A 57,671-nucleotide genomic window follows, 5' to 3' on the forward strand; every position below is an offset into this window, starting at 1 on the left:
CCACCCTTATTGCCGATTTTGATCGACCTCTCAACTGCGTACTGACATACACATCTCCTTGGTAACGGGCGAGCATCCCGTCAGCGTCTACTCCTGCCCTGCAGTTTCAAGCTGCCCTCACAAGTCCATTCGGTAAAAACTCTTACTACTGCCTTTCCACCATCGGCAGCTCTCTGGAAATAAATATCTTTACTTACTCCTCTTGCTCATCGGTTTATTGCTTTAATTGGTTACAGTATATGCTGACATTTTCCATTTGTCAACTGATTTTTTTATTTATTTTTGCAAAATTTCGCAATTGTCTCAATTACTTTTTTCATCTGGAATGGCTTCGACAGATGTGCATTCATTCCTGCTTCCATACATCTTCTGGCATCCTCTTCAAATGCATTCGCCGTCATTGCAATGATCGGAATATCTTTTGCATCCTGCCGGTTCATTGCACGGATCCTTTTCGTTGCGGTGATTCCATCCATGTTTGGCATCATAATATCCATCAGGATCGCATCAAAAGTTCCTGGTTCACTTCTGGCAAATGCACCGACCGCCTGCTGTCCATCCTTCACCAGAGTAATGTGGGCGCCTTCATCCTTCAGCAATACCTCTGCAATCTCCGCATTCAGCTCATTGTCTTCTGCAAGCAGAAGATTGAGTCCAGAGATACTCGGAGTCTCCTCTGCAGGAAGGCTCTCCACCTTTTTCTTTTCCTGTGTCACCTCAAAAGGAAGCGTGATGATAAATGTACTACCCTTTCCCTCTATACTGCTCACTTCGATTGTACCATTCATTTTGTGGACAAGTGTATTGACAATTGCCATTCCAAGTCCGGTTCCATTATAAACACTTCTTGCGTCCGTATGCTCCTGTGCAAACGGTTCAAAGATATGCTTCAGGAATTCCTGGCTCATCCCTCTTCCCGTATCTGAAATGATCCATCGATAGGTGACAATTCCATCCTTCAATCCTAAATTTTCCAGACGGATCTTTACTTTTCCACCGATCTGATTATATTTCACACAGTTCCCATATACATTCAGGAAAAGCTGACGGACATGTAACGCACTCGCATACACATACGGGAACTCTACCTTATCCGATGTTCTGTCATACTCTATGTTAACACCTGCTTCTGCTGCACGTTGCTCCATGATCGTCAGAATATCCTGCGATAACTCATTTAAATTTACCACATCATGTGCCAGAACCATCTCTCCACTTTCCAGTTTGCTCATCTGCAACACATCATTGATCAGTGCCAGAAGATGATTGGCTGCTATCAGCATTTTCTCCCGGTTTTTATCTACCTGTTCTCTGTCCTCCGGATGCTTCGCGTCAATCTTAAGTAAGCCGACAATTCCATTTAACGGTGTCCTTATATCATGGCTCATCCGTGAAAGGAATCCTGTCTTCGCTGTGTTTGCCGCCTTCGCTTCCTCTGCCGACTTCTTGATTTCTTCTGCGTAACGCGCCTCTTTATAACTCCGCATTCCACGCTGCCAGTACAATATCGCGATCAGGACCGCAAGGAGTGCACCCAACAGCCTGTTCAGCCAAATCTGTGATTTGGAATACCATCCTTCTTTCGGGCAGATTTCAAAATACCAGGTATCATTCGGAACCTCACATGCGACTTCCAGAGCATTATCCAGCACCGGTTTCTCGCATTGCGCAATCGTGAGCTTTTTACCTGTGACAGGATTCTTTTTCCATACCTGATAATAATAAGATGCTTCCTCCAGCTCGACCTCGTCTATAAATTTCTCCCAGTCAATAACCAGAATCGTAAATCCCCAGAATTCTTCCTGCCCGTTTTCTCCTTTCACATAGACCGGATCGAATAATAATGCGCCCTCTCCACCCTGCACCAGCTGAAACGGACCTGCGATCGTATATTCTCCACTGTCTTTTGCGATCGTCGCACTTGTCTTCCGATCCGGATCAGTAAACATGTCCAGTCCCATTGCTTCTTCGTTCCCGCTCAGCGGATACACAGACGATACAGTACCGCCTTTTGCCAGTTCGATCACATCGATCACATCATCATCGGCCATCATAAACCCGGAAAGCTCCGTAAAATTTTCATCGGATATCGTACTTCCAGACTCAATGATCTGTTTCAGCAGATCGGATTTTGACAGATATTTATTAATCTGCGCCTCTATTCTCCGGACAGTAGCCTCCGCTGTATAAGTTGCTTTTAGTTTTTCTTCATTTATACGGTTCATTGTCTGCAAATGCACCGCACAGTTTATCCCGATAAAAATAACAATAAATACCAGTATTGTCTTGTTCCGGATTCTCCCAGTATATTTTTTCTTATCCATAGCTGTATTTTCTCTTAGTTGTCCTCCAGTGCAAACTCTGCAAATTTCTCCATCTCTTTTGTCTTGAACTTATTTTTATGATAGAAAATCTGACGATACATCGTAATTTCTATATCTTTCACATCCAAAAGTGTGAGTTTCTTTTTCTCAATATCATCTTCTACTGCAAAACGTGGCAGGAATGAAACGCCTCCCCCACGCATCAGCATTTTTTTGATAAATGCAGTATCACTGATCTCCAGCATCGGAGAAAGCTCTTTTCTTCTTAACGCCAGCTGACCATCAAGTGCCTGCCTGTAATTGGCATTGCGCTCTGTAAGATAAAAAGACTCTTTCAGCAGATCATCAAGCAATAAATTTCTTTCTTTTGCCAGCCGGTGACTGACTGATGTCACAAACATAACTGGTTCTGCCTTCTCCATCACCTTAATCCAGTTGCTGTCCCATCTTGGTGTATCCAGAATATAGATCATATCCAGTTCATTATGTTCCATCATCTGGATCAGCTTTTCCGGAGAATCTACCGTGATCCGGATAGAAACCCTGGGATACTGTTCCCTGAATTTCCTTATGATCTTTGGAAATTTCACCGTACACAGAGACTCGATCGTCCCAATGTGAAGTGGGTTTTTCAATTCATCCGTATCATTCATGGATGCTTTCGCCTGATGAACATCATAAAGGATCCGGTTGGCATGCTCCAGAAATTCTTCCCCCTGCGGGGTAAGCACCACTTTCTTTCCTGTCCTGTCGAACAGCCTTTTCCCAAGTTCATTTTCCAGCTGTCGGATCTGAACCGTCACTGCCGACTGCGAATACCCCAGCATCTCTGCCGTTCTGGAAAAGCTCTGCATCTGCGCGATCTGTATAAAAGTCTGTAATTGACGTAATTCCATCTTCTGACTCCATTATGAAAAATTTTCAACGTCTTCATAAAATCTATGAATTTGTTTCACTCATAAGTTGATGGTACAATATAACTAATAAGACGTCAATCCTTTTTACTTACGTAAAACAATTATTTTACAGGAGGTTTACTATGTCCTTTATCAGTGTTTTTGATGTCATGGGACCGAATATGATCGGACCATCAAGCTCCCATACTGCGGGAGCTGCCAGAATCGCTCTGCTTGCAAGAAAGCTTCTCACCGGTTCTCTTAAAAAAGTAGAATTTACCCTTTATGGATCTTTTGCCAAAACCTATCACGGTCATGGTACGGACCGTGCTCTTCTCGGCGGTATTATGGGATTTGCCACCGATGACGTGCGCATCCGCGATTCCTTCCAGATCGCGACAGACAACGGAATCGAATATTCTTTCATTCCGAACAACGTAGAAACCGACGTACACCCGAATACCGTCGATATCCTGATGGTAAATGAAGAAGGGCTGGAGATGACGATCCGCGGAGAATCTCTCGGTGGCGGAAAAGCCCGCCTGTGCCGGATCAATGGTGTGGAGGTCGATTTTACCGGAGAATACAGCTCGATCGTCGTCGTTCAGAAAGATGCACCGGGCGTTGTTGCTTACATTACCAAATGCCTCAGCGAACTTGGAATCAATATCGCATTCATGCGTCTGTTCCGCGAATCCAAAGGAAATACCGCTTATACCATCGTAGAATCCGATGATCTGGTACCGGAAGATATCGCAGATACAATCAGAAGAAACAAAAATGTATACAACGTTATGGTTGTTCAGATGTAATTGGAAGGAGAATACAGATTATGGATTTTAGAAATGCAAAAGAATTATTAAAAGTCTGTCAGGAACAAGGCCTTTCAATTTCTGCTGTGATGCTTCAGAGAGAGCTCACAGAGGGAGAACAGGATCCGGAAGAGACAGACCGCAAAATGGATCGTGTTCTTGAGATCATGAAATCAGCCGCTTCTACTCCGATCCATACCCCGGTCAAATCCATGGGTGGACTGATCGGTGGCGAAGCAAAAAAAATCTCAGATCACAAAGATACCGGAAAAGGTCTTTGCGGAGATCTTCTGGAAAGAGCTGTCATTTACGCGATGGCAACTCTGGAAACCAATGCTTCCATGGGTGTGATCGTAGCTTCCCCGACTGCCGGATCTGCCGGTATCGTTCCGGGACTTCTGCTTGCCCTCCAGGAAACCTATGATCTTTCCGATGAACAGATCAAGCAGGGACTTTATAATGCCAGCGCGATCGGTTATCTTGCTATGCGCAATGCAACTGTCGCCGGAGCAGTCGGCGGATGTCAGGCAGAAGTCGGAATCGCATCTGCAATGGCGGCATCTGCAACCGTTGAACTGATGGGCGGATCCCCGGAACAATCCCTTGCCGCAGCATCCACTGTTCTTATGAATATGCTCGGTCTGGTCTGCGATCCGGTCGGCGGGCTGGTCGAATATCCTTGCCAGAACCGTAATGCTGCCGGTGTGGCAAATGCAACGATCGCTGCAGAGATCGCCCTTTCCGGAGTACGCCAGCTGATTCCATTCGATGAAATGCTGGAAGCGGTGTACACTGTAGGAAAGCGTCTTCCGGCAGAGCTTCGGGAGACAGCTCTCGGCGGATGCGCAACGACACCGTCTGCATGCGCAGCCTGCCATATGTGTGATTAAGCTGTGTAATGTTTTGCAAATATAGACCAGCACACACTGCTTACAATTTTACGATATAAAAAGCTTCTTTTTCAGAAACGGCCCTCCTGTTTTTCTGAAAAGAAGCTTTTTTGTTTACTTATTTTGATTTCCTCACTTACTCATGTTTTTGAGGATTGCGAGAGTGCAAAGCACGTAGCAATCTGGTATCAAAGGTGTCAAAATACCTTTTGACACCAACATCATGACATCTCATAATAATGCGCATAAATTCCACCCTGCTCAAGCAATTCATCATGATTTCCCCGTTCAGCGATTCCATTATTTGCAACCACAAGAATCTCATCCGCATTGCGGATCGTAGAAAGCCGGTGTGCGATCGTGATCGTGGTCCGGTTCTTCGCAAGCTCTTCCAGGCTCTGCTGGATCCAGCGCTCACTCTCATTGTCAAGCGCACTGGTCGCCTCGTCCAAAATCAATATCGGCGGATTCTTAAGAAATACTCTTGCAATCGAAATCCTCTGCTTCTGTCCACCCGACAGACGGGTTCCTCGTTCTCCTACAAAGCTGTCATATCCATCCGGCAGGGACATGATAAATTCATGGATATTTGCCTTCTTCGCCGCATCGATAATTTCTTCCATCGATGCCCCCGGTTTTCCATAAGCAATATTTTCCCTGATCGATCCACAGAACAGATAGACATCCTGCTGTACCAGTCCGATCTGACTTCTCAGACTTTCCAGTGTCAGCTTTCTTACATCCTGCCCATCGATCGTGATCACACCTCCGGTCACATCATAAAATCTTGGAAGCAGGGAACAGATCGTCGTCTTTCCACTTCCCGACGGTCCCACAAGGGCAATGGATCTTCCAGCCGGGATCTTAAAAGATACCCGATCCAGTACCGGCGTATCATCATCACTGTAATGGAAAGAAACATTTTTATATTCCACTTCACCCTTTACATTTTCAAGTGGCTCCGCATCCGGTGCATTTACAATCTCCGGCTCCGTCTCCACAACATCCAGAAAGCGCCGGAAACCGGAAAGACCTTTCTGCATCATCTCGGTAAGCTCCACAAGAATCTGGATCGGACTGATAAAAATTCCGATGTAAAGCGCATACATGGCAAGATCGGCAGCTTCCATTTTCCCATGTGCGATCAGCCATCCACCGAACACTAATGTGATCAGATACATCATTCCCTGGAAGAAAAGATTGCCACTCATAAAGCTTCCCATACAATGATAGTTTGCATCCTTGGATACCAGAAATCCTTCATTGCTTTTCTTGAATTTCTCCCGTTCAATCTTTTCATTTGCAAACGACTGCACCACACGGATTCCCGCAAGTGTATCCTGCAGACTGGAATTGACATCCCCGATCTTTCTCCGGTTGTCCATAAAAGTCTCCTGCATCTGACGGTTCTGCTTATAAGAAAAGATCAGCATAAATACAACCATCACAAGCAGCGGAATCGCCAGTCTCCAGTTAATAAGAAACAAAAATGTAAACGAACCAACGATTTTAATTACGGATATAAATAAATTCTCCGGTCCATGGTGCGCAAACTCGGAAATATCAAACAGATCCGACACCAGCTTGCTCATCATCTGTCCGGAATTATTCTGGTCATAATAAGAAAAAGAAAGTCTCTCATAATGATCAAATAACTTCTGGCGCATATCCCGTTCCATATGTGCCCCCATCATATGACCCTGATAACTGACATAATATTTACAAAATGTCTGTATGATATACATCACAAGCAAAGCCAGTCCTATCGGCAGAAGTGCTCCAAGGATCTGTGATGGATCCTCTGTAAATAAAGTCTTTGTCAGTGTTCTTAAAATCTGTGGAAATGCAAGATCCACCAGACTGATGATCGCCGCACAGATCAGATCCAGAAAGAATACTGTCCTGTACGGCGCATAATATTTTACAAATTTTTTCAGTGTATGCATCACTTTCTTTTGTGCAATGTCCGGATTCCCCGTTTTATCACACTTTACCTCCTTATCCCCAAAATCTTATATTGTTATTATATCGGGAATCTTTCGTTATTTCCACCTTATTCTCAAATTACTTTTGGAATTTCCCTTCTTTATCCATTTTCCCGTTTTCACGGAATTCTTCATAAATCTGCCGGTAATCTTTTTCAAAAATACTGTTCTTCCGGTAAATGAACATGATATCATGCCTGAGTTTAAAATCATTTAACCGAATCACCTGCAGCTCTTCTTTTCCTTTTATGGTCGCCTGATAGAAAAAAGTTACCCCAAGTCCTGCCTGGAGCATTTTCTGGATTACTCCGATGTTTCCGATCTCTGTCAGGTTGGCAAAGTCAGATACCTGAAGTCCTCTCCTTTTCAGCTCATTTTCCAGAATTTCTCTGGTTCCCGAGCCTGGTTCCCGCAGAATGATCCGTTCCGTAAATAAATCTTTTATCGATGCTCCCCTGAATCTTTCCGCAATTTTTTTATTTCCTGCTGCCACATATTCTTCCTGACTATAAAGAAGATACTCATATTCATCTTTTGGAAATTCTCCCTCGATGATTGCAAAATCCAGTTCCCCTGCATCAAGTTTCATAAGCAGCTCCTTTGTATTTGCCACCTCCACCCGGATATGACTCTCCGGATGATTTAGGATAAACCGTTCTAAATCCTCCGTTATCATAAATTCTGCCACGGAAAGTGTTGCACCAAAAGCATAATTCTGCACGTCTCCTGCCGCATGTCTCATTTTTTCCTGCATGTGAAATTCGTCATGCTTCATCGTAAGTGCTGACCTTTTTAAGATCTCGCCTGCTCTTGTAAGCTCCATTCTTTTCCCATTATGTGCAAAAAGCTCCACTCCGTAGGTCTGCTCCAGAAAATGAATATGCTGGGAAACTGCCGGTTGCGTCAGATTCAGCTCTTTCGCCGCTTTGGTGTAATTCATATACTTGCATACCGTTAAAAATGTATCCATGCGAAAATCCTGCATTCGTTTCTCTCCTCACTGAAATAAATTTTTCTTAACTTCTTTCCATCTATCATAATATATTTTTATTGTTTTATAAATATATATAATTTAATTTTATTGTATTTTTGTGTTATGATAGGCACTGTTATATGAGAGTAACTTATTTATTTCACTTGAAAGGGGTATTTCTATGAATTTTATAACAAAATGTTGGAAAGGCATCTTACTTTGTCTGGTCATCGCCGTTCCATGCTGGTTCCTCGGACAGACATTTCCAATCATCGGCGGACCGGTATTCGGTATCCTTGCCGGAATGATCATTACTTTATTATTAAAAGACAAATCCATGTTTCAGGACGGTATTACTTTTGTGTCAAAGAAGGTTCTTCAGTACGCTGTAATCCTTCTCGGTTTCGGACTGAATCTCTCCGTGATTCTGGAAACCGGAAAACAGTCACTGCCAATTATCGTAACGACGATTTCAACGTCCCTGATCATTGCATATCTGTTACATAAAGTTATGCATGTACCGGGAAATATTTCCACACTGGTCGGTGTCGGATCTTCCATCTGTGGAGGCTCTGCAATTGCCGCAACAGCACCGGTCATTGATGCGGATGATGAAGAAGTTGCACAGGCAATCTCTGTTATCTTCTTTTTCAACATGCTCGCCGCACTGTTCTTCCCTTCACTTGGTGCACTGCTTGGATTTTCAACCAAAAGCGGGGAAGCCTTCGGTATCTTTGCCGGAACTGCGATCAACGATACCTCTTCCGTAACTGCAGCGGCTTCCACCTGGGATTCGCTCTACGCCCTCGGTTCTGCCACACTGGATAAAGCAGTTACGGTCAAACTTACCCGAACGCTCGCGATCATCCCGATCACACTGGTTCTCGCATTTATCCGGACACGCAGCTCCAAAGCCGAAGGAAAGAAAGTGGAATTTAAAAAGATTTTCCCGATGTTCATCCTCTACTTTGTTCTCGCTTCCGTGATCACAACGATCGCAACTTCAGCCGGCGTATCCGCAGATGTATTTACTCCGCTGAAGACACTCAGCAAGTTCTTCATCGTCCTCGCCATGAGTGCAGTCGGTCTGAATACGAATATCATCAAGCTGATCAAAACCGGCGGCAAACCACTCGCTCTTGGTTTCTGCTGTTGGATCGGTATCACGATCGCCAGTCTTTCCATGCAGCATGTGCTTGGAATCTGGTAAATGAAAATCTTTCTCATACTTCAAAAGCCTTGCATAAAGCAGGGCTTTTTCTATAATACAGCTTGCCGATGCCAGCAAGCTGTTTCTCTTATTATCCTTATATCTTATACAATTACTTCCAAAATCCTTTTCCCTTGATACTCCAAGTTCTGGATTCCGCGCTTCTTATTTTTATTAAAAATTGAAACTTAACAAATATCCCCTGTCCTGTTTATAGTATTCCAGATATTCAAACAGCTGCTCTCTCTACTTCTATATTTTTTCTGCCGACTGCATTACTTGCACATTAGAATGTCCATAAAAGGGAATGTCCATGCCATAACACTAAACATTCCCTTTCTCATGGTTGATTTTTCATTATCTGTAATTCTCCGATTCCCACATTCGAAAACTCTCTCAGATTTTATTTTTCGATTCACCACTACTACACAGCTTTTCTGATGGATATTTCTCCCTTTTTCCACATCTCAAAATACAGATCAAATCCTAACTTCATTATACTATCCAGACTTTCTCAAATTTCCATTTATATAGATGGCAAAAAGGGCAGCATACAGGATTTTGCTCCTGTATGCTGCCCTCATCATATGGTGTATTTGAAAGTTTTTAACGTGTTGTCATTATCCTTCGATACTGATATATTTCTTCTCTTCTACTGCTGGTTTTACTTCTTTCTTCGGGACAAAGAGTTTCAGGATACCATGCTTAAACTCAGCCTTGATATCTTCTTCCGTGATATCTTCACCTACATAATAACTTCTCTGGCAGGCTCCTGCGTAACGTTCACGACGGATGTACTTACCAGTTTCTTTCTCCTGCTCATCCTGATCCAGTCCTTTGGCAGCGCTGACTGTCAGATATCCGTCATTCAGTTCTGCTGTAACTTCATCTTTCTTGAATCCCGGAAGATCGATCTCCAGTTCATAACCATCTTTTTTCTCTTTGATATCTGTCTTCATCAGATTGCCTGCATGATGTCCATACAGTTTTCTCTGGATCTTACGATCTGCTTTATCATCATAAAATGGAAAATCAAAGAAATCATCAAATAAGTTATCATTAAAAATACTAGGCATTAACATAAGTCGTTCCTCCTTATAAATCTATCTGAATTTAGCTAACTTTCTTTTTAAGCGGCTGCCTCATCTGGCAGCCTTGTAACCGGACGCTTACAATCCGCATTCTGATTATCCCTCAATGGAAATGTATTTCTTCTGTTCTACAGCAGGTTTTGCTGCTTCTTTCGGTACGAACAGTTTCAATGTACCGTCTTCAAATTTGGCTTTGATGTCTTCCTGTTTGACACCGTCGCCTACATAAAAGCTTCTGCTGCAGGATCCACTGTAACGTTCACGGCGGATGTACTTGCCATCTTCAGCTTTTTCATCTTTCTTCGTGTTCGTCTCAGCACTGACTGTCAGATAACCATCTTTCAGTTCTGCTTTTACATCTTCTTTTTTAACTCCAGGCATGTTCATCGTTACTTCATAGCCTTTATCGGTATCTTTTACATCCGTTGTCATAAGTCCGGATTCACTGTAATCATATCCTCCAAATGGTTCTCCAAAGAAATCATCCAATAAGTTCTCTCCAAAAATACTAGGCATTAACATAAGTCATATCTCCTTTCAAAAGACATTTATTAATTTATTTAGCACATTCGGATTTACTCTGAAGTGTTGTTGTCATCTGAAACGCCAGTCGGTGAATCTTTATCATCTCTTTTTGTTCCCCTTCCTTTGTTCTAGTTGTAATATAACACTTGTTATTAGCACTGTCAAGAGGTGAGTGCTAATTTTTTGAGATTTTTTTTGCAAACCTTGATTTTACGAGGTTTGCAACACTTTTTCTTCCTTATAATCATCACTTTTTCTTGGTTTGACACCATTTTGACACCAATTTTTTATTTTTGGTGTCAGCTAATTGCTACGCTTTCCAGCCTTGTGATTTCACTCTCAATTCTGGACATCTCACTTACATGGTTATATACGTCCATTGTTACATCTATGTGGGCGTGTCCCATAATATATTGAAGAACTTTTACGTCTATTCTCTTTTCTGCCATTCTGGTACAAGCCGTATGTCGCATAATGTGAGCAGATACCTTTGGTAACACCCATGATTGATTACTCATAGAAGCACCACCTTGTATGACAATAGATTTTTAAAATTTAATCGTTGTCTTTTTTGTAATCGTATAAATATATTCCTCTGGTGTAGGTATTCTGTTTCCAAAGTATTGTTTAAAACGGTTTTTGTTCTTCAATGTCCGAACTATTTATAATATTGTCGATAGTCGCTTGTATTTCTGCCTTAAACTCCGATGTGGACATTCCTTTTGTTTTTGCACCGGCTTTTAAGATTGCTTGTATGTCTTTTCTATTTATTCCAATCATAAAGAATCCTTTCGATTTTACAAATGTCGCAGATTCACACGATATTCTCTTAAAGATGCTTCATCGGCATTGGAAATCTGATATTCCAAATGCTTAATCAATTTCTTCTTGTCGGCTGGCAGATTACCACGAACCTGTATTAAATTAGACGCACCATCAGTCACAATTCTTGTGTTTATTGTAAGATTTTCAACAAGTGTCTTTAATTCAATAAGTTTTTCTATTTCACTTTCTTCTTTCCAGTTTCCCTTTTGAATTTCTTGATACAATTCAGATGTCTTATAAATCGTCAACATAGAAGATTCAATGATTTTAAGATTTAACTGATTGAAAAGCATGCTTCGTATGGTGGACGCCATATTGTTCCTGTGTAATGCATAATAATTTCCTCCTAGTTTTTAACCAACAATACCTCTGATTTCATCTAAGGTCTCAATGTTGTTTTCTTCCATATATTTACTTAATTCTGATATGATTTCTGGCATAACAAAAGGATTGTTAAAATTTGCTGTTCCTATTGCGATACCAGTAGCTCCAGCCATGATAAATTCCAAAACATCATTTATTGTAGCAATTCCACCCATACCGATTACTGGAATCTTAACTGCATGACAGACTTGATAAACCATTCTTAGTGCAATCGGTTTTATTGCCGAACCGGATAAACCACCTGTTTTATTTGCAACACAGAATTTCCTTTTCTGTACATCTATTCTCATACCTGTAATTGTGTTGATTAGAGAAATAGAATCTGCTCCACCTGCTTCAACCGCTTTTGCTATTTCTGTTATATCAGTTACATTAGGTGTTAATTTCATGGAGATAGGCTTTTGGGTTATCTTTTTTATTTCACTGGTAATGTATTCCACCATCTTTGGCTCTTGCCCAAATGCAATGCCACCATGTTCAACATTCGGGCATGAAATATTGATTTCTAGCATATCGACAACAGTTTCAGATAGTCTTTCTACAACTTGTAAGTAATCAGACACTGAATTGCCACACACATTAACAATTATTTTAGTATCAAATTTTTGAAGAAAGGGAATATCACGCTCTATAAATACGTCAATTCCAGGATTTTGTAATCCAACAGCATTTATCATTCCACTGCTTGTTTCCATGATTCTGGGGGCTGGATTTCCTTCCCATAGAGTTAATGAAACGCCTTTAGTAACTACTGCACCTAGTTGGTTCAAATCTACAAATTCACTATATTCTTGTCCAGAGCCAAATGTTCCAGACGCAGGCATTATCGGATTTTTAAATGTAATTCCTGCAATATTGATTGATGTGTTAATTGTTGTCACCGCCTTTCTTATTTCAAATTATAGCAAGTATGTAAAACTTGAAAAGTACTGTCTTTTTTGTTTATAGTGCTGAAAATAATACTAAGTATAAAAAACAATAGTACATTGCAATAATGAATCTAAAAAGATATAATACCATTAAAGGAGGGATTTTATGAGTAATATGAAATCGCCACTTCCTCAATGTGCGTCCATGGTTCGTATCCAAAATATTTTAAGTGGAAAGTGGAAAATAACTATTTTGTGGTATATTTCAGAATATGAAATTCAAAGATTCGGGGAACTACGCCGAAGATTAGGCGATATTACACAGTCTACTCTGACGAAACAGCTTAGAGAATTGGAGCAAGATGGGTTTATCTCACGATATGTATATCAAGAAGTCCCCCCGAAAGTAGAATATTCTTTAACTGATTTAGGGAAAAGTTTTGTACCGATTCTTCAAGATATGAAAAAATGGAGTGATATACATTTAATGTGATATTTAGGCTTGCTATGCGTAGTTTCTACGACAGCAAGCCTTTTGTCTTATTTAATAATCTTCCAGTTATCGTCCTTATGTAACACAAGTTCATACTGTGAGATTTGTGTCATTTTCGACTTGTTATCCAGATACTTCACAGACATACTGACCTTAAGATTATCGCCATCTTTGGTAAAAACAGGATTTACCAGTTCTGAAAATACATAGTCGCCGGATACAGGAGCAATCACACCGTCTTTGACATAATAGGCAAGTTCTTTTTCCGTAGCTGTCGGATAGAGCTTAAAGAATGTTTCCAAGAAAGCGGTAGCGTCCTTGACAGTATCGGAGCTGACACTGACATTTCTGCAATAAATCCTCTATACCGCCACAATAGGGAATCAACTCTTTATATGCCTGCTGAACTTCTGGCTGTAAATCCATGTAATCAAAGTACAGCTTATTTAATCGTCTGACACTGGTTGTTTTTACAATATCGCCAGCAAAAGGGAGCTTCATATCAATGATTTGATAATCGCCACTGTCAGCTTCCACACCGAACAGGTCACGGAACAGCTCATAAGCAATGGGTAAATCAAACCAGCGAGAGGTTTTATCCTCTGCTGATTTTGTCGTTTCAATCAATACGCTACATTCTCCCATCATAATTCAGTCCTTTCTTCTAATTTTGAGCATGAAAAAAGCAGTCGATCATAAATGAAAGACTGCTTTAAATCATATTCTTTATTACTTTGTATGGAGATTTAACTGATTGTCTATGTCCCGTCCGGCATACATTACTCTAAGTATTGTTACAACTTTTTTATCGTTGTCTGGAATATAAAGTACCACATAATTATCTACTGGCAATACACGAAGCCCACGGCTTTTCCACGGTTCTTTTTCATATTTTCGATAACGCTCTGACATCGTATCCAAACTTAATATCTGTTCTTCTAGACGGTCAAGCTGTCCGATTGCATTTTCCGGCGATTGTAATTCAAAAGCAATATATTCAAAAATCCCTCTCAAATCACTGTCAGCCTGTTCGGATACTTCTACTTCATATATCATAAGCCATAATCCTTGCGAATGTCAGCAAAGGCTTTCTTCGCATTTTTTGTCCGTCCAGCCTGCATATCCGCATATCCTTTCTCCAATTCTTCATTGAACTCTGCTTCTGATAATGTGCTGATATCAACAGGTCTGGCAGATGGTATTTTTACTTCAAACGGAAGTCCTCTCTGTAAGATAATCTGTTTATAAAACATATTGATAGCACTGGAAGCAGGGATACCAAGTGTAGACAGGATACTTTCTGCTTTTTCTTTGACATCTGGTTCAATCCTTGCATATAAATTTGCTGATTTTGTAGCCATATAAAACATCTCCTTTCGTGAGTAGTGTTTCCATCTATCTTTATTATATGCAAATGTCCGCACAATAGCAATACCATTTTTATGCTCCAATAATCTTATTGAATAACTGTAACAATACGTCTTTTACGCCGGATGCATTGAATACAAGACCAACGGCTACCTTTCTTAACTCCAGTCACATTTGTTTTCCTGACAGCATTGGAAAAGAGCCCTAGCCTTTGCAGGAAGATTGTCTGCATTGTAGTATCCGTCATAATAATTCCATCAAATGAGTGAAAGTCTCTGCTCTTTGGCAAAGTATTCGATAACACGGCTATATTTTTTCTGAAGCCGTTGCTATTTGTAGAGAATCACTCTTGTCTCGTATGGCTGCAAAATTCCTTCTACATGGTTTTTGTAGTTTGTGATCAGCTCTTCGCCTTTGTTTTCTTCGAACAGTTCGCATGGGACTTCCTTATTTGTAAAGTTGCATGCCACCACCAGTTTTTCGTTTCCAAGCGTTCTCTCATATGCATAGATATCATCATTATCTTTCCAGCAGTCCGTGGAATACTCCTTCCACGATCACTTCATACTGGTGACGCAGCCGGATCAGTTTCTGATAGTAGTAGAATACACTATCCTTGTCTTCCAGTGCTGCTTTTGCATTAATCTGTGTATAATTTTTGTTTACACTGATCCAGGGGGTTCCCATAGTAAATCCTGCATTTGCGCTGTCATCCCACTGCATTGGTGTTCTGGCATTGTCACGGCTGATCATCTTCAGGCAGTTCAACATTTCTTCTTCTGTCATCAGCCCGCTTTCTGTATACTCTTTGTATGCATTGATCGATTCGATGTCTCTGTAATCACTGATCGATTTGAAATATGCATTTGTCATACCTATTTCTTCTCCCTGATAAATATATGGGGATCCTTTTAACATATGCAGACAAGTTGCAATCATCTTTGCAGATATATCCCAGTACTTTTATATCAAGAGTTCTCCAAAGGAGAACTTTCCTACAAAGTGAAAAAAGCCGTCCATTTCTGAACGACTGGGAATAGAAAAGGAACGCCAAAAGTGTACGTTCCGTAGTCTATAAAGTATTTAATTTTTCTCTCTGGTGTGCTATCTGACGCCAATTTTGACCCCAAATTTCTGAAAAATGACGATTTTTGATGAACAGCTACAAATTTTCAAAATCCGTGAATTCCTTGTAAACAGGGCGTTACGGAACTATATGAAACTAGACAAAACCAACGTCACAATAACAAGAGGTGAGTGCTAATTTTTTTGTGAAGAATTTGTGAACGCTACGAGCCATGCAAAATGGTAAAAATAAACGCCCTGCAAGTTTATGATCAGTTTTCAGTGCTTTTTTCATATTACTTTATTGAATATCCCTCATTCTGCCTATATAAGTAAAACTTAGCGAAACTTAAATTAAATCTCTTTCAGACAATTCAATTTGGATATTCACCAACTGTGGATTATTTCTCAGTGCACCAGTTTCCAACTTACCGCCTGCTGCCTTGCATCCACAAATCTCTTATAAATACCTTCCTGTTTCATTAATTGCTCATGTGTTCCCTGCTGTGCAATTCTTCCTTTTTCAACAACCACTATCTGGTCTGCATGTCTGACTGTTTTTAATCTGTGGGCAATCATAATAATCGTTTTTTCCTTTGTAAGTGCATCTACTGCATCCATCAGTTCCTTTTCATTCTCCGGATCAACATTTGCCGTTGCTTCATCCAATATGACGATTGGCGCATCCTTCATAATCGCTCTGGCTATCGAAATACGCTGCTTCTCACCACCGGAAAGTGTGGCTCCTCCTTCTCCGATCACTGTGTCATATCCATTTGGAAGTTTGCTGATGAAATCATGACAACATGCTTTCTTCGCCGCTTCCACCACTTCCTCATGACTTGCATCCTGGCGTCCGAATTTAATATTATTCTCAATGGTGTCTGCAAACAAATACACAGACTGAAATACAAATGAAAAATTACGCATCAGACTGTTCATACTATAGTCTTTTACATTCACGCCTCCAAGTGTCACTTCCCCTGAATCCACATCCCAGAATCTGGCGATCAGATTGCAAAGTGTTGATTTTCCTCCACCAGATGGTCCAACGATTGCTGTCGTCGTTTTCTGCGGAATAGAGAGCGATATATCATCAATGATCTTCCGTTTGTCATAAGAAAACGAAACATTAGAAAGTCTGATATCGTAATTTTCCGGCTGTATTTCTTTACCGTCGATATCCATGGTATCCAGCTCCAATATTGCATTTGCTTTATCTACACATACGCTTACCACATGTAAAAGAGATGAATAATTTCCTGCACATTCCAGACTGGCATAAAGCATAAATGCTGAAATTGTCATACCGATCGCATAGACCGCACTCATAGTTCCATTAATATAAAAATATGCACTGCAAGCCACGATCACAGCACCTGTAATTTTGGTTATCACACTTTGCAGAAAATGATAGGGCACAAACAGCATTTCCATCTTTGTATTGATCTTTTCACATGCTTCATTTGCATCATTTAATCTTTTCGCCTGTTTCCCAAGCAAGTTATATGATTTAACTTCTGATATTCCCTGCAGATACTCCATGATCTGGTTTACAAGCTCCGTATCGCATACCACTTTTTGCTCTGAATCTTTTTTACCCGCATTCTGCATCACAGAATTGACCCCAAAGAAAATAAGTACTCCTGCTGCAGCTATCAGTCCGATTCTCCAGTCAAAAATAAACAGCATAAGAATGATCATTGATGTTTCCAGAATTCCCTGCATTGTCAGCATAACCACTCTCGCAGCCACATCGCCAAGTATTTCCATTGTATTGGTTGTAATGGAAGAAATTTCCCCGATACTATTGGAATTGAAATACCCCATCGGCAGATATCGCAGATGTTCTGCAATCTTGATTCTCATAAAAGCACTTGCATTATATCCTCCCTCTGTCTGAAGCACTGTAGAGTATCTCTTGCAGATTACGTCGACTACAATTGCAAGAACCATAATCGCAACGGAGCCTCCAATATATTTTCCTGTCGGTTTCCCACTCAGCAGACCAATCAGTATGTACATAATAGCCGGAATCTTCATTGCTGAGGCAAGAGCCTCTATGAGTCCGATCACTATCGACAGTTTAAATTTATTGCCATTTTCCCTGCCTGAAAAACGAAAGAATTTTGCCAGAATCCCAAACATATCATTCTCCCTCCTTCACCGTATCTTTTACAGAAATATGGGCATTCCACATTTCCTTATAAAGCGGGCATGACACCAGAAGTTCCTCATGTGTGCCATGTGCTGTTACATTTCCATCATTTACAACAAAGATCTGGTCACTGTCCTTAACAGTAGAAAGTCTGTGTGCTATTACGATCAGGGTCTTCCCTGCTACCAGTTTTGCGATAGAATTCTGCAGAATTGCCTCATTTTCCGGATCTGTGTAGGCAGTTGCCTCATCAAGGATCACGATCGGAGCATCCTTTAACATTGCTCTTGCAATGGAGATACGCTGCCTCTCGCCACCTGACAGATGTCCTCCTGCACCTCCTACAACCGTATCAAATCCATTCTCCAACTGCATGATAAATTCATAGCATCCACTTTTCTTTGTCACCTCGATGATCTGTTCATCTGTAGCATCCGGATTTCCCTGTCTGATATTTTCACGGACTGTTTCATTAAACAGATAATTGTCCTGTGCAACATATGCAATTTTCCGATTAAAATCTGCAAATGCCAGTTCTTTGACATCAACTCCACCGATTTTGATGCTTCCGGAATCCACATCCCACAGGGACGCAATCAGCTTTGCGATGGTCGACTTGCCGCTTCCGGAAGGTCCTACGATTGCATTTACCGTTCCTGCTTTCAGCTCCATAGTTACTCCGTGCAGGATTTCTTTGTCGTGATAACCAAATCTGACATCTTCAAGAGTAACGGAGTTATCTTTTGGAACACTTTTACTTTTCTCTGGACGTTCAAGCTCCGGCTGTTCCAGAATTCCTGTCACTTCACCAACAATCACTCCGATCTTGCCAAGATCATCTGTATAGGAACCCACTGTGATCAACGGTCCAACGATTCCAAGTGATAAAATAATGCAGATGACAAAATCTGAAATCGCAAGTGTTCCATTGGCTACATAATGTGCCCCAAACGGCAATACCGTAAGAAGCGTATAAGGTGTGACCACCATCATCAGTCCATGAAAGATCGAGCACCGTTTCATCCAGGAAATAAAGGAATCTGCATAAGCCATAGCCGCCTTTGTAAATTTTGCATAAGAACTTTCTGTCTTTCCAAATGCCTTGATCACTTCGATTCCGTCAATATATTCCACTGCCGCATCATTCAGATCTTTTGTTGTCTGAACCGTTCTCTCGAAGCTTGGTTTATAATCCAGCATCATTCCAAAATAAGAGAATAGTCCAACAATAACCGGCACCAATGACCAGAGTGCCAGTCTCCAGTCTGTCAGAAAGAAATAGATTAAAATCACAACCGGTGCCAGCAGATTGGACGTGAATTCCGGGACAATATGCGCCAGTGTCGTCTCGATACTGTCGATTCTTTCCACCATGATATTTTTAAATGTACCGGAGGGTGTATCCTTTACATAACCCAGCGGCACCCGCGCCAGCTTGTCACAGCAGGTTTCTCTTATATTTGCGAGTACCGCAAACGTTGCTTTATGTGACAATGCTGTCGAGAGCGAATGAAACAGTTCTGCAATGATAAACGACAGTGCAATGAAAACTGCTTTTGCAAGATATGGTTCAAACTCCTTTTCACCACTTAAAAACAGCTTAACTACATCTGCAATGATAAAATACGGAAAAATCTTAAAAATCACATTTCCTATTGCAAGTAACACACTCCACACATAGGCAATTCTTTTTTGTCCGGCCCATGTCAGGATCCAACTGACTGCCGACTTCTTTTTTTCTTTCACATCTGTTCACTCCTTACGTTCGTTTTATTGTTTCGTTTTATTGTTTTACCTTCTATTAGTTCGCACTAACCACCATATAATAAAATAGGTGGTTTACTGGCATCAACCACCTGATATTATTATCCTGTCTGAACTTTATTCAGAAATCCAGAACCTGCAACACACATAACCTATTCAGAATTCCTGCATCAGTTATACTGGAAATTCAATATTCCACAATCGTTCCCAGCCACCTGTATTAAATTCTTTCAGTTGATGTACATTTTTCTTTGCAGTCTCCCTGTCTATATCATGCTCAATAATCTGAAATACTGATGAAAAAAATCCCGTATAGATCATATGCATAAGACTTTCCTCTACAGTCGGTATTTTGACACCGTTCTCTTTCATTTTTTCCATATATTTCAGGCTGGACTTCATTTCCCGCTCTACCATATTGTGTATGAATAGTTCAAATTTTCCACTGTCTCCGCATTTCAACAATAATCTGAAATTATCATAATGATCATAGATATAATCAACCATCTGCTCCATCCCATCACTGGATGTATCCGACATATTCCTTGTCTGATCACTGGCAGAAAGCTTTTCAAACTCCTCAACAATCTGGTCATAAATCTGATAAATATGTTCCATATAGGGATCCGTCAGCGCATCAAAAAGTGCCTCTTTCGTCGGATAATATTTGTAAAATGCGCTAGTAGTAAGCCCTGCATCTTTTACAATATTTCTTAAAGATGCTCCTGTCAAACCATCTTTCAGAAAATGTTTTCTGGCTGTATCTAATATGTTTTTCTGTGTATCTTCTGCTTTCGTCGACATGCTTTTTGTATCCTCAAAATTTTCTTTTCATAAATATAACAGTGTTATATAGCACTGTTATATTTTAACTCATTATAGGAATTTGTCAAGTCTACTGTTTAGATTTTCTTTATCTTTTATCTATCTACTCTTTTCCATTTTGCAACAGCATTTCTTACCCGCCAGTCAATATCCAGACGTGCTCTGCGACATTCTTTCGGATGTTTTCTTGCTGCCTGAAATGCCAGTTTCACAAAGAGTCCGGATCCAACCGGGAGCATTGTCTTTAGCATGCTCTCCGGAAAAACGAAATGGGTTCCATGCTCATAAATGACATAATCCAATCTGCATGTGTGTGAATGTTCTTTCATACGCTGCTTCATACGGCGGATATATTTTACAGTATCCCACAACACATCATCTTCCGCACCAATTAACAATACTGTTCCATGGATTTTTTCAATCTTGATCATCTCGTCTTCTGTGATTGGATGAGCCTTTTCCGAGTCATCAAACAGTTTTCTTGAATTAATCATATCACCGGTCCGTTTTGTTTCTTTCTTAATCACATGCCAGTAATCCGGATGTTTGTAGCAAAAAGGCATATACGGAAGGGGTTCTCCTTTGTAAGAAAAAAGAGATTCTCCTTCAATCGGCCATTCCTTACAGCCATCTTTTTTGCCCTGCATAAACCCCTGCCAGATAAAATCACTCGGTGTCAGACCTATCGTTAATGTAATATTCTCAAAATAAGAAGCGGCAGTCAATGCAAGTGTTCCTGTAGTAGATGCCCCGACAATTCCTATCTTCTGATTACTATTCATTTTTAACCAATTGATTGCTTTCTCTATACGTTCCAATGGATAATTATGATGTCCATAATCTTTTTTTCCAGGTGACATTGTCATCACATTTACGCCAAGTTTATGTAGCCATTTCACGGATGTACGCGCCAGATAATCCTCTGGATCATCCCCGATCATTGCTATCATTGCACAGTCTGAGCCTGTTTTACATTTCCAGTATGCACCATAAAATCCATCTGTTTCCACATCAAAATGTCTTTTCTTCATTTGTATCATCTCCTTAATATCGGCCACGTTTCTCCAAAACTATTATTTTGTTTGAGATATTCCGAACAGCCGGAATCTTACCTATTACACAATAAACAGGCATAAGCTCTTTCATTCCTTCAACAAGACTGACTTCCTGCCGAACAGAAAATGCCGGCACAATTCTTTGCAGTTCTGTTCCGTTCTTAACTCCCCATGTGAATTTTGCATTGCTTCCCTCTATGGATTTCTCTTTCATATGCTTTACAACAAAGGGTGACATGGTTTCGACCATTACTGTAACTTTCTGAAATGATTTATCAATAATAGAAAACATCTTCCTGATATCTTTCTCATACAAATACATTGTAAGTCCTTCGATTATTACCAGAATATTCTTACCGTGATAATCGATATCATCTATGTAGGAATCATCCATTGCAGACTTTGCAATCTGATACACCGGATCAGTTTCGGTAAGGAACTGGCTCCTTATTTTCATTGTTTCCGGAAGGTCTACATTATACCAGCGCAGATATTTTTCCTTCATCCGGTAGCATCTGGTATCCAGTCCGCATGCAATATTTACGACAACTGTATTTTCATGCTTCTTCAAATATTGCTCAACCATCTGGTCTAATACAATTGTTCTTGCAATCACACCATAGTTCATAGCGTTATCTTTATCTGCTATAGAAAAGTCATAGTCCAGCTTTTCCACAAGTTCTACTGCAATCTCATCTTTGATCTTTGCATTTTGTTTTTTTGTTTCTTTTGCTCTTGCATACAGGGTCTGTACCATCGTTTCCGGCACACCTGTCACATTCACTTTTTCTTTCATTATCTGTCGCCTTCCACTGCCTTTCTTACTTCTTCCACCCACTCTGCACTATGACAGCAAAACAGTTCTTCATGCTGCATGTTATGTCTCCGAATATCCGGATTTTTAAAATAAGTACAATATCTCTTTTCATATTTTCTGCCCATCTTTGTTGCGTAAAACACGTGTATCGTAGTTCCCGGCACATCAATTCCATGCTGGACTTTCGTAACCAGATCAGAATAAAACTGATTATAAACACTCTGTTTCGTAATCCATGGATTTCCTCCTTTACCGATTCCAAACATATTCAAAAATCCATTATATAATTCTTTTTTAACCTCATCTGTCTTATTCAGTTTTTTCTGCATAAATTTCGGAAGAGCACCTGTATGTATCATTTTATACATGAAAGGGACTACCATGGATGACTTGATTTTTGCCACAAGACGACCTGCTTCGTCCATATCACTGCTCCCAATAATGCCATGATCTATATGAATTCTTTTTCGCTGAATCAAAAGGGATACAAAACTTCCACCAAGGGAACACCCATACGCTGCTTTAATTCTTCCACCATACTTTTTCTTGATTTCCAGCTCAATCTTTTCACATTCATCTTCCATTGAATAAAATTCTGTTTTCTCATTTGGATCAAATCCATCATAAGAAACTGTTACCGTGTAAAAATAAGAATGTAATCTATCCAGTACATGTTCAAAGCTGCTATACAGGCAACAGGTACCAGGAAATAAAAATATCACTGGTTTACTACTGTCTCCACTTTCATAAAATTTCATATCTGTCCTCCTTTAGTTTTTTCATATAAGCATAAAATTGCTTATGCAGCTCCCTCATTTCATCTGGTGCCTTCCTGGCATGTTGATACATAAATTTATCTCCAAAGCTACTTTCGAATGTAACAGCAAGCATAAGTATTATAACCAGTTTCTGCAAATAAGACCGCATACAAGGATCCAATCACACCTGCACCATAAATCAATATTCTCATAGAAATCCGTCCTCTTTTTCATTTTCAAAAAAACTGCCAGCGCCCATGTTAGTGATATCTAACTCTCATTTTCTAAAAAACCGTGTGAAAACAAAACTATAATTCCACACGGTTTCTTTTCTTATGCATTCAGTATATCACTTTTACTTAGTTAATCAACCAAATTTTGTCTTCATAATATTTAAAATTTCATGTTCATGCGCATTATATTCACTGCACTTGGAATGCAATTTATACCCTCATCTGGTCATTAAAATAATAATTTACATACTCTTCCGAAGATACATTCTAATCAGTATGATTCCCATATTGACAAACACAAATAACACAATTAAATTCACAAGCAGATATTCTCTGATTCCATCTCCTAGCACTGCAATCCCCGAAAGACTTCCAAGTAAAAACATCTGAGAAATTTTATCCCACATTTTTTTGTATCGTTTTATTGCTTCTGCAATCATTACTATCATAATTACCAATATAAAAATTATAGCTACGATTGCCAAAATCCTGATAACCCAGGCTTCTCCCCCCGTATAAGCTATTTTCTGATTGAACCCATTATCATAAGTCGGATATACCAACCATTCACAAAATCGAACATGCCATTTGATCTGCTTCTTTATCCGGCAGTGGTTCTTTTTCTTCCAACTGTTTCAGAATCATTTCTTCCCGTTCTCTGGCTGCCTTATCTACTTCCAGAAGGTATTCTCCAATGGTGTCCTGCAGAAGCATTACCTGATAGATTGAATTTCGATGGTTCTTCAGATAATCTCTGCGAAGAAAACCATACTTGCCAAGTTGCTCCATCTGCTCACCGGATTTATAGGTGAGATTCGGGATCAGATATCCATTTACATTTGTATACGTTATATAAACAGGACATTCGCAATCCGCTTTCGCTACTTGCTCATGAACGCAGTTGCTTCGCTGCCTGCGTTCATTTTATTAGCACTCTCCATTTCTCATCATTTTTTGACCACAAATTTACGACATTTACGACAAATCTGACACTGCTTTACAATACCAGACAAAATGACTGATGCCCCGGAAAGCCTGTAAAATAGCCACTTTCGGGATACACAAGACAGGACAAAAACCGACTTCCATTATCAAGAGGTGAGTGCTAATTCTTTTGTGAACGCTACGAGCCATGCATACGTATATAATTCTTTTTTGTTCTTTCCTTGATATTCTTTGTTGCCATGTATCGCTCAAACAACGTATTTACGGTCAGTTTCTTGACTGATGCATCTGCAATAAGCAGATCATCCATATCCTTATTAATCTTCTTTTCCTTTTCTCGCAGACTCGCCAGATTAGTTGCATAAACCGAATTATGCTTTCCATTTTCTCCTTCTTAATCCCATTTGAAAGAATCTGTGCCAATACGATTGATCGGTTCATCCAAATCATGAAATTTGTTTGCCATTGTTTTTACCTCATTTTTTCAATATCTTCATCATCTGTTTTTTCGATGGCACCTGACCTGCAACAATCAGTTTCCCGTCAATCATCACAGAAGGAGCCGTCATCACTCCCAGCTTTACGATCTCAACCAGATCTGTCACTCTCTCGATTTCCGTATCCATCCCGAGTTCTTCAAGACACTCCTTCACAACCGCATTTGTCTTATCACAATTTTCACAGCCACTTCCGATTACTTTTATATTCATATCCTACCTCCAGATTTAATTATTCAGTTTCATAGGAAGTCCCACACATTCTTCCCACGCTGCCGCGATTTCACGGATCAGTGCAATTCCGATTTTAGAAATAAAGACAAGCTGAGACTTCGGCTGGGCTTTGTAAGGTGCATAATCCCGTTTTTTTCCAACTACGTCAACCTTTTCCCATCCTTCTTTTTCTACTTTAAAGAATCCCTTTACACGGAAAACATCCGGTTCAATCTTTGCAAGGAAAGCTTCCAGCTTTTCCTTCTGGATCTCTCCTGTAAAATCCATGGAAAATGTTTTCGGTTTATTTTTCGATGAATTCGTAGTATCCTCACATTCTGCCCATTTGTACAGCATCAGATCCATATCATAAAACGAACGGTCAATATTTCCATTCGCACTCTCTGTAATTGGGCATACTGGATTAATTTCACGCACTTTGTCTTTCACCTGTTCAATCTGCTCGCTACCCACCAGATCAACCTTTGTCAGAACCGCAAGATTGCAGTGTTTAAGTTGACGGTCAATTGTCTCTGAATCCCCGATCTGATCCAGAAAATTATAACAGTCCACCAGGCAGATGCATCCTCTGAAGTCATATGCCCCAGGCGCCATTACTTCTGTGGCTGCAAGAATTTCTTCTGCATTAGACGGGTCCCCGAATCCAGAGCTTTCCACAAACACATATTCCAGACCTTTCTGTGCCATCTGCGTCAGTGCATCCACAAAGGATAAACGAAGGCAACTGCAAAAAATAGAGCCTCTGTTCAATTCTATCATCTGGATATCATTATTCTGAAGCACCGTTCCGTCAATACTGATCTTTCCCAGTTCATTCTGGATTACCCCAACCTTTGTTCCTTCCATGTTTTCAAGCAGATTTCTCAAGATTGTCGTTTTCCCAGCTCCTAAGAACCCTGTCAGAAAATATAATTTAATTTTACTCATGATTCATTTTCTCCTTTTTCCGTACTACAATTGCAATTTAAAAGTCCGGCATAATCTCCCGGAATCATCAGACGCCCCACTGTCTTATAAACCTCATTCATTACGTCTATGTCCAGAGAATACTGCATCCATTTTCCTTCTTTGCGCGCCTTTACGATTCCCAGATCACACATCAGCTTCATATCATGCGATAAGGTCGGCTGTGTAATATGAAATTCCTCCAGGATCTTACAGGCACATAATTCTCCTTCGGATAACATGTCGATGATCTTCAGGCGTTTCGGATCCGACATCACTTTGAATATACGGGCATATTTTTCATAGTCTATCTGCATTTCCTTCGTAAATCGCTCCTTCCTCATGTCCGGCGGGTAGCAAATTCATATGCCTTTTCGTGCAAGCACGAATGATATTTAAATTCGCCCCACTACTTTGATAATATTACGGATTGCTCCGCAGCGTTGCTACCCTATATTATCACATTAAACCCATACCCCACAATGATGATTCCGATACACACGATTCCAATGAATGTTCCGAGTAACTTTTTCTTAATCGCTTTGGACAGCATTACCATTGATGGAAGGGAAAGTGTAGTCACTGCCATCATAAAGGATAAAATCGTTCCAAGTCCTGCCCCTTTTGCTAGCAGGCTTTCTGCGACTGGGATGGTTCCGAAAATATCCGCATACATGGGAACGCCTACTGCTGTCGCCAGTGGCACGGCGTACCAGGTCTGTTTTCCAAGAATGCTTCGGACGATATGCTCTGGGATCAGATTGTGGATAGCTGCCCCGATGATGACTCCGACAACGATATACGGAGCTACCTTTTTGACGGTAGCCACAACCTGATTTTTTGCATAATCCATACGGTCTGCTATTGTAAGCGACGGCGAAGCTACCTCCACATTCGGCGCCTGCCGGATAAAATCTGCCACCTGGTCTTCCATATGCAGCCGCTCAATGATCGTTCCCCCTATAACAGCTATGACAAGTCCGACAATCACATAAGCAAATGCGATCTTCCCTCCAAAGACACTCATCAGAAGAACCAGAGATCCCAGATCCACCATCGGAGATGAAATCAGAAACGAGAAAGTAACTCCCAGCTGCAATCCCGCACTGGTGAATCCCATAAAGATCGGAATCGATGAGCAGGAGCAGAACGGAGTCACTGTTCCAAGAAGTGCTCCGATCAGATTCGCCCAGATTCCATGAAATCTTCCCATAATCTTTCTGCTTTTCTCTGGCGGAAAATAGCTTTGAATATAGGATATCACAAAGATCAGCACCGCAAGCAGCACAAAAATTTTTATGATATCATACAGGAAAAAGTGAAGAAATTCTCCTGGAAACCTCCCCTCTCCCAATCCGGCTTTAACAAGAAGTTTTCCGATCAGATCTTTCAGCCAGTGCATTCCAAGAATCTGGTCCTGAAAGAAATCCCATCCGTTTTTTATGATTTTCATTCTCTCTCCCTTCCCATAGAAATATAGAAATATTTCTATATATTTTTCATTTTTTAACCGGTGCAATCTATTTCTCACACCGGTTTTCTAACTACATCTTACTCTTCATATAGAATTTTGTCAATATGTTCCCGCTTTTTTTCTAATTTATCCCCTTCGCATTTGGATAGATTTTCTTCATCTTTGCGTCATCATAATGTGCATCCGCCCACTTCTGGACGGCATTTGTCGCCTGCACACCATTTCCTCTCTCATCATATCTTACCAGTGCCACACAGGATACCAGAATGTTGCAAACCATAAATCCCAGTAAAACCCAGGTCAGAATCTTTCCTGCAACTGCCGGTATTTTTTCAATCCATTTTTCCACAGGTGGAAATAATATTTTAAACCACACAACCGCAGCAATTCCCCAGAAAAAGCAGTAGAGCAGATTGATTCGACCTCCCAGGTTAAACGGGATCTTACTGTAATCCCAGAACACTTTTCCAAATACAAGTTCCGTAAACACACTGCAGAAATACTCATAAGCACCACCAAGCAATGTTCCTGTAAGGAAAAGAAAACGATCCCCTTTATCCTTATATTTGTACAAAAGTGCTGTGACAAGTGCAATTGCAAGCCCCCAGACAATGCTGAACGGTCCCCAGACCACACTGCTTCTACTCATCCATACTCCAGCCGTCACACGACAGAAAAGCGTTTCTGTGATATCTCCTAGAAAAGCACCGATCATAAACAGCATCACGATCTTATAAAAGCCGCACCCTTTTGCAAATATCTTTTCTTTGTTCTCTTCCCGGATTTCCTCTTCAATTTTTCTTGCCTTTGGATATGCTTTTTTCAGACGCTTTTCCAGACTTCCGGCAATCTTTCCCGCAATTTTTGTGCTGATCTTATCCATCCCGGCATCCGTTGCGATCCAGCGCTCCGGATTCTTACTCTTTCCGGTAAGAAGCATAAAGGAACCAAAGATGTCCACAAAAAGTACACCGATCAGTGTCAGCAGCACAATATGCATCAGAAGCTTCGGCAGAATATGTAATAAAATCAACATGATCCCATTGCACCATCTCACTGCCAGATAACCGAGCACACCCCAAAATAGTGAAGCCGGAAGACAAATATATCCATCCAGGTTCCATTTGATATTTGAATAATCCCACCATCTTGCCTTGAATGCTTTTTCGATCAGATGTCCACTGACCCATTCTGCAACTGTTGCATAGACCGTTGCAAAGATAAATAGCCAGATTCCCCGAAGTTCCTGTAATCCCACTGTCATCGCAATTGCGGTCAGACCATAGAGCACACAGAACGGTCCATTTACCAGGCCTCGGTTAGCAAACTTTCTCTGCTTCAAAGTTGCCGATATCGTTTCCAATACCCAGCCACCAAAAGAATAAATAAAAAAGAGCCACAGTAATTCATATCCAGTATAGTGATTCATAGTCTTCTCCTTTGTAAATTCATGGTATCATCTTATCATGCCAACCATGAACTTACAATTGGGATTTTATCCGTAAAGATATTATATAACACCAATCGTTTTTTTACAGCCGGTTAAACCGGTATCCGACTCCCCATACCGTCTCGATAATCTGCGGATTCCGCATATCCACACCGCCCATTTCATTTTCTGTAGTCGGAATTCGGACTGCGCATTCTGCTTTTTCTGTATATTTATTTGTTTATCATATATGTTTCTCTATTTTTTATCTGTATTCCTGATTTATTTCATATATTTAAAATTATTTTATTTTTTTCAGAATTTTTATTGACATTTTGCATTTTATGAGATATTATAATATCAACAAAACAAAAGGAGGACGGACCACCAGAAACTTAATCTTAACTCCAAAGTCTAAGAAAGTAAGAGGTATGGACCAAAGGACACTTAATTTAAAACTCGGACAAATCTAATGAAAGTAAGAGGTACGGACCAAAAGGAACATAATTTAAAACCAGAACAAAATCTAATGAAAGTAAGAGGTACAGACCACCGGAAACTTAATTTAAAATCAGAACAAATCTAATGAAAGTAAGAGGTATGGACCAAAAGGAACATAATTTAAAACCAGAATAAATCTGATGAAAGCAAGAGGTACAGACCAATGGCAAGATAATTTATACAATATCAAATCAATAAGAGTAAGAGGTGCAGACCAATGGCATAATAATTATTGAAATTTACATAGAAAAAACTATTTGAGATAATAGTTTCAGATAGATAAGAAGTGAATAAGGAGGATAATCCAATGGATGGATCAAATTAAAATCCACTGTAGCTGAAAGATCAGATACAGTGGATTTTTTATGACATATTTTCTATTCCAAAGTTCAAGAGCGCGCCTGCTGACGCGCTCAATTTCTGCAGATTCATAGTACAGCGGATTCTATGAAGTCTTCCGGTCCATATCCCATACTGCTTTACCATCATCACAGTATTCCAGATCCGGGCATTCCCCCTGTACAAAGGAATAAACCGGCTCTTTTCCTTCATATTCCTGAATGATACCATTTAATTTGGCAAGCATTTTTTCTTTATCACCCGGAAGATGTCCTCTGACTCTCACATGGATAAAGTCATGAAAACCATCATATAAAATATTTGCTCCTGCTTTTTCCGGTGCGATCCTCTCGATCAGATGATATTCTTCCCGAATTGTTTCCAGCTCATCTGCCGGAACAAAAGTACCTTGCCGTATATCTTGATATAACGGAACTTCTTTATGCAGAAACATGGAAAAATTCACTACATGCGCCGGATTGGTCCTGTTCAGGAACTGCGCCAGTGCTTCTGCATTTTCCATTCCTCTTCCTTTTCCTGCGACTCCGGTCATAATATGTGCATCATAGATCAGTCCTGCTTCATGAAGCCTGTCGATTGCCTGATATGCCTGTGCCAGATCATGATCTTTTTTCATAAATTTCAGCACATCATCCAGTCCGCTCTCGATTCCAAGATACAGATGCTTTACCTTTTTTCTAGCAAGCATTTCCAGCTCTTCCTGGCTTTTATGTAAAATACTCGTAACAGTCGCATCCATATTAATCCCTTCACATTCCGGGAAGTAATATGCGATCAGATCCAGAATCTCATACAATTTTTCTGTCTTCAGACCAAATGCATTACCATCCCCCAGAAAGATCTTCTTCGGCTTCCCATGCAGTTCCCGCACTCTCTTTAGTTCCGCTTCAATCTGTTCCATCGGAAGTTCCCGATACTTCAGATGCCGGAATAAATTACAGAATTTACACTGATTATATGAGCATCCAACCATAACCGGAAGCATGAAAGAGCTTCTTTCCATCGGAGCCCGGCAAATCTGTCCTTCGTAATCCATATGTCACACTCCTATGCTTCTACATAATAGACATAATTTTCTTTTCTTGGTTTTGCTGCAGGAAGTTCTACTGCCGCATATCCAAGTACGCAATGACCGATTCCTTCATAGTCTCCTTCGATTCCCCATTTTTTCAGAAGAGCCTTTCCTTCCTCGGATTCAAATTCTTCTTTTGCCCGGTGGATCCAGCAGCTTCCGATTCCAAGCGAATGCGCTGCATTCATCAGATTTCCCATCACAAGACTTCCATCATAAAGATATGTCGGTCTTGCCTTATCTGCAAGTACAATAAGAACTACCGGTGCACCATAAAACGGATCTGTATCGGTTCCCATAATTTTTGCATTCATTGCTGAAAGCTGATCTCTTGTTGCTTTATCCGTCACTGCCACGATGATCGGTGACTGCATTCCCATTCCCGTTGCCGCATAAGTTCCGGCCTCAATGATCGTATCCAGATCCTCTTTTCTGATCATATCCGGTTTGTATCCACGGACACTTCTGCGTTCTTCCATATTTTTGATTACTTCATTCATAAATTTTCAGCTCCTTTCAAATCTGCTTCTATTGTAGCACGATTTGAAAGGAGCTGTATGTATCTTATTTATTAAATTTTTATATCTGGCTTATTTTTCTTCGCCCCAGACTTCTTCCGCGATTTCTTTTACCAGTGCAAGCTTCTTCCACTGTTCTTCTTCTGTCAGTTTATTTCCGATTTCACAGGAAGCAAATCCACACTGTGGACTCAAATACAGTCTGTCGAGCGGGACATATTTCGCTGCTTCATGGATTCTCTTAATTACGTCTTCTTTATCTTCCAGCTTTGGTGACTTGGTTGTGATCAGACCGAGAACCACTTTTTTATCACCACTTATACTCTTCAACGGCTCAAATCCACCAGAACGTGCATCATCAAATTCCAGATAATATGCACTTACATTTTCACGGGCGAATAAAGCTTCTGCCACACGGTCATATGCACCACTGCTTGCATAAGTAGAATGGAAATTTCCACGGCATACATGAGTGTTGATCACCAGATCCTCCGGCGCTCCCTCAATTGCACGGTTATTGATAGCAAGAAGCTGTTCCATGATTTTCTGAAGTCCGGCTTCATCTGTTCCGAAAATTGCTGTAGCATGTGGATCTACACACATTCCCCATGAACAGTCATCCAACTGAATGTTTCTACAGCCCGCATCATACAGGTCACGAATAACTTTCTTATATCCATTTGCGATATCTTCTGCCAGTTCTTCCACATCCGGATAATACTTATTCGTATTTTGAATGTACATCGGCATAATAAACTGTTCCAGGAACTGTGCCGGTGCCGGAATCGTCTGCTTTGCTACTGTATTTTCATCTTCCAGTGCCTTTACAAATTTAAAATGTTCTACAAATGGATGCTGATCTACGGAAATTTTTCCAGTCAAATAAGTATCATCGATCATTGCAGCTTCACCGTGGAACGGAAGTCCGGTCTTAGTCGGCTCATGTCCTACCCCGTTAAATCCCCACATGAAATCAAGATGCCAGGTTGCTCTTCTGAACTCGCCGTCTGTGATCACATGATATCCTGCTTTTTTCTGCTTCTCTACCAGGTCTAAAATTGCAGCATCCTCTACTTTTGTCAGTTCTTCTTTTGAAATCTTTCCTTCTTCAAAATCTCTTCTTGCTCTTTTCAGTGTTTCCGGTCTTAAAAAACTTCCTACATAATCATAACGAAATGGTGTATTTTTACTCATAATATAGCTCTCCTTTTCTCTTTCGTACTGTCTGTCTTTTATGTTTGAAAGTATAGCAGAGTATTCTGCATCTGAAAAATACAAAAAAAATGCAGTTTGCCATAGTTTAAAACTATAGCAATATCAAAAAAATGTTTCACGCTCCCTGCTTCCATGCTACAATATTACCAGGATATCTGGTCAGAAGTATTTTCCGCTAAGATACATTTTCCAGATACTTTTCTGATATCCCAAACCCAAAAACAATATTCTTTATAGAAAGTGAAAAATATGACTCTTCAACAATTAAAATACGTCGTAACTGTTGCTGAAACAGGAACAATTACCGAAGCCGCAAATCGTCTTTATATTTCCCAGCCAAGCCTGACAAACGCAATCCGTGAACTGGAAAAAGAAATGAAGATTACCATTTTTCTCCGGACTAATAAAGGGATCATCCTTTCAAAAGAAGGCGAAGATTTCTTAGGATACGCCAGACAGGTGCTGGAACAGGCCGCTATTCTCGAAGATAAATACAAAGGAACTTCCGGCGGGAAAAAGAAATTCTGTGTATCCACGCAACACTATTCTTTCGCTGTCAATGCCTTTGTCGATCTGATCAAAACCTACGGACAGGATGAATATGATTTCAGTCTCCGCGAAACCCAGACATACGAAATCATCGAAGATGTAGCAAAAATGCGCAGCGAGATTGGAATTCTTTTCTTAAATAATTTTAATGAAACGGTTCTGGAAAAAATTTTAAAATCCAACGGACTTATTTTTCATCAGCTGTTTGTTGCTAAACCACATGTATTTATCAGCAGACGTCACCCTCTCGCCGATCACAAAATAATCACCAATGAAGAACTGGACGATTATCCATATCTTTCCTTTGAACAGGGTGAACACAATTCCTTTTATTTTTCAGAAGAAATCTTTTCTGTATCTGAACGCAAAAAAAATATCCGTGTACGGGATCGTGCCACCTTATTTAATCTTCTGATCGGGCTAAATGGATACACAGTATGCAGTGGTGTAATTGACAAAAAGTTGAATGGAAAAGATATTATTGCCGTTCCTCTTGCTGACGAAAGTGATATGCGGATTGGGTATATTACACATAAAAAAAGGATGTTAAGCAGATTAGGGACAACTTATCTGGATGCCTTGAAAAAATATCTGCAATAAAAAACTTCTGGAAGCAGTTTTCCTGTTTCCAGAAGTTTTTGTTTTAAAACAAACATACAATTCCATGCACAATAAATGCAGCAACCCATGCAATCACGCACTGAAAGATCACAACACCAATCGCCCATTTACCACCAAGTTCTCTTTTAATAGAAGCAATCGCTGCCACACACGGTGTATACAAAAGACAGAAAATCAAAAGTGCTGCTGCACCGGCTGTATTTATCACCGCTGTCAGTGCTGCTGTTGACCCAAACAAAATCGAAAGAGTGGAGACAACACTCTCTTTTGCCATAAATCCGGAAATCAGTGCCGTTAATATTCTCCAATCACCAAATCCAAGTGGAATGAATACAGGTGCGATCATACCTGCTACCGTTGCAAGGATACTTGCCTGTGAATCTGTCACCATATTCAGATGCAGATCAAAGCTCTGCAGGAACCAGATCACGATCGTTGCACCAAAAATAACGGTAAATGCTCTCTGCAGGAAGTCCTTTGCTTTTTCCCAGAGAAGCTGACCAACATTTTTCGCTCCCGGCATACGATAATTCGGAAGCTCCATAACAAACGGAACAGGTTCTCCTTTGAACATCGTCCCTTTCATTGCAAGTGCAGTAAGGATTCCCATCAGGATTCCGAAGAAATAGAGACCAATCATTACAATTGCACCCTTCCCCGGGAAAAACGCCGCTGTAAAGAATGCATAGATCGGAAGTTTTGCTGAACAACTCATAAACGGAGTCAGCATAATCGTCATTTTACGATCACGCTCTGAAGAAAGTGTCCGGCTCGCCATAACTCCCGGTACTGTACATCCAAATCCGATCAGCATCGGTACAATACTTCTTCCGGAAAGACCAATCTTTCGCAAAAGTTTATCCATAATAAACGCAACCCTTGCCATATATCCACTGTCCTCCAGCATCGAAAGGAAAAAGAACAGTGTAACAATGATCGGCAGGAAACTCAGCACGCTTCCAACCCCCTGAAAGATTCCATCTACAATCAGTGACTTTAATACGCCATTGACTCCTGCCGCATCCAGTGCCTGACTGCAGGCTACAATCACCTGGTCAATTCCCTGTTGCAGAAGATCCTGCAAAAATGCTCCGATCACATTAAATGTGAGCCAGAATACCAGTCCCATAATTGCGATAAATGCCGGAATCCCGGTATATTTCCCTGTCAGAACCTGATCAATCTTCCTGCTTCGCACCCGCTCCCTGCTCTCATGTGGCTTTAAGACCGTATCTTCACAGGCACGCTGGATATAGTTAAAACGCATTCCCGCTACTGCCGATGAACGGTCTACCTTGCATTCTTCTTCCATCTGCAGATTGATATGTTCCAGAAGTTCCTTTTCATTCTGGCTCAGCTTTAATTTTTCCAGGACAAGCTCATCATTCTCTGCCAGTTTGCTTGCTGCAAATCTGACCGGGATCCCTGCTTCCTTTGCATGATCTTCAATCAGATGCATGATCGCATGAATGCATCTGTGAACCGCACTTTCCTGACCTTCAGCAGAGCAGAAATCCACTTCCTCCGGTGCTTCCTGATATTTTGCGACATGCAGTGCATGTTCTACCAGTTCCGCAATTCCTTCTCCCTTTGCTGCCGAGATTGGTACAACCGGTACTCCGAGAAATGCTTCCAGCTCATTCACACGCACAGAACCTCCGTTCACACGCATCTCATCCATCATATTCAGCGCAACAACCATTGGGATCTCAAGTTCCATAAGCTGCATCGTCAGATACATATTCCGTTCAATATTGGTTGCATCTACAATATTGATGATTCCTTTCGGTTTATCCTGAAGCAGAAATTCTCTTGTAACAATTTCCTCACTGCTATACGGAGACATAGAATAAATTCCCGGAAGATCGGTAATACGGGTATTGGGATGTTCCTTGATCACACCGTCTTTTCTGTCAACCGTAACACCTGGAAAATTTCCCACATGCTGATTCGATCCGGTCAGCTGGTTGAACAGCGTTGTTTTTCCACAATTCTGATTTCCAACCAATGCAAACGTAAGTGTCGTATTCTCCGGTAACGGATGCTCTGTTTTCTTCTCATGAAAAATGCCTGCTTCTCCATACCCCGGATGCTGTGCATCTCCTAACGGTTGTCTGCCTTCCTTCTTCTTATAATGTGGCTCATGGGCCGGCGTAATTTCAATCTGTCCGGCATCCTCCAGACGGATCGTAAGTTCATAACCATGGATCCTGATCTCAACCGGATCCCCCATCGGCGCATATTTTACAATCGTTACTTCTGTTCCCTGGATCAATCCCATATCCAGAAAATGCTGCCTGAGTGCACCATTTCCTCCTACGGAAAGAATCGTAGCTGTCTTTCCGACTTGTAATTCTTTTAATGTCATTCCTCTATCTGTCTCCTTTGGCAAAAACCATTTATTGATAATTTATATCATTATCATATCAGTCCTGTAGGTAGTCATTCAAGAATAACATTCGTTTTTTCTAGCTAATTTCCTCGCCTGCAAATTGTTTTATTCCACAGCCTCTCTAAACCGGTACCCTACTCCGACTTCTGTCAGAATAAATCTGCAATTTCCGGGATCCTTTTCTATCTTCCTTCGCAGTGCTGCCATAAACACCCTCAGGTTGGCTGCTTCTACTCCCTGTGCACTGCCCCAGATCTGGCTGAGAATATAATTATGTGTCAGTACCTTTCCCCTGTTGTCGATCAATAATTTCAAAATCTTATATTCCATCGGGGTCAGATGAACTTCTTTCTCATCAATCGATACCTGATGTTTTTCCCAGTCCACTTTCAGATAATCACACTGAAAGATTTTTTCTTTCTTTTCTTCCGGAATCTGGTTACTCTTTCTGAGCGCCACACGGATTCTGGCAAGCAGTTCGCCCATATAAAACGGTTTTGTCACATAATCATCTGCCCCCAGATCCAGTGCCTGTATTTTTTCTTCCTCTTCCTGTCTTGCACTGACCACAATGATCGGTATTTTCGAGATCTCTCTTACACTTTTTATAATCTCAATCCCGTCACCATCCGGAAGTCCAAGATCCAGAATGATCATATCCGGTCTGTTTGCATAGAACAGTGCATTTGCTTCTCCACATGTCTTCGCAATCACAAAATCATAGTCTTCTTTCTTAAGACTCATCGAGATAAAGTTAATAATATATTTATCGTCTTCCACAATTAAAATTTTATGCTTATCTGCCATCTGTACTTACCTGCCTTGCCTCCAGCCAGAACATGAACCTTGCTCCGCCTTCTTTTCTGTTCTCTGCATAAATATTTCCACCATGTGCATTTACTACCGCTTTACATATAGCCAGTCCCAGACCGATTCCTCTTTGTCTGTCCCCTTTTTCATCTGACCTTGTAATAAATTCGTCAAAAATATTTTCTTTCAGATCTTCCGGGATCCCGTCTCCGTCATCCTCGACACGGATCCACACTTTCCCTGCATCATATCTGGCTTCTATACAGATCCATCCATTTTCCCCTGTATGCTTCATCGCATTATCCAGAAGATTGACCAGCACCTGGACCATCAGTTTTCCATCTACATTTACAACAATCAGCTCCGACGGAAGTTTAATTTCAAACCTCCTCTTTTCCCGGAGTCCTATGATATGTGATACGGCTTCATAGATCAGATCATCCACTACTTCCTGGTTTTTCCGGATCTCAAATTCTTCACTTTCCAGCTTTGTCATATTCAAAATATTTTCCATCAGGCGCATCAGCCATACAGACTGCTCCTGTATCTCTCCTGCCAGTTCCTTTCTGACTCCGGCATCCAACTCATCCGCCTCTTTTAAGAGTCCTGCAGCTCCCATAATTCCGGTCAAAGGTGTCCTGAAATCATGGGATATACTTCTCAGCATATTGCTTTTCAGCTTTTCTCTTTCCATCTGTGCCCTTGTTTCCTCTGCAATACGCACCTGATTATGAAATCGTACCATAATACTTGCGGAAATGAATCCTGTGATAAGGAAAAATACCAGACGTACCACATCATTCTGATCCGTCATCGCAAATGTATGCACCGGCACTGTAAAAAAATAATTAAACAGCAGCACACTGCATACAGAAGCCATCATTCCATACAGATAACCGGTAGTTGTAACTGTTATGACCAGTACACCCACAATATAGATCATCAGAATATTTTCTTTTCGAATTCCATAACTCTGGAGAAAAAAAGACAAAAATGTTGCAACCGCCATGATCGCAATCGACTGCACCATATATTTTACTCTCTTTTTTGTCATTTTCTTTCCCCCATCATTCATCATTTTATACTTGCAAGCAGACGGTCAATATCCTTTGTAAGACCTACTACAAGCAGATGATCCTTCTCATGCATCACATAATCCGCTCTCGGAAGGACCACCACCTCTGTATTTTTCTTTATTCCAAATACATTTATATGATAATTTGCCCTTATATCCGCTTCTTCTATCGTCCGCCCGATCCATGCAGCCTTCGGCTGGATTTCAAAAATCGAATAATCCTTACTGAGTTCAAAATAGTCAAAAACATGATTTGCACTGTATTTTACAGCCAGTCGCTCTGCAATATCCCGATCCGGATAAAAGACTTCATCCGCTCCATTTCTCAATAAGAATTTTGCATGGATATCCCTGTTTGCCTTACTGACAACATGTTTGGCTCCAAGCTCTTTTACCAGGCTTGTTATCTCCAGACTGCTCTGGAAATTTGATCCGATGCACACAAAGCAAAGATCGAAATTTCCTACTCCAAGACTTCTTAATACTTCTTCATTTGTACAGTCCCCTACCCGTACTGCTGTTGCGTATTCCAACAAATCCGGTGTCTTTTTCTCATCTTTATCGATGACCATTACCTCATTTCCCCGATTTGCCATATCAATACACAGATGATGACCAAATCTTCCAAGTCCAATAATCAATACTGATTTCATTTTCTACTCCTTATTCTATCCTATCGTAATTTCTTCTACCGGTTTCCGGATCGGTGCTTCATGTCTGTGCCCTTTCAATGAAAGCGCAAATGTCAGACTTCCTATTCTTCCGCAAAACATCAGAAATACCAGCACCATTCTTGATGCCATACATACATCTCTTGTGATTCCCGCAGACATTCCCACTGTTCCCATTGCAGAAAAGACTTCAAACATCACATCCGACAAAGAAAACGGCTGCATAATTTCCATGAAGATCGTTCCTGTTAGTATAAGGAACAAATTCGTACACATTACAACACTGGCCTTTCTGATCGCAGTTTCATCCAGTCTTCTGTTAAATACATTACAACCGGCTGCTTCCATCAGATTTGCACGCACAAATACAATAAGAACCACTACGGTTGTCGTCTTAATTCCACCTGCTGTAGATCCCGGGCTTCCTCCTATGAACATCAGAATCATAGTAACAAGTTTACTGCCTTCCGTCAACGCTCCTGTATCGGTTGTATTAAATCCTGCCGTTCTGGCTGTCACCGAGTGAAATAAAGAACAGAGTATCTGTTCTTTCACAGGCATCCCTGCCAGTACATTATTTTTTTCCAGTATCAGGAATAAAACTGCTCCTCCTATAATCAGAAAACCTGTTGTTGATAATACAATCTTTGTATGCAGATGATATTTTTTCCATTGAAATTTTTTCACAGACAGATCATCCCACACCAAAAAACCGATTCCACCGATTATAATCAGCAGCATGATCACTGTATTTACCAGCCAGTCATCCGAATATCTGATCAGTGACTGATAGGCACCATTTTCTCCCATAAGGTCAAACCCGGCGTTGCAAAAGGCTGATATAGAATGAAAGATCCCGTACCAGATTCCTCTTCCTATTCCGAATTCCGGAATAAACCGGATCATCAGCAATACAGCTCCAATGCTTTCAAAAAAAAGTGTTCCTTTTATAATCTTCTTCGTAAGCTTTACAATTCCACCAATTTGAATACTATTGATACTCTCCTGCAAAATTCCACGGACTTTAAGCCCTATCTTTCTTCTTAACAGAATCGCCACACAGACACCAATTGTCATAAATCCCATACCGCCGATCTGGATCAGGATCAAAATGATAAGCTGTCCAAAAAAAGACCAGTGCAGATATGTATCCTGTACAACCAGCCCAGTCACACAGGATGCGGATGTCGAGGTAAATAATGCATCTACAAAAGATGTCATATTTCCATCCCTTGATGAAACCGGAAGCATTAAGAGAATACTTCCCAAAAGGATCAACAACAAATACCCGACAACAATCATCTGTGTCTGTGTCATCTTTTTATATATTACTGTCATTTGTTTCGTTTCCTTTCTCCTCTATATCTTTCTTCCTCTCTCTCTTTTTTATCCTTCTTCAGAAAAATGTCGAGTTCACGCATCAGATGCAATCCGGCGATCAGCAGAAAGCTCAGGATCCCTGTAAATAAAATAATACTCTCAATCTCGAACATAACCTTTCCTTCCTCTCACTGTTTTTCCTCTCCTGTTTTGTAAATCAATGATAGTATTTTTAGTATAAAGATTGTATAAAGATTCCTGATTTTATGTAAATATTCCGTTATGATTTTCTGCTGAAAAATGGGATTAGGAATTTCATTAAATAGAAAGAATGTGCATCTCCGGCACGCAGTGCCTTTTGTTTCATAGGAAGTTCCTTCGGGATTTTCTATGAAGCAAAAAACGGGCACTTTGCAGTTCTTTCTGCAAAGCGTCCGCCTTTTTTACAAAATCTTTTTATTCAGCTGCTGTTTCTTCCTCATCTGTTTCCGGAACATCATTATGAACGGCAGCCACACCTGCTACATCTGCTTCCGGATCTGTGATCAGTTTGACATCTTTATCCTTTGCGATGTCAAGGTCTTTGACTTTAATGGTTTCTCCAACCTTCAAATCTCCAACGTCAACAATTACTTTTTCAACAAGTGCCGATGGAAGTGCTTTGTATTCAATTTCACCAAGCAGTTCCTCCACAACACCTGTGACAACCTTTGACTGATTGTGGATCACAACTTCTGCTACGGAATGTACCATTTCTCCACTTACCAGTGCCTGAAAATCTATTTCAAGTACTTTTGAACCCATAGAATCATAATCGACTTCTTTTACCAGCACATCCATCTGCTCTCCGTCCAAATCCAACATGATCTGGCTTCCTTTGCCATTAGCTTTCAGGAACTTTTCCGCTTCTTTCTGTGTCATCTGTACCGGAATGGAGCCTTCAATCTCACGTCCGAATACATTGCCGGTTACATAACCTTCTCTTCTGAGTTTTTTGGCTTTTGTCTGCATGTTTCTTTTTTCAGCTTTTAAAGTATTCATTTATCTTTTCCTCCAATCACTGACTTCTGGTAAAGTACCTATTTCCTTGTTACAGCTGTATTATAGCACTCATGGATTATCAAGATTAACCAAAATCACATCTTTTTTGATCAATATTTTTGCTGTTTTTCAAACTTTTTTATTTGTTTTGTGCAATTTTTTTATTTTTTACTTTTTTCATTTTTCAAAAATTTTCACATTTTCATCCCTTGGTTTTTTCTTACGTTATGTTAAATTTCACACCAAAAAAGAACCTGCTGCCACAATTGCATATTCACCTGCAAAATGCTATACTCGGATAAGAAATGTTAATGAAAAGAGGTTTGATTATGAGAGCATATGAACGACTTTTAAATTATGTAGTAGTCCGTACTCCAAGTGATGAACACAGTACGACTTCTCCTTCTTCCCAGTGTCAGTTCGACCTGGCACGTATTCTGGCAGATGAGATGACTGCCCTCGGGATTTCTGACGTAAGTCTGGATGAATTCTGCTATGTATACGGAAAGATTCCTGCCACACCGGGATACGAGAATAAAACATCTATCGGATTTATCGCACACATGGATACCGTTTCCGATTACTGTGACCATGACATCATCCCGGTCGTACACAAGAACTACGATGGCGGTGATCTGCCGCTTGGCACAAGTGGACGTACCCTTACCGTAAAAGATTTTCCGCATCTTCCATCTCTTGCCGGATGCACCCTGATCACAACAGACGGTACAACCGTTCTTGGTGCCGATGATAAAGCCGGAGTTGCTGAGATCATGACCATGGCTGAAGCCCTGATCAAAGAAAATATTCCTCATGGACCGATCTCAATCGCTTTTACACCAGATGAAGAAGTCGGTGGTGGAACTGATCATTTTAACGTGGAAAAATTTGGTGCACAGTTTGCCTACACTCTGGATGGCGATACCGAAGGCGAAATTCAATATGAAAACTTCAATGCATGCAAGGCAGATTTTGAAATTACAGGATTTGCTGTGCATCCCGGTTCCAGCAAGGATACGATGATCAATGCGTGCCTGGTTGCCACTGAAATCAATAACATGCTTCCAGGACTTGAAATCCCGCGTGAAACGGAGGATTATGAAGGATTCTACCATTTAACCGGTATGAGTGGAGATGTGGCAAAAGCAGAGCTTCATTATATTGTAAGAGATCATGACAAGAATCTGTTTGAAGCCAGAAAAGAAACTCTTCGCCATATTGAGAAGAACCTCAATGAAAAATGGGGAGAAGGCACTGTGAAGCTTATGATTACTGACCAGTACCAGAATATGGCTGAGATTATTGCCGGATGCATGCATCTGATTGAGAATGCAAAGAAAGCCTGTGAAAATGCGGGTGTTGCACCGCTTGTGCTTCCAATCCGCGGCGGAACAGACGGATGCCAGCTCAGCTTTATGGGACTTCCCTGCCCGAACCTCGGAACAGGGGGACATGCATTCCATGGACCATATGAACACATCACGGCGGAGGGAATGGACAAGGCTGTGGATATCGTGGTTGAACTTGTGAAATTATACGCGGAGATGTAAAGGGTTGTCTGACGGACAGAAGAAATAATACAATAGGGATCACAGACGTTTCGGAATCCAAGAGCATCTAGGTCTGTGATCCCTATTGTATTATTTCTTCTTGTACTGTCGAAAAGTTTTATATATGGATAAGAGTTCCAGGCTCAAGTGAATTTTTTTGGTTAGGATGTCCATATTGCAGGTTATTCAGTTTTATGTTATGTAGCTTTATTTTTATGCTGTTGTTTTTTACATTAAATGGATATTTTATTCAAAGTGTCACATTTCAGGGTTGTATTTCGTCTTTATTTATAGAACGTTCAATAAAGATATGAAAGAAGGTGTTATTTTTATATGCGTGAGTTTTCTGACAGTGAGAAGTTGGAACGATTGTATGAGTTGTATGAGCAGAAGATGTATGCGGTGGCTTTTTCGATTCTGAGGAATGAGTGGCAGGCTGAAGATGCGGTGCAGGATGCTTTTGTACGGTTGCTTAAGAATATACGAAAGCTTCGGGATCTGGAAGATGAAAAAACACGGTCCTATGTTCTTCAGACGATTCAAAGTGCTTCCCTCGATCAGTACCGGAAAAATCAAATAACGTCCAATGCAACGGTTCCAATCAAAGATATGGATTTTGCTGATGAGCGTGATGATATTATGAAGCTGGTCAGCCGTCTTGCCGGTGACTCTGTCCTTGAGCAGATCCTTGGAAAACTTCCCGACTCTTATCGCGATGTGATCCTGTTCCGCTGTGTACACCAGCTTTCGGTAAAAGAAACAGCTTCCGTCCTTGAAATCGGCGAATCTCTGGTTCGGAAACGTCAGCAAAGAGCATTGAAAAAACTCAGATTGATCATAGGAGATGATATGTATGCAAAACAAAAAATTTGACCAAATAAGCCTTGAAGAATTTGATTCTATGAATATGGATCACACTTTTTCCGATAACTATAACCGAAAAAAGCAGAACTTACTGCATGCTGTCTCGGAAAGTGAACATAACCGGCATCGAAACCATCTTTACCGTGTTGCCGCTGCCATCGTTGCCCTTTCCCTCCTTCCCGCAACCGCATATGCAGCTGACAGACTGCTTCAAATGCATTACAACAGTACCGGAACATACAGCGGTGATCTTTCTCTAACGACTACCTCAAAAGATACTGTATTTTCTCCGGTAAAGCTGACTCCAACTTATTTACCTGATGGAAGTATTGCTGCTTCAGACCGTGGACCTGACAAGTACTATGTCCCTTCCGATACAGAATCTTCTTCACATGGTACTGTATTTTCTCTCTACAAGATGGATACCGATGATTTTACATTTTCGCACTCCTATATGACTTCTCGTGAAGAATTTAATGCCAATGGAAATGATGCGGTTCTGATGACTTTCGACTCTTCTGGAGTCTTTGATAAGGATGCCTACGTCGTCTTCCAGGATTCAGGCTATATTGTTGAAATCAATATGGGAAATGCAATCACCAATGAAGAAGCGAAAAAGATTGCTTCTGGTGTGACACTTACGCCTGCTACAGATTCTGACGCTACCTTTGCAGGTTCTTTGTCCGAACTTAAAACGGAATTAGCTGAAGATGCAGCTGCACCAAAAGCACTACAGACTACCTGGCTTAAAGTAAATGATACCTGGACCGACGAAACCTGTGGCTATCAGATGACTGTTAAAAAAGTAGAAGCTTTTGATAATATCCGTTCACTTAACGCAGATTTCTTTACTGATAATGGTAAAAATCTTCCAGATGGTTCGATTAACGACAACGGAGATCTTATATCATATAATCGTGCTATTATTCAGGTCGGAAATGGAACCGACTCACTCAATACACAAACAGGTACTGCACAGATTCATCGAAAATTATTATATGTAACTCTTGAGATTACAAATCCATCCGACAATCCTTTTTCCGATACGGAATCCTGTGTAAATTATGATCTGACCATTCCGTCCGAAAATCCAGACGGATATTATAACAATGCATTGTTCGATAATCCAACATACAAAGATGTTATCAATTATCCAATTTATTTTGATGCCTCTGTATGCTCCGACAACTCTGACCATCATTACTTTTTCACCAGTCTTGAAAAAGGACAGACCATCACCTGCCATCTTGGTTATATTGTCGATGAAGATCTGTTGGATCAGCTTTGTCTCAATACCTCTTTTGACGGACAGATTGGACAGTTTGTGACTCTTTACAAGTAAACAAATATTTTAAACAAAACCGGAGTTGCCGCATATCACTAAAATCCATGCGCCAACTCCGGTTTCTTAAATTTGAAAATATTCTTTTACCTGTCCCAGTATTATCCCCATCAGCTTTGTCCTTGCTTCCACGCTCGCCCATGCTACATGTGGTGTAATCAACAGTTTTTTGCTATCTTTTATTTTTCGCAGCGGATTCGTCTCACTCATCGGCTCCTGGCAAAGTACGTCAAGTCCGGCTGCAGCTATCTCGTCATTTTCAAGTGCCTCATACAGATCCTGCTCGACTACGATCGGACCACGTCCGAGATTCAGAAAAATACAGGTTTTTTTCATTTTTGTAAATGCTGCTTTATCCATTAAGCCCTCTGTATGTTCATTTAACGGTGCATGAACGGATATAATGTCAGATTTTGCAAGCAATGTATCCAGATCTACCTGTTCGTAACCTTCCTGCGCCGGACGCCCTGATGCCGAGTAATAAATAATCTGTGCTCCAAATGCTTTTGCGATATCCGCAACTCTCCGGCCAATTGTTCCCAGACCTATGATCCCCCAGGTTTTGCCACTGATCTCCGTAAAATGCTCTGCAAAATGCGTAAATATTGTATCATTGATGTAACGCTCTTCTTTTACATAATCATCGTAATAACGCATCTTTTCCAGCAGATAGAGAAGCATTGCAAAAGTGTGCTGTGCCACCGTTTCTGTCGAATAGCCAGCTACATTTCTCCATGCAACTCCTCTTTTTTCCAGATATTCTTTATCCAGATTGTTGGTCCCCGTTGCCGTCACGCATACCAGCTTTAAATTCTCTGCTTTTCCAATCGTCTGCTCATTGACCTGTACTTTATTTAAAATAATCACATCTGCATCCTGAACTCTTTCCGGTACTTCTTCTGATGTAGAAAAATCGTATTTTACGACTTCACCAAACCTGTCAAATCCAGAAAGATCAATATCTTCTCCAATTGTTTTTACATCCAAAAAAACTATTTTCATAATCTGTCCCTCACTTTATCACTGTAATTTGCAACTTTTTCTGTTCATTATCATAACAAATTTATTTTACGAATACAACCTAAACAACCGTTGACATCCTTATCCTATGGCGCGTATACTAAAGAAATGAAGAGCATTTGCGATTATATCCAGATATAATTAGCAGGTGTTTTTTTTGGTCTTTCTGGCAAGCCTTTGCTTTTTATAAATCACATTCCATCAACATCAAGGAGGTTATTATCATGAATCAGAACAAAGCTTTGGAACTTACAAAAGATATCGCAACTGACATTATCGGAGGAATCCTGATCGCTGTCGGTGTCTATAATTTTGCTGCCGCCGCAAAATTTCCGATGGTAGGGGTAAACGGAATCGCCCTGATCTTTTACCAGTTGTTTGGACTGCCGATCGGTACTGTTGCCCTGATTCTTAACATCCCGATCGCCATCTGTTGTTTTCGGCTTCTGGGCCGCAGATTTTTCCTGAATTCAGTCCGGACGATCATTATTACTTCCATAATCATGGACGTGATCGCACCGCTGTTCCCGGTTTATCAGGGTGACAGACTTCTTTCTGCCATCTGCTGCGGTGTCCTTTCCGGACTTGGTTATGCAATGATCTATATGCGTGATTCTTCAACCGGCGGCTCTGACTTTATCATGATGTCGATCAAAGCACTGAACCCTCACCTTTCCCTTGGAAATATTGCATTTGCACTGGATGCAGTAATTGTGATCCTCGGAACCGTAATTGTATCCCGTGACGTGGACAGTCTGATCTACGGTCTGATCGTCAGCTATCTGCTCTCTCTTGTTATGGATAAAGTTATGTACGGAATTGATGAAGGAAAGCTTGCCCTGATCGTAACCGATCCCGAACACAGCACTGAAATCTGCTTCAAAATCGATGAGGTTCTCGGACGCGGCTCTACAATTTTAAATGGTATGGGAAGTTATTCTAAAGATGATAAGCACATCATAATGTGCGCCTGCAACAATAAGCAGATGTACGGAATCCGCAAGCTGATCAAAACGATTGATCCAAAATCCTTCCTTGTAATCATGGAATCGAATGATGTAGTGGGTGAAGGATTTAAAGATGAGTAAATTGCGGTCAGCTTTTTCAGACAGCTAAGCAAATCATCCGTATCACTTGTTGGACACTTTGCATCAAAAATAGAATTCCTGATAATAAAAACCGGAGGCTCATGTGTCTTTTTACACAAGCCTCCGGTTTTTCTATAATCTGCCAAGCCAATACTTCGCTTTTATACACACTCTGATTCCCTGTCCTTTTTTAAGTCCGGCTCTTCCTATGAATTCAGATCTTCTGTGATTGATTTAAGGTTCATGAAGTTTGTCAGATAATCTGCTGTACCAGTCTTCGCATCTGTTCCGGACATGTTAAATCCACCAAATGGATGCTGAAGTACAACTGCTGCTGTAGATTTTCTATTAAAGTATAAGTTACCTACCTGGAATTCTACTTTTGCTCTCTGGATATTTTCACGTGTCTCACTGTATACAGATCCTGTCAGACCATATTCTGTCTGGTTTGCTACATCAAGTGCTTCATCAAAAGAATCTACTTTGATAACAGCAAGGACTGGTCCAAAGATTTCTTCATTGGCAATTCTTGCATCTCTCTTGATATCGCGGATTACAGTAGGATCAATATAATATCCTTCTGCGTCACTGTATGTACCACCGAATACAACATTTCCTTCTTTACGTCCGATCTCGATGTAATTGGTAATGCTGTTATAAGCGCCCTGGTTGATAACCGGTCCCATCGCTGCATTGCTTTCGCCCGATCCCTGGTTCGCCTTCAGTTCTGCTGCGCATTTTACAACTTCATCTACAAACTCATCATATACATCTGCCAGAACAATTGCTCTTGAGCATGCAGAGCATTTCTGTCCCTGGAATGTAAATGCAGAGCTTGCAACTCCATTTGCTGCTTTCTTGATGTCTGCTGTTGAATCTACGATAATTGCATTCTTTCCACCCATCTCAGCCACAACACGTTTGATCCATCTCTGTCCGTCAGCGATCTTGGCTGCATGTTCATTGATTCTACATCCAACTGCTTTTGATCCTGTGAAGTTTACAAATCTTGTAAGCGGATGTTCTACGATGAAGTCACCAATCTCTGATCCTGATCCAGGAATGTAACTTACTACGTCAGCCGGAATACCGGCTTTCTGGCAGAGTTCTACGAATTTGTATGCAACGATCGGAGCGTCTGAAGATGGTTTGCAGCAGATCGTGTTACCGGTAACAACTGCAGATACGATCATTCCACCAAACAGTGAGAGTGGGAAGTTCCATGGAGAAACAGCCACACCTACACCGAGCGGGATGTAAACGCATTTTGTAAGTTCATCTGTAGGAACCAGCTCTTTTCCTTTTTCCAGATTCTGGATATGCATTACATAAGAATTGATAAAGTCAAGCTGTTCGCAAAGTTCTCCGTCAGCTTCTCCCCAGTTCTTTCCACTTTCAAGGACATTCCATGCATCCATGATAAAACGGTTCTCGATCAGAAGTGCTGCAAGTCTTCTTAATACACGTACTCTTTCTTCTACAGATGTAAGGCTCCATTTTTTGAATGCTTCGTAAGATGACTTGATTGCCTCGTCAGCCTGTTCTTTGCTGCATGAGCATGCATATCCGAGTACTTCCTTTGTAGCCGGTGACACAGAAGCGATCTTCTTTTCTGTCTCAACTTTCTTTCCACCGATGATCAGCGGGTAAACAGCACCTGCTTCTGCATGAGCCTGTTTGAATGCTTCTTCTATTTTCTTTTTATTTTCTTCCAATGTGAAATCAACTTCTACTGCGTTTTTAAATCCTGTAAGCATGTACTTATGTCCTCCTTGAACTATGGTCTATAAATTGTTTATTATTGTAACAGCAAATTTTCCCCACGTCAATATGTTAAAGTAAAAAAATGTATTTTCGTATACAATTATACCGTTTATATTTTAACAAATAACTTGCATATTTTCGTTCTATTGACATTTTATCTCAATTGATATAAGATATTATTTAAATGGTTCTTTTTAGAACTTTTTTCCAAGTGACTGCGCTCGGCACGAGAATGTGTCAAGGCACATTCTTTTTTATTAAAAAACGGAGGTGTATGGATGAACATTACATATCTGCTTGTATTAATGCAGCGAATTGGTAAAATGCATGAACAGAAGTTGAAAGAATTATGCCGCCAGTATGATCTCTCGCTGATCGAGGCTAAGATCATTGCTTTCTTACATAATAACCCCACAAAAGATACCGCAGGTGATATCGTCGAGCTACGGATGCTCTCAAAAGGGAATGTATCCCAGGCAGTTGATCTTTTATGTCAGAAGGGGCTTCTTTCAAAAACAGCAGACCAGACGGATCGCAGGAAAACGCATCTTTCCCTGCTGCCATCATGCGAAAATGTTACCGGAGCAATCGACACGTTTCAGTCTGCTTTTTACCACAATCTGTTTGACGGATTTTCATTAGAAGAATTCCAGATGTTCGCCTCGCTGAATGAACGTCTGGCATCAAACGTAGCAACTATTTATCACAAAGGAGATTATTAGACATGAACAAAGACAAAGATTTTCTGGGTACTGAACCCGTCGGAAAGCTGATGTTCCGGCTGGCGCTTCCGACGATCACCGCACAGCTCATCAATATGCTGTACAACATTATTGACCGTATTTACATCGGACACATTCCTGGTAATGGGGCACTTGCCCTTACCGGAGTCGGTGTATGTATGCCACTGATTATGATCATTTCCGCTTTTGCCGCACTGGTTGGAGGCGGTGGTGCACCGCATGCTTCGATTGCAATGGGAAAAAATGATCTTAATACTGCAGAACATATTCTGGGTAACTGCTTTTTCCTGCAGATTCTGATTTCTATAATCCTGACAGTCATCCTGCTGTTTGGTAACCGTACTTTTCTTCTTGCCTTCGGTGCCAGTGAAAATACAATTGAATACGCTGTAAATTATATGAACATTTACGCTGTCGGCACTATTTTCGTCCAGCTTACCCTTGGCATGAATATGTTTATCACCACACAGGGCTTTGCCAAAACAGGTATGCTCTCTGTTCTGATCGGAGCAGTGATGAACATTGTTCTGGATCCGCTGTTTATCTTTGCATTCCATCTGGGTGTCAGAGGTGCTGCGCTTGCCACAATTCTGTCACAGGCAGTCTCCTGCATCTGGGTTCTTTCTTTCCTTTGCGGAAAAAAGACGATCCTGCACATCCGGAAAAAGAATCTCATCCTGAAACCGGAGATTATTCTTCCTTGTGTCGCTCTCGGGCTTGCCACATTTATCATGCAGGCTAGTGAGAGTATCATCTCTGTATGTTTCAACTCTTCTCTGCTGAAATACGGAGGAGATATCGCAGTTGGTGCCATGACGATCCTTACCAGTGTCATGCAGTTCGCAATGCTGCCACTGCAGGGTCTTGGACAGGGTGCACAACCAGTCCTGAGCTATAATTACGGTGCAAAAAACAGAGATCGTGTAAAAAAAGCTTTCAGGCTTCTTTTAACAGCAAGCCTCTGTTATTCCACAATTCTGTGGGCATTTATTATGCTCTTCCCTCAGGTGTTTGCAGAAATGTTTACTTCCGATTCTGCACTGCTTGGTTTTACTAAATCAGCACTCCGGATTTACTGTGCCTGCCTGCTGCTTTTCGGAATCCAGATCGCATGCCAGATGGCATTTACATCATTCGGAAAAGCAAAGGCTTCGATTGCTGTCGCTGTTACACGTAAATTTATCCTGTTGCTGCCACTGATCTATCTGCTGCCGCATATTCTGACCGGGAACAAGACCAATGCAGTGTATATGGCTGAACCGATTGCAGACTTCCTGGCTGTATCCTTCACGACGGTTTTGTTTACGTTTCAGTTTAGGAAAGTGTTGAAAGAACTTGAGGGGTAGTCGCAAGAGGGCATAAAAAATAATCCCTGGTAGCTGCTAAGTTGCACGAACCATTCCAACGAGCCTTTCAAAGCATCAATTGTGTCAGCAATGGCTTCCACAATTGATTAAGTCTCGTTTCCATCGTGCAAAGACGCATCTACCAGGGATTATTTTTTATTTACGTTGTTGACTGAGTTTTACTTCTTTGACCGGGTGTTGAACTGGAGCCATAAACAATGGGATATATATTCAAATAGATTTACTCTTTACCCTAATTTAATAGGCTTAGGCCTCCTGACCGTCAGCGAGCCTGGTTTCTTTTTCCGGGAATAATAATGCGAAAATCTTTCTTACCAGTGGACCGGCGAAGCAGAGCTGCCAGAAGAATGCCATCGGAAAGTTGATTGCAGTGGTCTGGAACCAGACGGATACGAACTGGGTTCCCGCATTCTTGAAGAGCAGGGTTGCTGCGAAGCTCATAAGCGGGCACATTCCTATGACGGATACTACGGAAATGGCAATCACCAGGTGAAAGGCATTGTCTCTTTCCAGATTAACAATGGAAAATGCTTTTTTCTTTGCAAATGGTCCAATCAGGAAGAAATCAAGGATGAATGCAATTGGTCCCATGATGACCAGCTCGTGGAATGCATTTAAAAATACCTGATTGTTCATTCCTCCTACGTTGAGGGCAATGTTGTAACAGATCATGGTATAAACCATCACGAACACCATGATAATTGTGAAAATAACGTCTTGAAATTTGTTTTTTGGCATAAAAATATCCTCCTTCATAATAAGCGTAACAGAAAATGTGTTGTTCGTTCATCATTCCGGAGGAATGTATCGTTTCCAATATAACCGAGATTCTATTCTTTTTCCTGCATGGCATATGCCAGATGATGCCACATCAGCAAGATTTATAATACCTCAATTTTTTAAAAACAGTCAAGTATTTTTTCAGATACATTGAATCATTTTTATCTCTTTTTTCCAAATAAAGAACTCCATACCGTCAGGACCGCTCCTGCAAAAAGAGCCAGATCCGAGAGATTAAAAGTGATATCCGAGAGTTTCCTGTTCTTTGTTTTCAGAGACAGATAATCGACCACATAACCTCTTTTGAAACGGTCATAAGTATTACCAACTGCTCCGCCCAGCATCAGCGATGTTCCAAGCTTTGCCAGTTTGCGTCCCGGTTCTTTCCAAAGAAGGTGCTCCCAGAAAAACAGGATTCCAAGTGCTGCCGCCGACATGCCTTTTACCAGCTTTGGTCTGCAATCCAAATGATTCATCATCAGACCTTTGTTGTGGACTTTGCGGTAGATTCCTTTTCCCTTCCAAATCCGGCGTTCTTCCCCGTCTCTTACATTTTCTTCAGTATATTTTTTAATTCCAAGATCGCACCCGGCAACAAAAGCTCCGGTTAAAATGCTCAGGATTTCCATAATTATTCTCCTTTGATTCGCGCGATTTCCTGCTCGCATACCTCTGTCTGTTCTTCACGCTTTTCGATTGCTTCGCAGAGTGCGATAAAATCGGTATCTACCACTTCCCCCTGTTTGAAACGCTCATATACCAATCGTCCGATCTCTGTCATATCCCGCTCGCTGTCTCGCTTCAGACCATAGATCTCATTTTTCTTTTTCTGAATATCGATCGTATCTCCTGCCTTCTTTCCAAGATCATCCACGGTATCTGAAATCCGCTTTCCTATTGTATCAAAAAAATCACTCATTTACTTTTTCCCCTTTCGCATCTGCGTATTTTTCAGAACCGCCTGATCTGCTCAAAAGTACGGTAAAGGTTCAATGCTCCATATCCCCATTCCTGGTTCGGATAATTCATGTCTGTCTTCCGTGAAGCTCCCAATATCAGCAGATTCTTCATCTGTGATGCATCCAGATTCACTCCATGCCTATCCAGCCACTCCATAAAAAGTGCCAGTGCTCCGGAAGTGATTCCAACTGCTATACTGGAACCAGACCTTGCAACAAACTGCCCCCTTAAATTGATCCCTGTCACATTGATCCCCGGCGCAGCAAAATCCGGTTTGATTCTGTTATCTCTAGTATAACCTCTTCCCGAACTGACTGCAATGCTATTTTCCTTTCCATTGTAGTACGCTGCACAGACCACCGCCCCGGTATCCCCTGGTTCCATCACCGTATATTCCGGATTTGCACGGATAAAATAGACATTTCCCGTCAGAAACTCTTCCATTGGAAGCCAGATATGAAAGATTCCATTCCCCAGCTCCAGTGTTTCCGGTATAATCTTCCAGATTCCGCTTCCCGGTCTGTCAAACTGAAAAAATGCCAGCTGCGCCCCGGTCGTCTCTACCAGAACCCGGTAATTAAATATTACCCTGGTCTGCTCGAATACAAACACATACTCTCCTATTCCCCGTCTGAGCGAGACCGGTCCTATTGTCTGTCCTGTTGGAGATTCGATAGAAAGTGCCAGAAGATTCGGAAGTTCTGTCCATAGTTCCATCACAAAGCCTCTGGTATTATTCCCTACATTGATCTCCACCGGCTGATTATTTTCCTGTTCCAGAATTCCCAGATAATGATGCCTTTTATCTGCCTCGTTGCCACTTCCGGTCACAATCCCGATTCCTTCGCTCGCCGCCACATTTTGCAGATACTCTGACAGGATTGAATATCCTCCATGTCCTCCAAAGCTTGTTCCAACTGCCAGACAGATCACCAATGGTCTTTTCAGCTCTTCTTGTACCTTCTGCAGATAAAAAACCGCCGCTACCAGATCATTTTCCTGATAGCATCTGGCATCACAGTCTACAAAATAGTACTCCCGTAAATATTCTTTTGCCTCCTTCAGCTTCACGATCACCATCTCTGCCTCCGGCGCTGCCCCGATAAACAGATTCTCCGGATTTGCCCCTCCGCATGCCACACTTGCAACAAAAGTGCCATGTCCGTCCGTATCAAATGACGGAACGGTTTCCTTTGGATTCTCGCTCTGGATCGCCAGATTGATTTGTTCCCTCGTATATTCACTTCCATATCCGATTTCCCGGGGCGCTGTTCCACTTTGTTCTTCCTGATCCCAGATTCGCCGGATCCTGGTCGAACCATCCAGATTCCGGAAAATGGGATCCAGATAGTTGATCCCAGTATCAATGATCCCAACTAGAACTCCTTCACCGCTTAATTCCAGACCCGTCAGATTCTGAACCGCAGCAATTCCCGCCTGTTGGATCGCTGCCATATCCAGTGTTGTATAGCACTTCGGAACCATTGTATACGGATAATCGCCAAGTGGCTTTTTTCTGTCTTCACTCTGGTCAATATAAAGAAGCTCAAAACCGTATTTTAACGGTATCCGGCATCCGTTTTCCAAAGGAAAATTTGCCCCGAGAGCACCGGTATCCCTCATCATAAAATCCCTGTATTCTTCCGACAGAATCTTTTCTTTACATTCTTCCTGTGGCATAACAATCCCTCATATATTTTCTTTTGGAAAATATATGAGGGATTGTTCTTTCTTATACTATGATACTGGACGGTTACGCATTTTGCACTCCATATCCATTCTTTATTCGGTACGTTTCTTTTCAATATCCTCGTAGAAGGAAGTCACTTCTTTTCCTTTTTCCAGGGTACTTACATTCGGACCGCTCTTGAATACGATTTTCAGAAGAATTGGTGTGATGATCGTTGTGATCACTACCACGATGATAACCGGTCCGAGGAAATTGCCGCCCATCATACCGAGTGCTTCTCCCTTGCTGGCAACGATCAGCGCAACCTCACCACGGGAGATCATTCCGACACCGATTCGTGCACACTGATAATTCTTATATCCACACATCTTCGCACCAAGGGCGCAGCCAACGATCTTTGTCAGGATTGCAACAATGGTAAGAACCACTGCAAAGCCTACAATTGCAGTACTCATCTTCGGAAGTTCTACCTTCAGTCCGATACTTGCGAAAAATACCGGTGAAAGCAACATATAAGACATGGTATCAAATTTCTTCAGCACGAAATCAGATTTACTTGTATTGGAAATGATCAGCCCTGCGATAAATGCACCGGTGATATCTGCAACACCGAAGAATTTCTCTGCCACATAAGCCATCAGCAGACAGAATACAAATGCCATGATCGCATGACGTCTGAGTCCCTTTTCCGCCTGATCTGTCCACTTTTTAAATACCTTGTAAAAGATAAATCCAATCACACCTGCAAATGCGAAGAATGCAACGATCTTCAGTAATACAACTGAAATCTTTACCGATTCATCTGCCATACTTGTTACCAGTGTCAGTGCAACGATACCAAGCACGTCATCAATGATCGCAGCTCCAAGAATCGCATTTCCGGATTTGGTTTTTAATTTACCAAGTTCTTTTAATGTCTCTACCGTAATACTTACGGAAGTTGCTGTCAGGATAACACCGATAAAGATATTCTGCAAAAATACGCTGCAGGATGCATCGGATGCGATCACATCCGGACGGTTAAAGAACATTGCAGTCGCATAACCGCCGATCAGTGGAACGATAACACCTATCAGTGCAATAACGAAGGATGCTTTTCCACTTGCCTTCAATTCCTGTATATCAGTTTCCAGACCTGCACAAAACATCAGCACGATAACACCGATCTCTGCAACGTTGTGTATAAAGCTTGTCTCTGTCAGGATCCCAAGCATCGCCGGTCCAAGAAGAACGCCTGCAAGAAGTGCCCCTACAACCTGTGGCATCTGTACCTTTCTGGTCGCAAGACCAAGTGCTTTAGTACAAAGTAAAATAATTGCAAGATCCAGTAAATACTTATAAGTCTCCATTCTCTCTCACTCCTGTTTATATCTTGTTTTTTTAGACACATTGTCTAATGTACACCTTTTAATACAATTTTTCAACAAAAAAATACCCGTAAATCTTAAATTTACGGATATTTCCCATTCTATTTTTGTATGATCGCCATGTTTTTTTGATATATGAAGGTTATGATGTTGGGGCAAAAGGTATTTTGACCCCTTTGATACCAGATTGCTACGTGCTTTGCACCCTCGCAATCCTCAGGTTATTGTTATACTTAATGATGCTCAAGCCTTGGTACAGACTGGCTTCTCAGCTCGATCAGAGGTCCTCCGGTTCCTTCGATATATGCCTCCGTGATCGTCACTTCCCCGATGCTGTCATCCTTCGGAATCTCATACATAATATCCAGCATGAATTCTTCAATGATCGCACGCAGTGCACGGGCTCCGGTATCCTTCTTCATTGCCTTTCTTGCGATCGCATGAAGTGCACCATCATCGAATTTCAGATTGACCTCATCCAGTGCCAGAAGCTTCTGATACTGCTTGAGGATCGCATTTTTCGGCTCTTTTAATATCTGAACCATCATCTCTTCATCCAGTCCCTGAAGCGTAAATACGATCGGGAGACGTCCCAGAAATTCCGGAATCATTCCGAAGTTACGCAGATCTTCTGTCGTCACCTTTTCCAGTATTTTCTTATCATGATCATATTTGTCTTTCAGATCCGCTCCAAACCCGATAGAAGAATTCTTCATCAGTCTTTCCTTGATGATCTGCTCAAGATCCGGGAACGCACCGCCACAGATAAAAAGGATATTCTTTGTATTGACTGTAGTGAGCGGAACCATCGCATTCTTACTGTTGGCTCCTACCGGCACTTCCACTTCGCTGCCTTCTAACAGCTTTAACATTCCCTGCTGTACGGATTCTCCGCTGACATCTCTCTGGCTGGTATTCTTCTTCTTCGCAATCTTGTCGATCTCATCGATAAAGATAATCCCCTGTTCCGCCTTATCTACGTCGTTGTCCGCAGCTGCAAGGAGCTTTGATACTACACTTTCAATATCATCCCCTATGTAGCCGGCCTCGGTAAGAGAGGTCGCATCTGTAATTGCAAGCGGCACATCCAAAAGTTTTGCCAGTGTCTTTACCAGATACGTCTTTCCAGAGCCGGTAGGTCCGATCATCAGCATATTGGATTTCTCGATTTCAATCTCATCCATTGTATCCGTTGCCACTCTTTTATAATGATTGTATACAGCAACCGACATTACCTTCTTGGCGTATTCCTGTCCTACTACATATTCATCCAGTTTCGCTTTGATCTTATGCGGAGCAGGAATATCCTTGATATTCAGGATCGGTTCTTTTTCTTCTTCCGGCTTTTTCTTTTTCACACGCTGGCTCTTCGGGATCTGTGCATCCATGTCTCCAAATCCCATCATCGGTCCCATGTTCATAAACTGGCTGTAATCCATCCCGCCAAAATTCATATTGTTCATTGCATCAAAGCTTTTTTGCATACAGTCCGGACACACGCAGATATTGTTCGGAAGATCGATCATCTTTCCGGTCACACTCTCCGGTCTGTGACAGATGAAGCAGACCTTTTCATAGCGATCTTCGTTATTTTCTTTTTTGTCTGTATTTTCTACCTCACCGGTTACTTTCTCAACTGTCTTGTCCTTCTGGTCATTTTCTGCCATTGGCTGGTCCTCCTTTTCTCGGTCGTATTCAGACGATTCCTCTGTCCTTCTTATTCGATTTCCACCCCTGCAAGTTCTATAAACTCTTCCTCTGAAATGATCGGCACTCCAAGTTCTTTCGCCTTTCTGTTCTTGGAAGAAGCAGACTCTACATCATTGTTGATCAGATAATTTGTCTTCTTCGTTACAGATCCGGTCACTTTTCCACCCATCTTCTCAACCAGTTCTTTTACCTCATTCCGGTTTGCAAAATGATTCACGCTGCCAGTGATAACGAAACTCATACCTGCAAATTTCTGTTCCTCTGCCATCTCTTCCGGCTGGATCTCCAGTTCTCCGAGAAGGAGCTTAAATTCCTTTTTTCTTTCCTCTGATACAAAATATTTTACAAATGCCGCCGCAAGCACCGGACCTACACCCTGGATATCACTCAGTTCTTCTTCAGATGCTCCTGTCATTTTTTCCACATCATTTTTAAAA

Annotated in this window: 56 protein-coding genes, 4 pseudogenes and 1 other annotated feature (2 of these 61 running past the window's edge); of the genes and pseudogenes, 11 read left to right on the top strand and 49 right to left on the bottom strand. The window is 41.2% G+C overall.

Annotated features, from left to right (window positions below; translation table 11 throughout):
- Positions 1-219 (bottom strand) — a binding site (T-box leader) (it extends 39 nt beyond the left edge of the window).
- Between the two features lie 53 nt (positions 220-272).
- The gene (locus PGZ10_RS02170) at positions 273-2,324 is read right to left on the bottom strand and encodes a response regulator (protein WP_270540592.1); all 2,052 of its coding nucleotides are present in this window, start codon (positions 2,322-2,324) and stop codon (positions 273-275) included.
- Positions 2,325-2,338: 14 nt separating this feature from the next.
- Positions 2,339-3,220: a LysR family transcriptional regulator gene (locus PGZ10_RS02175; RefSeq protein WP_118198530.1), complete on the bottom strand. Its 882-nt coding sequence runs from the start codon at positions 3,218-3,220 to the stop codon at positions 2,339-2,341.
- A gap of 143 nt (positions 3,221-3,363) precedes the next feature.
- Here PGZ10_RS02175 and sdaAB point away from each other — a divergent pair, with 143 nt between their 5' ends.
- Together sdaAB and sdaAA are read left to right on the top strand one after the other, a co-directional pair.
- Complete coding sequence (gene sdaAB, locus PGZ10_RS02180; protein WP_270540593.1) at positions 3,364-4,032, top strand: L-serine ammonia-lyase, iron-sulfur-dependent subunit beta; 669 nt, start codon at positions 3,364-3,366, stop codon at positions 4,030-4,032.
- Between the two features lie 20 nt (positions 4,033-4,052).
- The gene (sdaAA, locus tag PGZ10_RS02185) at positions 4,053-4,922 is read left to right on the top strand and encodes an L-serine ammonia-lyase, iron-sulfur-dependent, subunit alpha (protein ID WP_008374349.1); all 870 of its coding nucleotides are present in this window, start codon (positions 4,053-4,055) and stop codon (positions 4,920-4,922) included.
- Between the two features lie 221 nt (positions 4,923-5,143).
- On the opposite strand, the gene PGZ10_RS02190 is transcribed toward sdaAA, so the two are convergent.
- On the bottom strand, positions 5,144-6,868 hold the full coding sequence (locus PGZ10_RS02190) for an ABC transporter ATP-binding protein (protein WP_270540594.1): 1,725 nt from the start codon (positions 6,866-6,868) through the stop codon (positions 5,144-5,146).
- Positions 6,869-6,986: 118 nt separating this feature from the next.
- Positions 6,987-7,892, bottom strand: coding sequence for a LysR family transcriptional regulator (locus PGZ10_RS02195; protein ID WP_117824150.1), 906 nt, complete (start codon positions 7,890-7,892; stop codon positions 6,987-6,989).
- 169 nt (positions 7,893-8,061) lie between these two features.
- Here PGZ10_RS02195 and PGZ10_RS02200 point away from each other — a divergent pair, with 169 nt between their 5' ends.
- Positions 8,062-9,090 (top strand): YeiH family protein, encoded by a 1,029-nt coding sequence (locus PGZ10_RS02200; RefSeq protein WP_117824151.1) that lies wholly within the window; start codon positions 8,062-8,064, stop codon positions 9,088-9,090.
- Between the two features lie 620 nt (positions 9,091-9,710).
- Here PGZ10_RS02200 and PGZ10_RS02205 read toward each other — a convergent pair.
- From PGZ10_RS02205 to PGZ10_RS02230, 6 genes and pseudogenes are all read right to left on the bottom strand, one after another.
- Positions 9,711-10,172: an Hsp20/alpha crystallin family protein gene (locus PGZ10_RS02205; protein ID WP_008374342.1), complete on the bottom strand. Its 462-nt coding sequence runs from the start codon at positions 10,170-10,172 to the stop codon at positions 9,711-9,713.
- Positions 10,173-10,277: 105 nt separating this feature from the next.
- Entirely contained in the window at positions 10,278-10,703 is a 426-nt protein-coding gene (locus tag PGZ10_RS02210) for an Hsp20/alpha crystallin family protein (protein WP_008374340.1), read from the bottom strand.
- Between the two features lie 302 nt (positions 10,704-11,005).
- A pseudogene (locus PGZ10_RS02215) lies at positions 11,006-11,206 on the bottom strand (tyrosine-type recombinase/integrase); the annotation flags it as partial.
- Positions 11,207-11,254: 48 nt separating this feature from the next.
- Positions 11,255-11,486 (bottom strand): annotated as a pseudogene (locus PGZ10_RS02220) (hypothetical protein).
- A gap of 17 nt (positions 11,487-11,503) precedes the next feature.
- Entirely contained in the window at positions 11,504-11,755 is a 252-nt protein-coding gene (locus PGZ10_RS02225) for a hypothetical protein (RefSeq protein ID WP_270540595.1), read from the bottom strand.
- Positions 11,756-11,884: 129 nt separating this feature from the next.
- Positions 11,885-12,787, bottom strand: a complete 903-nt coding sequence (locus PGZ10_RS02230) for a dihydroorotate dehydrogenase (protein ID WP_270540628.1) — start codon at positions 12,785-12,787, stop codon at positions 11,885-11,887.
- 163 nt (positions 12,788-12,950) lie between these two features.
- Between PGZ10_RS02230 and PGZ10_RS02235 the strand changes: the two genes are divergently transcribed.
- Positions 12,951-13,277, top strand: a complete 327-nt coding sequence (locus PGZ10_RS02235) for a winged helix-turn-helix transcriptional regulator (protein ID WP_117556854.1) — start codon at positions 12,951-12,953, stop codon at positions 13,275-13,277.
- 47 nt (positions 13,278-13,324) lie between these two features.
- Here the strand turns inward: PGZ10_RS02235 and PGZ10_RS02240 are convergent.
- From PGZ10_RS02240 to PGZ10_RS02360, 23 genes and pseudogenes are all read right to left on the bottom strand, one after another.
- Positions 13,325-13,624: pseudogene (locus PGZ10_RS02240) on the bottom strand (conjugal transfer protein); the annotation flags it as partial.
- Positions 13,563-13,904 (bottom strand): hypothetical protein, encoded by a 342-nt coding sequence (locus PGZ10_RS02245; RefSeq protein WP_270540596.1) that lies wholly within the window; start codon positions 13,902-13,904, stop codon positions 13,563-13,565. The gene PGZ10_RS02245 and the pseudogene PGZ10_RS02240, both read right to left, overlap by 62 nt.
- Before the next feature lie 102 nt (positions 13,905-14,006).
- Positions 14,007-14,333: a type II toxin-antitoxin system RelE/ParE family toxin gene (locus PGZ10_RS02250; protein ID WP_117556852.1), complete on the bottom strand. Its 327-nt coding sequence runs from the start codon at positions 14,331-14,333 to the stop codon at positions 14,007-14,009.
- Positions 14,330-14,638, bottom strand: coding sequence for a type II toxin-antitoxin system RelB/DinJ family antitoxin (locus PGZ10_RS02255; RefSeq protein WP_028087852.1), 309 nt, complete (start codon positions 14,636-14,638; stop codon positions 14,330-14,332). Before PGZ10_RS02255 ends, PGZ10_RS02250 begins: the two co-directional genes overlap by 4 nt.
- A gap of 336 nt (positions 14,639-14,974) precedes the next feature.
- Positions 14,975-15,118, bottom strand: a complete 144-nt coding sequence (locus PGZ10_RS02260) for a Beta-galactosidase C-terminal domain (RefSeq protein WP_243002782.1) — start codon at positions 15,116-15,118, stop codon at positions 14,975-14,977.
- Between the two features lie 46 nt (positions 15,119-15,164).
- Positions 15,165-15,584, bottom strand: a complete 420-nt coding sequence (locus PGZ10_RS02265) for an alpha-amylase family glycosyl hydrolase (protein WP_442872529.1) — start codon at positions 15,582-15,584, stop codon at positions 15,165-15,167.
- A 534-nt stretch (positions 15,585-16,118) separates the two neighbouring features.
- Entirely contained in the window at positions 16,119-17,858 is a 1,740-nt protein-coding gene (locus tag PGZ10_RS02270; RefSeq protein WP_270246572.1) for an ABC transporter ATP-binding protein, read from the bottom strand.
- A gap of 1 nt (position 17,859) precedes the next feature.
- Positions 17,860-19,614, bottom strand: coding sequence for an ABC transporter ATP-binding protein (locus PGZ10_RS02275; RefSeq protein WP_117556848.1), 1,755 nt, complete (start codon positions 19,612-19,614; stop codon positions 17,860-17,862).
- 192 nt (positions 19,615-19,806) lie between these two features.
- The gene (locus tag PGZ10_RS02280; RefSeq protein ID WP_270246573.1) at positions 19,807-20,436 is read right to left on the bottom strand and encodes a TetR/AcrR family transcriptional regulator; all 630 of its coding nucleotides are present in this window, start codon (positions 20,434-20,436) and stop codon (positions 19,807-19,809) included.
- A 116-nt stretch (positions 20,437-20,552) separates the two neighbouring features.
- Complete coding sequence (locus PGZ10_RS02285; RefSeq protein WP_270246574.1) at positions 20,553-21,488, bottom strand: acyl-CoA thioester hydrolase/BAAT C-terminal domain-containing protein; 936 nt, start codon at positions 21,486-21,488, stop codon at positions 20,553-20,555.
- Positions 21,489-21,501: 13 nt separating this feature from the next.
- Positions 21,502-22,308, bottom strand: coding sequence for a class I SAM-dependent methyltransferase (locus PGZ10_RS02290; protein ID WP_270246575.1), 807 nt, complete (start codon positions 22,306-22,308; stop codon positions 21,502-21,504).
- Positions 22,308-23,087, bottom strand: coding sequence for a hypothetical protein (locus PGZ10_RS02295; protein WP_117556844.1), 780 nt, complete (start codon positions 23,085-23,087; stop codon positions 22,308-22,310). Before PGZ10_RS02295 ends, PGZ10_RS02290 begins: the two co-directional genes overlap by 1 nt.
- 475 nt (positions 23,088-23,562) lie before the next feature.
- On the bottom strand, positions 23,563-23,883 hold the full coding sequence (locus PGZ10_RS02305) for a DUF6040 family protein (protein ID WP_270246576.1): 321 nt from the start codon (positions 23,881-23,883) through the stop codon (positions 23,563-23,565).
- Between the two features lie 19 nt (positions 23,884-23,902).
- Positions 23,903-24,172: pseudogene (locus PGZ10_RS02310) on the bottom strand (TnpV protein); the annotation flags it as partial.
- A 271-nt stretch (positions 24,173-24,443) separates the two neighbouring features.
- On the bottom strand, positions 24,444-24,575 hold the full coding sequence (locus PGZ10_RS02315) for a hypothetical protein (protein ID WP_270246578.1): 132 nt from the start codon (positions 24,573-24,575) through the stop codon (positions 24,444-24,446).
- A 166-nt stretch (positions 24,576-24,741) separates the two neighbouring features.
- Complete coding sequence (locus PGZ10_RS02325) at positions 24,742-24,975, bottom strand: thioredoxin family protein (protein ID WP_270246579.1); 234 nt, start codon at positions 24,973-24,975, stop codon at positions 24,742-24,744.
- Between the two features lie 15 nt (positions 24,976-24,990).
- Positions 24,991-25,923: a CobW family GTP-binding protein gene (locus tag PGZ10_RS02330; RefSeq protein ID WP_055158381.1), complete on the bottom strand. Its 933-nt coding sequence runs from the start codon at positions 25,921-25,923 to the stop codon at positions 24,991-24,993.
- Positions 25,920-26,258: an ArsR/SmtB family transcription factor gene (locus tag PGZ10_RS02335; protein WP_270205485.1), complete on the bottom strand. Its 339-nt coding sequence runs from the start codon at positions 26,256-26,258 to the stop codon at positions 25,920-25,922. Before PGZ10_RS02335 ends, PGZ10_RS02330 begins: the two co-directional genes overlap by 4 nt.
- Positions 26,259-26,392: 134 nt before the next feature.
- Positions 26,393-27,394: a permease gene (locus PGZ10_RS02340; RefSeq protein ID WP_270203245.1), complete on the bottom strand. Its 1,002-nt coding sequence runs from the start codon at positions 27,392-27,394 to the stop codon at positions 26,393-26,395.
- A gap of 142 nt (positions 27,395-27,536) precedes the next feature.
- Entirely contained in the window at positions 27,537-28,844 is a 1,308-nt protein-coding gene (locus PGZ10_RS02345; protein WP_270540597.1) for a putative ABC transporter permease, read from the bottom strand.
- Between the two features lie 946 nt (positions 28,845-29,790).
- Positions 29,791-30,741, bottom strand: coding sequence for a radical SAM protein (locus PGZ10_RS02350; protein ID WP_055297537.1), 951 nt, complete (start codon positions 30,739-30,741; stop codon positions 29,791-29,793).
- A gap of 11 nt (positions 30,742-30,752) precedes the next feature.
- A complete protein-coding gene (locus tag PGZ10_RS02355) occupies positions 30,753-31,277 on the bottom strand; it encodes a nitroreductase (RefSeq protein WP_270540598.1) in 525 nt (174 codons plus the stop codon).
- A 90-nt stretch (positions 31,278-31,367) separates the two neighbouring features.
- Complete coding sequence (locus PGZ10_RS02360) at positions 31,368-32,489, bottom strand: 5-methyltetrahydropteroyltriglutamate--homocysteine S-methyltransferase (protein ID WP_270540599.1); 1,122 nt, start codon at positions 32,487-32,489, stop codon at positions 31,368-31,370.
- Positions 32,490-32,759: 270 nt separating this feature from the next.
- On the opposite strand from PGZ10_RS02360, the gene PGZ10_RS02365 reads away from it, so the two are divergent.
- Complete coding sequence (locus tag PGZ10_RS02365) at positions 32,760-33,659, top strand: LysR family transcriptional regulator (RefSeq protein WP_008374293.1); 900 nt, start codon at positions 32,760-32,762, stop codon at positions 33,657-33,659.
- A gap of 43 nt (positions 33,660-33,702) precedes the next feature.
- On the opposite strand, the gene feoB is transcribed toward PGZ10_RS02365, so the two are convergent.
- From feoB to PGZ10_RS02400, 7 genes are all read right to left on the bottom strand, one after another.
- The gene (gene feoB / locus PGZ10_RS02370; RefSeq protein WP_270540600.1) at positions 33,703-36,048 is read right to left on the bottom strand and encodes a ferrous iron transport protein B; all 2,346 of its coding nucleotides are present in this window, start codon (positions 36,046-36,048) and stop codon (positions 33,703-33,705) included.
- 129 nt (positions 36,049-36,177) lie between these two features.
- Entirely contained in the window at positions 36,178-36,879 is a 702-nt protein-coding gene (locus PGZ10_RS02375) for a response regulator (protein WP_117556827.1), read from the bottom strand.
- Positions 36,869-37,936: a sensor histidine kinase gene (locus PGZ10_RS02380; RefSeq protein ID WP_243002778.1), complete on the bottom strand. Its 1,068-nt coding sequence runs from the start codon at positions 37,934-37,936 to the stop codon at positions 36,869-36,871. Before PGZ10_RS02380 ends, PGZ10_RS02375 begins: the two co-directional genes overlap by 11 nt.
- Positions 37,937-37,956: 20 nt before the next feature.
- Positions 37,957-38,610, bottom strand: coding sequence for a potassium channel family protein (locus tag PGZ10_RS02385; RefSeq protein ID WP_117556825.1), 654 nt, complete (start codon positions 38,608-38,610; stop codon positions 37,957-37,959).
- 15 nt (positions 38,611-38,625) lie between these two features.
- Positions 38,626-39,966 carry a TrkH family potassium uptake protein gene (locus tag PGZ10_RS02390; protein ID WP_270540601.1) on the bottom strand — a complete coding sequence of 447 codons (1,341 nt, stop codon included), beginning with the start codon at positions 39,964-39,966 and terminating at the stop codon, positions 38,626-38,628.
- Complete coding sequence (locus PGZ10_RS02395; protein WP_008374277.1) at positions 39,963-40,121, bottom strand: hypothetical protein; 159 nt, start codon at positions 40,119-40,121, stop codon at positions 39,963-39,965. Before PGZ10_RS02395 ends, PGZ10_RS02390 begins: the two co-directional genes overlap by 4 nt.
- Positions 40,122-40,404: 283 nt before the next feature.
- Positions 40,405-40,989: a 50S ribosomal protein L25 gene (locus PGZ10_RS02400; protein WP_118217460.1), complete on the bottom strand. Its 585-nt coding sequence runs from the start codon at positions 40,987-40,989 to the stop codon at positions 40,405-40,407.
- Between the two features lie 329 nt (positions 40,990-41,318).
- Here PGZ10_RS02400 and pepT point away from each other — a divergent pair, with 329 nt between their 5' ends.
- The 3 genes from pepT (at position 41,319) to PGZ10_RS02415 (ending at position 44,745) form a co-directional block, all read left to right on the top strand.
- Entirely contained in the window at positions 41,319-42,539 is a 1,221-nt protein-coding gene (gene pepT, locus PGZ10_RS02405) for a peptidase T (RefSeq protein ID WP_270540602.1), read from the top strand.
- A gap of 333 nt (positions 42,540-42,872) precedes the next feature.
- Entirely contained in the window at positions 42,873-43,412 is a 540-nt protein-coding gene (locus PGZ10_RS02410) for an RNA polymerase sigma factor (protein ID WP_118217458.1), read from the top strand.
- The gene (locus PGZ10_RS02415; RefSeq protein WP_181988890.1) at positions 43,393-44,745 is read left to right on the top strand and encodes a DUF4367 domain-containing protein; all 1,353 of its coding nucleotides are present in this window, start codon (positions 43,393-43,395) and stop codon (positions 44,743-44,745) included. The genes PGZ10_RS02410 and PGZ10_RS02415 overlap by 20 nt, the downstream gene beginning before the upstream one ends.
- Positions 44,746-44,811: 66 nt before the next feature.
- On the opposite strand, the gene PGZ10_RS02420 is transcribed toward PGZ10_RS02415, so the two are convergent.
- Positions 44,812-45,747 carry a D-2-hydroxyacid dehydrogenase gene (locus PGZ10_RS02420; RefSeq protein ID WP_270540604.1) on the bottom strand — a complete coding sequence of 312 codons (936 nt, stop codon included), beginning with the start codon at positions 45,745-45,747 and terminating at the stop codon, positions 44,812-44,814.
- Between the two features lie 242 nt (positions 45,748-45,989).
- Here PGZ10_RS02420 and PGZ10_RS02425 point away from each other — a divergent pair, with 242 nt between their 5' ends.
- Positions 45,990-46,853, top strand: a complete 864-nt coding sequence (locus PGZ10_RS02425; protein WP_022220861.1) for a YitT family protein — start codon at positions 45,990-45,992, stop codon at positions 46,851-46,853.
- Between the two features lie 206 nt (positions 46,854-47,059).
- Here the strand turns inward: PGZ10_RS02425 and PGZ10_RS02430 are convergent, their stop codons facing one another.
- Positions 47,060-48,610, bottom strand: coding sequence for an L-glutamate gamma-semialdehyde dehydrogenase (locus PGZ10_RS02430; RefSeq protein ID WP_270540605.1), 1,551 nt, complete (start codon positions 48,608-48,610; stop codon positions 47,060-47,062).
- Between the two features lie 285 nt (positions 48,611-48,895).
- Between PGZ10_RS02430 and PGZ10_RS02435 the strand changes: the two genes are divergently transcribed.
- The gene (locus PGZ10_RS02435; RefSeq protein ID WP_055158520.1) at positions 48,896-49,339 is read left to right on the top strand and encodes a MarR family winged helix-turn-helix transcriptional regulator; all 444 of its coding nucleotides are present in this window, start codon (positions 48,896-48,898) and stop codon (positions 49,337-49,339) included.
- 2 nt (positions 49,340-49,341) lie between these two features.
- The gene (locus PGZ10_RS02440; protein ID WP_022220860.1) at positions 49,342-50,706 is read left to right on the top strand and encodes an MATE family efflux transporter; all 1,365 of its coding nucleotides are present in this window, start codon (positions 49,342-49,344) and stop codon (positions 50,704-50,706) included.
- A gap of 267 nt (positions 50,707-50,973) precedes the next feature.
- Here the strand turns inward: PGZ10_RS02440 and PGZ10_RS02445 are convergent, their stop codons facing one another.
- The 7 genes from PGZ10_RS02445 to ligA all read right to left on the bottom strand — a co-directional run.
- Positions 50,974-51,465, bottom strand: coding sequence for a DUF2798 domain-containing protein (locus PGZ10_RS02445; protein WP_270540607.1), 492 nt, complete (start codon positions 51,463-51,465; stop codon positions 50,974-50,976).
- A 203-nt stretch (positions 51,466-51,668) separates the two neighbouring features.
- The gene (locus PGZ10_RS02450; RefSeq protein ID WP_215687049.1) at positions 51,669-52,136 is read right to left on the bottom strand and encodes a signal peptidase II; all 468 of its coding nucleotides are present in this window, start codon (positions 52,134-52,136) and stop codon (positions 51,669-51,671) included.
- 2 nt (positions 52,137-52,138) lie between these two features.
- Positions 52,139-52,426: a hypothetical protein gene (locus PGZ10_RS02455; protein WP_022220857.1), complete on the bottom strand. Its 288-nt coding sequence runs from the start codon at positions 52,424-52,426 to the stop codon at positions 52,139-52,141.
- A gap of 32 nt (positions 52,427-52,458) precedes the next feature.
- Complete coding sequence (locus PGZ10_RS02460; protein WP_270540609.1) at positions 52,459-54,147, bottom strand: S8 family peptidase; 1,689 nt, start codon at positions 54,145-54,147, stop codon at positions 52,459-52,461.
- 102 nt (positions 54,148-54,249) lie between these two features.
- Positions 54,250-55,506, bottom strand: a complete 1,257-nt coding sequence (locus PGZ10_RS02465) for a cation:proton antiporter (RefSeq protein ID WP_270540611.1) — start codon at positions 55,504-55,506, stop codon at positions 54,250-54,252.
- Between the two features lie 251 nt (positions 55,507-55,757).
- Positions 55,758-57,191: an ATP-dependent Clp protease ATP-binding subunit ClpX gene (clpX, locus tag PGZ10_RS02470; RefSeq protein ID WP_055158510.1), complete on the bottom strand. Its 1,434-nt coding sequence runs from the start codon at positions 57,189-57,191 to the stop codon at positions 55,758-55,760.
- Positions 57,192-57,241: 50 nt separating this feature from the next.
- Positions 57,242-57,671: the 3' end of an NAD-dependent DNA ligase LigA gene (gene ligA / locus PGZ10_RS02475; protein WP_270540612.1), read on the bottom strand. The gene runs 1,532 nt beyond the window's last position; 430 of the gene's 1,962 nt are visible here — the last part of the coding sequence; the start codon falls outside the window, past its right edge; the stop codon is at positions 57,242-57,244.

The sequence above is a fragment of the Coprococcus sp. AF102-57 genome, from assembly GCF_027686195.1.
Lineage (GTDB): Bacteria > Bacillota > Clostridia > Lachnospirales > Lachnospiraceae > Allocoprococcus > Allocoprococcus comes.

What these genes read in the sequence shown, in the direction of transcription:
- PGZ10_RS02170 (WP_270540592.1), bottom strand. Translation starts at nt 2,324, where the DNA reads ATGGATAAGAAAAAATATACTGGGAGAATCCGGAACAAGACAATACTG.
- PGZ10_RS02175 (WP_118198530.1), bottom strand. Translation starts at nt 3,220, where the DNA reads ATGGAATTACGTCAATTACAGACTTTTATACAGATCGCGCAGATGCAG.
- sdaAB (WP_270540593.1), top strand. Translation starts at nt 3,364, where the DNA reads ATGTCCTTTATCAGTGTTTTTGATGTCATGGGACCGAATATGATCGGA.
- sdaAA (WP_008374349.1), top strand. Translation starts at nt 4,053, where the DNA reads ATGGATTTTAGAAATGCAAAAGAATTATTAAAAGTCTGTCAGGAACAA.
- PGZ10_RS02190 (WP_270540594.1), bottom strand. Translation starts at nt 6,868, where the DNA reads ATGCATACACTGAAAAAATTTGTAAAATATTATGCGCCGTACAGGACA.
- PGZ10_RS02195 (WP_117824150.1), bottom strand. Translation starts at nt 7,892, where the DNA reads ATGCAGGATTTTCGCATGGATACATTTTTAACGGTATGCAAGTATATG.
- PGZ10_RS02200 (WP_117824151.1), top strand. Translation starts at nt 8,062, where the DNA reads ATGAATTTTATAACAAAATGTTGGAAAGGCATCTTACTTTGTCTGGTC.
- PGZ10_RS02205 (WP_008374342.1), bottom strand. Translation starts at nt 10,172, where the DNA reads ATGTTAATGCCTAGTATTTTTAATGATAACTTATTTGATGATTTCTTT.
- PGZ10_RS02210 (WP_008374340.1), bottom strand. Translation starts at nt 10,703, where the DNA reads ATGTTAATGCCTAGTATTTTTGGAGAGAACTTATTGGATGATTTCTTT.
- PGZ10_RS02235 (WP_117556854.1), top strand. Translation starts at nt 12,951, where the DNA reads ATGAGTAATATGAAATCGCCACTTCCTCAATGTGCGTCCATGGTTCGT.
- PGZ10_RS02250 (WP_117556852.1), bottom strand. Translation starts at nt 14,333, where the DNA reads ATGATATATGAAGTAGAAGTATCCGAACAGGCTGACAGTGATTTGAGA.
- PGZ10_RS02255 (WP_028087852.1), bottom strand. Translation starts at nt 14,638, where the DNA reads ATGGCTACAAAATCAGCAAATTTATATGCAAGGATTGAACCAGATGTC.
- PGZ10_RS02265 (WP_442872529.1), bottom strand. Translation starts at nt 15,584, where the DNA reads ATGATTGCAACTTGTCTGCATATGTTAAAAGGATCCCCATATATTTAT.
- PGZ10_RS02270 (WP_270246572.1), bottom strand. Translation starts at nt 17,858, where the DNA reads ATGTTTGGGATTCTGGCAAAATTCTTTCGTTTTTCAGGCAGGGAAAAT.
- PGZ10_RS02280 (WP_270246573.1), bottom strand. Translation starts at nt 20,436, where the DNA reads ATGTCGACGAAAGCAGAAGATACACAGAAAAACATATTAGATACAGCC.
- PGZ10_RS02285 (WP_270246574.1), bottom strand. Translation starts at nt 21,488, where the DNA reads ATGAAGAAAAGACATTTTGATGTGGAAACAGATGGATTTTATGGTGCA.
- PGZ10_RS02290 (WP_270246575.1), bottom strand. Translation starts at nt 22,308, where the DNA reads ATGAAAGAAAAAGTGAATGTGACAGGTGTGCCGGAAACGATGGTACAG.
- PGZ10_RS02295 (WP_117556844.1), bottom strand. Translation starts at nt 23,087, where the DNA reads ATGAAATTTTATGAAAGTGGAGACAGTAGTAAACCAGTGATATTTTTA.
- PGZ10_RS02315 (WP_270246578.1), bottom strand. Translation starts at nt 24,575, where the DNA reads ATGGATGATCTGCTTATTGCAGATGCATCAGTCAAGAAACTGACCGTA.
- PGZ10_RS02325 (WP_270246579.1), bottom strand. Translation starts at nt 24,975, where the DNA reads ATGAATATAAAAGTAATCGGAAGTGGCTGTGAAAATTGTGATAAGACA.
- PGZ10_RS02330 (WP_055158381.1), bottom strand. Translation starts at nt 25,923, where the DNA reads ATGAGTAAAATTAAATTATATTTTCTGACAGGGTTCTTAGGAGCTGGG.
- PGZ10_RS02335 (WP_270205485.1), bottom strand. Translation starts at nt 26,258, where the DNA reads ATGCAGATAGACTATGAAAAATATGCCCGTATATTCAAAGTGATGTCG.
- PGZ10_RS02340 (WP_270203245.1), bottom strand. Translation starts at nt 27,394, where the DNA reads ATGAAAATCATAAAAAACGGATGGGATTTCTTTCAGGACCAGATTCTT.
- PGZ10_RS02345 (WP_270540597.1), bottom strand. Translation starts at nt 28,844, where the DNA reads ATGAATCACTATACTGGATATGAATTACTGTGGCTCTTTTTTATTTAT.
- PGZ10_RS02350 (WP_055297537.1), bottom strand. Translation starts at nt 30,741, where the DNA reads ATGGATTACGAAGGACAGATTTGCCGGGCTCCGATGGAAAGAAGCTCT.
- PGZ10_RS02355 (WP_270540598.1), bottom strand. Translation starts at nt 31,277, where the DNA reads ATGAATGAAGTAATCAAAAATATGGAAGAACGCAGAAGTGTCCGTGGA.
- PGZ10_RS02360 (WP_270540599.1), bottom strand. Translation starts at nt 32,489, where the DNA reads ATGAGTAAAAATACACCATTTCGTTATGATTATGTAGGAAGTTTTTTA.
- PGZ10_RS02365 (WP_008374293.1), top strand. Translation starts at nt 32,760, where the DNA reads ATGACTCTTCAACAATTAAAATACGTCGTAACTGTTGCTGAAACAGGA.
- feoB (WP_270540600.1), bottom strand. Translation starts at nt 36,048, where the DNA reads ATGACATTAAAAGAATTACAAGTCGGAAAGACAGCTACGATTCTTTCC.
- PGZ10_RS02375 (WP_117556827.1), bottom strand. Translation starts at nt 36,879, where the DNA reads ATGGCAGATAAGCATAAAATTTTAATTGTGGAAGACGATAAATATATT.
- PGZ10_RS02380 (WP_243002778.1), bottom strand. Translation starts at nt 37,936, where the DNA reads ATGACAAAAAAGAGAGTAAAATATATGGTGCAGTCGATTGCGATCATG.
- PGZ10_RS02385 (WP_117556825.1), bottom strand. Translation starts at nt 38,610, where the DNA reads ATGAAATCAGTATTGATTATTGGACTTGGAAGATTTGGTCATCATCTG.
- PGZ10_RS02390 (WP_270540601.1), bottom strand. Translation starts at nt 39,966, where the DNA reads ATGACAGTAATATATAAAAAGATGACACAGACACAGATGATTGTTGTC.
- PGZ10_RS02395 (WP_008374277.1), bottom strand. Translation starts at nt 40,121, where the DNA reads ATGTTCGAGATTGAGAGTATTATTTTATTTACAGGGATCCTGAGCTTT.
- PGZ10_RS02400 (WP_118217460.1), bottom strand. Translation starts at nt 40,989, where the DNA reads ATGAATACTTTAAAAGCTGAAAAAAGAAACATGCAGACAAAAGCCAAA.
- pepT (WP_270540602.1), top strand. Translation starts at nt 41,319, where the DNA reads ATGAGAGCATATGAACGACTTTTAAATTATGTAGTAGTCCGTACTCCA.
- PGZ10_RS02410 (WP_118217458.1), top strand. Translation starts at nt 42,873, where the DNA reads ATGCGTGAGTTTTCTGACAGTGAGAAGTTGGAACGATTGTATGAGTTG.
- PGZ10_RS02415 (WP_181988890.1), top strand. Translation starts at nt 43,393, where the DNA reads ATGCAAAACAAAAAATTTGACCAAATAAGCCTTGAAGAATTTGATTCT.
- PGZ10_RS02420 (WP_270540604.1), bottom strand. Translation starts at nt 45,747, where the DNA reads ATGAAAATAGTTTTTTTGGATGTAAAAACAATTGGAGAAGATATTGAT.
- PGZ10_RS02425 (WP_022220861.1), top strand. Translation starts at nt 45,990, where the DNA reads ATGAATCAGAACAAAGCTTTGGAACTTACAAAAGATATCGCAACTGAC.
- PGZ10_RS02430 (WP_270540605.1), bottom strand. Translation starts at nt 48,610, where the DNA reads ATGCTTACAGGATTTAAAAACGCAGTAGAAGTTGATTTCACATTGGAA.
- PGZ10_RS02435 (WP_055158520.1), top strand. Translation starts at nt 48,896, where the DNA reads ATGAACATTACATATCTGCTTGTATTAATGCAGCGAATTGGTAAAATG.
- PGZ10_RS02440 (WP_022220860.1), top strand. Translation starts at nt 49,342, where the DNA reads ATGAACAAAGACAAAGATTTTCTGGGTACTGAACCCGTCGGAAAGCTG.
- PGZ10_RS02445 (WP_270540607.1), bottom strand. Translation starts at nt 51,465, where the DNA reads ATGCCAAAAAACAAATTTCAAGACGTTATTTTCACAATTATCATGGTG.
- PGZ10_RS02450 (WP_215687049.1), bottom strand. Translation starts at nt 52,136, where the DNA reads ATGGAAATCCTGAGCATTTTAACCGGAGCTTTTGTTGCCGGGTGCGAT.
- PGZ10_RS02455 (WP_022220857.1), bottom strand. Translation starts at nt 52,426, where the DNA reads ATGAGTGATTTTTTTGATACAATAGGAAAGCGGATTTCAGATACCGTG.
- PGZ10_RS02460 (WP_270540609.1), bottom strand. Translation starts at nt 54,147, where the DNA reads ATGCCACAGGAAGAATGTAAAGAAAAGATTCTGTCGGAAGAATACAGG.
- PGZ10_RS02465 (WP_270540611.1), bottom strand. Translation starts at nt 55,506, where the DNA reads ATGGAGACTTATAAGTATTTACTGGATCTTGCAATTATTTTACTTTGT.
- clpX (WP_055158510.1), bottom strand. Translation starts at nt 57,191, where the DNA reads ATGGCAGAAAATGACCAGAAGGACAAGACAGTTGAGAAAGTAACCGGT.